Origin of the sequence: Paenibacillus polysaccharolyticus (genome assembly GCF_900102085.1) — a bacterium.
Taxonomy (GTDB): Bacteria; Bacillota; Bacilli; order Paenibacillales; family Paenibacillaceae; genus Paenibacillus; species Paenibacillus polysaccharolyticus.
The window spans coordinates 73,258-130,928 of the sequence record NZ_FMVM01000006.1 but is presented as its reverse complement, the minus strand read 5'-3'; the positions used below and the strand labels follow the sequence as shown (position 1 = coordinate 130,928).

The following is a 57,671-nucleotide window of genomic DNA, read 5'->3' as shown; positions in this document are numbered from 1 at the left end:
TGACTTAGGGATAGCCATTTTTGTGTGAACTAGTCGGACGCCGATACAGATCTGCGAGGTGTCACAGGGGGAGGGGAATCCTCTACAACAGCTTCATGTACTGGCGTAGCCATACGGCTATTGCTACTGTTTTCATCTGTTTCAGCATGTCCGGCATATGGGCGCTCGCTGCGGGAGCGTGATCCAGTTAATCCGAATCCGGAGACAAACAGAATGAGTTGCAGAGCAAGGGCATAAGGGGCCGCCGCAAGTCCGATCAGATGAAGCAAAGAGCAGAGTGCGATCAAGAGGGATAGCCATTTGACCAGCGCTCCTGAAGTGCCACGCTTGGGGCTGGACCAAAGCAGGTAACCGTATAGTATCGTAAGCATGAGAGAAATGGCCTGAAACCATGGTAACAGGTTATCCCAGGAATCTACGGGGGTACTAGTGATACGCTCTGTGTAGAACAGGTATCCGATTAAAAGTGCTGTGGCCGTGAGTGCGGCAGGTTCAGCTGCAGGCCTGAGAATGTTCCAGATGGCACTGCCCCAGTGCACCGAATATGTATTTCGGCTGAATTCATCCGATAGTGCAGTGCACTCCCGTTCAAGTGCTTTATGCATCAGAGCAAGCCTGGCGGGATCTTCATTTTTAACGCAGTCACGAATCTGATCCTGAAGCTGCGGGGAGAGGCATGAGGCCGCTTTGCAGGCCTGCATTGCTTGTAACAACTCATGATGTTCCTGTGCGGGATCTTCATATTTTCGTTGTTCCCAAATGGTAAGTAGTCCCAAAAGGCCTGTGCTTATGTATAATGTATCTCGTATCCTCTGCATATGCCTTTCATGGCTTCGCCGAATTTCTGTGGCCGACCATAGATAAGCTGCCAGAAGCAATGCAACAACACCAAGCAGTATAAACGTAGCATCGGGATGCGATGACAGGTTATCCAACCAACGTTGAAACACAACATTTCCTCCTTTACAACCAACTTGACGTATCTAAACACGCTTTTACGCAAGCCTTCTCTCACTATTACACAGGAAGTAGATGAATTCAAGCAGGTAGATCCATTCTTAATTGGAGAATTCCTGGTTTTTTGTTAGGATACATCTGTATGAAAGGAAATCAGGTTCTGGAGGAAATTAGCATGAAATGGACAGAGAAAGAAAAGGCTCAGAGGGGTTTGCTTTACGATAATAATAACGATGAACAGTTGATTCGAGAGCGTACTTATGCGAAGGAAATGTGTTATGACTATAACCAGATTCGCCCAAGTAATCTAAAAGACAGAGAAATACTGATTCAGAAGCTTTTTGCGAAAACCGGGGAGAAATTTCTGATTGAGCAGCCATTTTATTGCGATCAGGGATATAACATTGAAATTGGAGATCATTTTTATTGCAATCATAATACTGTCATGCTGGATGCGGGCAAGATCAGTTTCGGAGATTATGTATTTATCGGGGCCCAATTGCGGCTTTTATACACCTGAGCATCCTCTTGACGCGGAACAGCGAAATCAAGGTTTGGAGGTTGCTCTACCCATCTCGGTAGGAAATAATGTTTGGATAGGTGGAGGGGTATCTGTTCTGCCAGGGGTCACCATTGGGGATAACACCGTTATTGGTGCAGGAAGTGTAGTTACAAAATCTATTCCTGCCGGCGTTGTTGCTGCTGGGAATCCATGCAGGGTGATCAGGGAAATTACCGAGGAAGATCAACATAAATATCCACGCGTTTGATGCAGGTCAATAAGATACAAGATCAGAAAGGGGAGTAACAGATGAACGAGGTGAACATTGAACATGCACCGCCGGCTGCGGTTGAATATTTGGCACTGCGGCAGATTGCGGGGCTGAGTCCGATGAGCCGGGAGGGGGCTGAGATAGGGCTGCCTCGCAGTTTATTTGCGGTGTGTTTGCGAGAAGCCGATGTTCTCATCGGGATGGGACGTGTCATTGGGGATGGTGGTTGTTTTTTTCAAGTGGTCGATATTGCAGTGCATCCTGATCTTCAGGGGAAGGGTTATGGGAAACTGATCATGAGCGAAATTATGAACTATTTGCGTGAAGCCGTGCCTGCGCGGGGGTTGGTCAGTCTACTGGCTGATGTTCCTGCGGATCGCCTGTATGCTCAATTTGGCTTTGAATATACAAGCCCGAAATCGGAAGGCATGTGGTGGAGGCAGGGGGAATAAAGTTTGAACCGGAACCCACGAACACGGCAAATGTAAAAAAATAACGATCATAAACCTTTGGGAAACCAAAGGTTTTTTGCTTTACAACCATATTTTTACATGATAATGTAAAATAAATACAATTTACGATTTACAAATTACAGATCATAAAAAATGGAGGATATATGTTGAACAAGAATCAAAAAATACAGTTCAATCAAATGATCGAGCGATCAATGGAACAGGCTGCTAAAAATCTTCCAGGTACCAAGGGGGTAGTTTCCGTTCGATTAAGTCAGGATGAGATTGATGTGATCGACCAAATGGTATTTCTGGAACTCGCCAAAAACCGCTCAGATGCGACTGCAATGCTGATTCGGGAAGGAATTCGCACGCACCAGACACTGTTTCACGAGTTGCAGGAGTACACCGCAGAACTGGAACAAGTCAAAGCTAAAATGCAGCGCAGAATACAAGAATCGGGTCTGGTTGCTCAATTAAAACAAGCGGATGAGCGTGGGGAGATTCCGATTGGAGGCGATGGAAATGAACCAGAATACAACAAATAAGACTGGCGAAGACGGCTATCTTGCCGTGTTACGAATACCTTCCTTTACAGTGCTACTGGTAGGCAGGCTTGTCTCAGGTGCAGGTCAGATTTTATTTTCCATGGCCACGATGTGGTACATCTTGCAGTTAACTGAATCCGCACTTGCTGCGGCATTAATTCCGATGCTTCCCTATTTGATCTATGCTTTTCTGGGTATTCCACTTGCAACGATCAGTGACCGTCTGCCAAAGAAACAATTGCTGATCTGGACCGACATATGGAGAGCGGTTATTGCTTGTATCTTAGCGATTCTATTTCTGACGGGTAGCATGCTTCCGTGGCATATCTATGTAGCCAATCTGCTCATTGCGATTCTCGGTTTCATGTTCAACCCTGCCACTCAGACGGTCATTCCGGCGATTCTGCCCAAACCGGCAGAGCAACTCGCTCCAGCCAATGCCCTATTGAACTCCTCCTCCAAAACGATAGAACTTCTCGGTTATGCTCTAGGGGGAATTTTAATTGCCTTTATCTCCGTACAGTCCATCTTGTTCATCTATGCGATCACTTTTCTGTTATCCGCACTTGCTATTGCCTTCATTCGTATCCCTGTGACCAAAGTGGTTAAACAAAAAGGATTTTCAGGTTTTGTCAAAGACAGCATGCAAGGGATTACCTTTTTATTTTCAAACAAAGTTTTGGCCTGCTGTATTATCTTTGGTGCCATTATCAATTTTGCAGGGGCCCCGCTACATATCTTCACGCCGATTTTTGCCAATATGGTGCTTGAAGCCGGGCCACAAGGATATGGGTTGCTTCAATCTGCTTTTGCCGCTGGCAGTATCGTTGGTTCTTTGCTTAGTGGAAAATATGCCAAACGTCTGTCACTCGCCCATTGGTTCCTAATCAGTTATCTGATCTCGGGCGCAAGCTTGCTGTTCATGCCGATGTATCCTAACTTGTACTTTGCCATTGCCTGCTCTTTCCTGTTGATGTTGGGGCTTGCTCTTGTAAATGTACCGTTAGTCACTTCCATTCTGTTATCTACACCGGAAGAAAAAAGAGGACGTGTCATGAATAGTATGGGAGTACTTATGAGTGGTGTTAGTAACCCGCTCGGTTTGTTACTCGGAGGATGGTTAATTGAAGCCTATAGTCCATCCTGGGTGTACATGGGAATCGGCATGTTTGTTATTTTTATGGGCACGGCAAGCCTGTTTGTCAGACCTTTTCGGGAAGATCGAGAAGGACATACCTCACACAGGAAATCGTCCGTTTCGTCTGGGATTTGATGTTAGATTACTCCTTTTTTTAAGGGAAAACCAAAGATTATGACATGTATTACAACTATATATGGGTTTCTTAAATAATTTTTGTAAAAAAATTCAATTAAAAAGAAGGAATTTAAAATTTTATGTAGAATTTGGTTTATAAGAGGGGGAGACAAATGGGAGGTAATTTATCATGGAAAACAAGGAAATTTTATCTGTACAGGATTTGATGGCTCTGGAGGTTGAAGAGGATAACAACATGTTCGAGGAAACTAGCTTGTGTACAGTGTGCAGCTGGACAAGCTCACAAACGATCGTTGTAGAGGCTTAGAACTCTTCATCGTCTCGAACCACTGAATGATTCGTAAGATAAGTCTTTGATTTCGTATTACTAAACTAAAATAATTGTACCTCCCCCTCTTACTCTACTTCAAAAAAGGAGTGATTCTCATTGAAATCAGCAAGCCTGACTGAAAAGAAGGACGCCTATGAGAACGCTTTGTATTATATAATCCGGGATCTACCCGAATCCATCCAATGGTCGAATGACGGCCATTGGATTTGTTTTAAACCGGACCGATTAACACTTCCCCCGCAGGGATGGAAGATTCATTTATCGGTTGTGCCTGTAGAGGGAGCGGAACTGCTACGAAGGATTACACCCATTCTGACAACGTATGGTGTGATGTGGAAAGTCGTAAATAGTGGGCTGAAGTTAATTGAAACATCCAATGGTTCTACACCGCTACCTCAGACCGGGAAGTGTGTGACGATCTATGCACGCAGTGATGAACAATTTATACAATTGCTTGAGGAGATGTATGCATGTACGAGGGATCTGAAAGGCCCCGCGATTCCTACAGATCGGGCCTACCGGGGAAGTTCATGTGTATTTTATCGCTATGGAGCCTTTGTAGACCGGTTCTATTATGATCGTTACTCTGCGGCAAAAGTATATGCGATCCGGAACCCGGAAGGTAGACTGGAGGAGGACCGAAGAATACCAGGCAGATACAAGCCCGAGTGGGTAGAAGAGCCGGAAGAACTGGTGAGCATACAGGCCGGGTGGAAGAAAGAAAATGAGGCAGTAAACAATCTAAATAATTCCAGTAACAATGAGTTCGGAATACGTAAAATCCGTGTGAAGCGGGTGCTCAAAAAATCGGGCAAAGGAGGCGTATTTCTTGTCTCCACGTCCCGGCATGAGCAAGCTGTGATGAAAGAAGCGGTTCATCTCATGCGTGTGGATGGTGCCGGACGTTCTGCCCATGATTATCTGGATAACGAGTATCATGTGCTTGATCTGATGAAGGATACGGGGTATACTCCGCGGCCAATCGATCTGTTCAGTGCTGAACGGAATCGATATCTGATTCTGGAATACTTCGAGAGCATCAGCTTGCGCGAGCATGTCCACCGCAGACATGTAGCTGCCGATGACAATCAGGCAGAGCTTTACCGAATCGGCTTAGATATTCTGGATATCGTGCAGGAGTTTCACAATAGAGGAATTGTCATCAATGATCTCACGCCCAACAATATTGTGGTCTTGCTTGACGGAAGTATACGATTAATCGATCTGGAGTTAGCCTATGTGAAACATAGCAAAAGTCAGGTAAAACCATTAACAGGGCACACGCCTGGTTATGTGCTTCGAGGAAGAGAGCACAGTCAGCGATCGGAATACTCCGATGATCTTTACGCGCTGGGAGCCGTTTATTATTACATGGCAACCTCCATGGACCCTTATTTGAAATACAGACAGTCTCACCTGTCTGCTGGACAAGCCTATTTGGACAATCTCAATGATAGACAGCTTCTTGGGCTGGGAAGTCTGGGGATCGAGATCATGTCTGCACGATATAATGATTTATCTGAAATACGTGAACAGCTAATACGTATGTGTGAACAAGCTAAGGGCGATTTAACAGGGAGCGAGCAATCTTCGCGCGCGAATGAAGCAGGCATGACGGCAGAAGAAGTACTTCATCAAGCCGAGCTCATGGCTAATAAGTTGGTTCAATCCCTTGATTTGAACAATGCTCACCAACTTTATCCCGAAAATAGCATGAGCAAAATGTTCCACCCGGCTAATTTCAACTTTGGATGGACGGGCATGGCCTATGGTTTTCATCAGCTTGGGAAGATTACGCAGAACAGAAAGTATCATCAGTATGCACGTGAAGTATTGGAGTGGATATTGAATCATACGCCTTATGTTCCCGAAGAAACGCCAGAAAGCCTGTATTTCGGTTATGGGGCTGTTCCTTGGGCACTGGCACAGACAGCGGATGCGCTGGATGATAAACCGTTACTTCGCATTGCTGAAAATCTGGCCTTGGAGATGACGAGGCATGACCCGGTTCAAACCAATATCAGTCATGGAGCGGCAGGTCTAGGATTAATGCTGATGGAGGTACATCATCTTGGAGGTTGTTCCGAACTTTTGACAAGGGCTGATGAACTCGGTGAAATGATTTTACAGCAGGAAAAGCGAACAGAAGACGGGCTGAGCATGTGGGAAGTGAAGGACAAGTCGGATAAAAAAAGCCACCACTCGTATGGGTTTTCGCATGGCATGGCAGGGATCGGTTATTTCTTGCTTGCTTTAGCGAAGCAGACGGGGAAGGGCGAGTATTATTCGGCGGTGAAGCGCATTGTGGACACGCTGGAACAAGCGAGTTACGAAGGCAAGAATGGGGTGAGGTTATGGCCTGCTTCCCCCGAAAAGCCGGATGCTCTCTGGGTTCATTGGTGTAATGGTTCGGCGGGTATAGGACGGTTTTTACTGACTGCAGCCGAGGTTCTGCAAGATCCGGTATGTTACAGACTTGGTCAGCAGGCCGCAGATGCGGTAGCCCAGTCGACCATTTTTGCTTCTTTCGGCCAGTGTCATGGGATCGCGGGTAACGGAGACTTTTTGATCATGGCCAATCGGGGTTTCCCTGGCAGATACGAAGCCAAATTGAAAGAGTATACACAGAGTCTATACATGCTTCGCAGTGATGTGCAGGAAGACTTTTGGATGTGGCCACTGGAGGATATGGAATCATTTTCTCCAGATTATATGACAGGATACATGGGAATTTACTCTTTTCTGCTTCGCCGATTTTATCCTGCGGTTTCTTTTGAACCCATGGTATATTCAGGCTTCGACCAGACCAGGGAGGTACAGGTATATGATGCAAACATCCATAGCTGATATCCTGCCGCAATGTCAGCATGAACCCGGCAAGGTCGGGGGTCGATACTATGCCAGTGAGCCTCGGAAAAGAGAAACGATCTCTTCCATGCTGTTGATAGATCATGGGGAAGGTCAATATATGATGGATTTATGGAGTGAAGCTTCATCTCATGCATATTGGGAAGGACAGATCACATCCTTACTGGATACGTTGTCCTACTCCTCTATATATGTAACTGTACCCGCCTCGTTTCCATGGGAAAGGCTCGGGTATAAGGCGGATGTGCTTGCCCATCGATATCGCTTTTACGGTGATCTTAAGCACATTTCTGTTCCGGTTATGCCGGACCTGAACGGGAAGTGGTTGCCTGCAGAAGGGCAAGAGGAAGTTATGGCTCATTTGCTTCAAAGCAGTGATCCAACCTGCCCCGGAATCCAAGCTGCTCGCAAGGCAGTGGATGAAATCTATGAAGGGCTGTATGGACGTTTACTGGAAGGGTCGGGACTTGTGGAACTGGAAGGAACGAAGATCGGAGGCTGTCTGTTAAGTGATGAGTTTGATAGCATCCTTCTGTCACATATATTCACCATGCCAGCGGCAAAACGCAAGGGCTGGGCACGGTGGCTTGTTGCTTATGCTCTCCATCAGTGCAGTTCCGACCCGGAAAAGCAGATTAAGGCTTCTCTTGATGCAAACAATCAAGGGAGCTATCGCTTGATGAGTGCATTGCCTTTACAGCAGGTGCCTGAACTTATACATGTATGCCGGATCAGGAAAGAGAGGGAGCCCTCATGAAACCTGTTTTGCTGGAAAGTACGGACTATCATGATCTGAGAAGTACATGGTTTCGTGCGAGCCACGAACCAGGGTTATTTGTGGTTGAAGGACGTTCGGATATTGTGCAGCAAGAGCTACGCAAGTTAAGTATGCATTGGCAGGATCAGGCGATTCGCCTTGTGCTTGATGATGCGTATCACACGTTGCCATTCATTTATCAGTTGAACCCGGTTCACCCGATTGATGATCTGGTGGCATGCAAAAATGCATTGCTCCGATTCCATCGAGCCGGCTGGGCACCGGGGCCACGGAAATGGATCTTGGTTGAGGTGGTCTCCGGTCTGCATCCTGCAGATTTGGGAGCCATACATCATCTGCTCTATCGTCAAAAACTAAAGGACGTAAGCGTATTGTTATTTTTTCATCAATATCCCGTGAGTGTTAACCTTCCCCAACATGTATCGAGGCTGGCTATTTCTCTGGTGAGAGATACACCGGAACATACCCGGCGTTTGTTAAATGAACAGTTGCGGATGGCTGGTAGGCACGGTGAAGCGGAAGGTAAGCAACAACGTAAAGCATTGGCTCTATATAACAGGCTGGCCTGGATTTTGTTGTGCAAATCGGATAATCACCTGCGGTACAGGGCTTGTTTTCGCTTTTTTAGTCAAAACGCCATATTCCAACAATTATCAGCTTCGCAGCAGGCCATTCTATGGTTTGAACTGGGTCAGTTATTAACCAAAAATGGGGATGATTATGACGAGGCAAGAGAATGTTATGCTCACGCTCGGGCCGTTCTGGAGCATGAGGAATTGGACGAAGTTTATCGCATTGGAAAAGAGGCGGCACTAGATAACGGTGAAGCATTAATTGAGATGCAGGAAGGCCAGATCTCACGTGCAATTGAACTGGAGAAGCGAGCCGGGATGCGTATTCGTGAGCTTCCTCCAGGGCCGGATCGGCATGTTTTTCAGATTCAAACGGCTCTAAATATTGCAGGGTTGCAGATCCGGGCAGGACTTCTCATGGATGCCGAGACAACACTAATAGCTGGCGAGAAGCTCTGTACAGGTGTGTACTCTGGTTGGCTCGGGCATATACTTCAATTAAAAATGTCGGTATATCAACAACTCGGCGAGCAGGAGTTAGAATACAAAATGTTGATTCAAGTGTTACGGATGAAGACGGGTTCAATTCCTTCCAAATTGTTGCAACGTTCAATCGAAATGGCTGGTGTGCTCATCCAGCAAGGGGAAGAGGAACATGCTGCGGAGGTGTATCGTCTTCTGATCGCGGGATTGCCAGCAACCAATCTGAAGCAAATCCGTTTGATCCGGCAAGCGTTAAGTAGTTTGGGAACAGAGAGTCCCGCAGCAACGGCCACACAGCATCAGCTTACGCTCAAGCTGGAACTACAGCTTGATACCTGGGAGCAATTCAAATATTGGCATGAGGGGAGGGAATCCGGTTGGACAATCCATTCCTGAACCGAATGAGTGTGAACCGGGAGCGGACAAGCATGGTCTTGTGTTATGACGACCAGACATGTGAATGGTGTGAGCTTGACGATGCTGGCAATGTTCAAGGTGTGCTTTGTTTTTCCGATCATTGGACAGAACGGGGCCAGACTGTACAGTATGTTCAATTCATCGGAACAGACCAAGTGGTGGCAATCATCCTGGAAAAGACGGAGAGATGGATTTATGTCTTCCAAAAAGAGCGGGAGCACATAAGCATGATTCAAACACTCTCTCTAAAATTACCGTTTCCGGTGATGCAGATTGCCCGGCAAGATGCACAACTCCTGCTGCTTTTTGCCGTTCGGCATCGTTCAGGAACGGTGCAGATCGGGCTGTACGATCCCGTAAAGGAAAAAGCCGAGTGGGTTACTCCAGAACTGGATAACCCGCAATTTGTGTTTTGGGCCAAGCCTGAGCGAGAGATTGGTGTTAATGTAGGCGGGGTTGGCAGAGTATATTTTTACGGGAAAGATACCGGATCATCTCGGGAAATTCCTTATCAGGAATATGCTTATCCGGTGATGGACAAGCAAGGTGATCAGATTGCTGTCTGCATTCCGGCGGGAGATGGCTTTTGTCCTGGCTGGATGAGCGTTCAGGAGAATGTTGTTCAAGGTAGTCTGGAGCACAGTGAGCCGTTCTCTGAGTTGATTCGTATCCAGCTGGATGTGGATCGACAGCATATCTTATGCGAGGGAATAAGGCGTGGTAAGTGGCAATACGTTCAGTACACGCTGGATGGAAAAAAGACATTTGAGCTGTGTGATTATCCGGGAACGTTAACGCAAGCGGTTCACAGCAGGGACAAGCAGAGTCTCATTGGTAAATTCGAGTCCATTACGACTGCCCCGGTGCCCGCAAGATATAAAATATCTGAATCGTTTGGTGACATTACGCCAATTTCGGTCAGGCATGGGGATGCACTTGTCAGTAATCTTGTACAGCAACCGGAGACCAAGTACAAACACCTGCGTTGCGGGAACGAGTTCATTCCTTATATGGATATCCATCCGGGAGGTGAAGAACAGGCAGTCATCTATCTGCACGGTGGGCCTCATAATTGCCTTCTGGACAGTTACAGTCCGGTTATTGCACGTTTATGTGAGGCTGGAGTGAGGGTGATTGGGCTGAATTATCCCGGTAGTTCAGGATTCGGTTCTGATTACAAGCAACGTATCCAGAATGATTGGGGCGGTGTGGATGCGGATGTTATTCGGATTATTCGAGAGCAGGTCTTGGGTTCCTATTCGGCAGTTTCACTGTACGGCGTCAGTTATGGGGCTTATTTAGCGCTGTTAGCGGCAGGTAGAAACCCGGAACTGTGGAGCGCCGTTGTGGCTTGCGCACCGTTTACGGACTTAAGCAGCTTGTATGCTGGTGGTGGGGCGAAGCTAAGATCGTTTTTGCAGATGGAAATTGGAGGATTGTTACAGAATGAATCTGTGCTGAGGGATAGAAGTCCTTTAACCTATGCGTCTGGATTGTGTGAAGTAGATCTACAGCTTGTGCACGGCCGGAATGATCAGCTCTGCCCGGTGGAACAGACGGAGCGCTTATATCAGGAGATATTGAAGCGGAAGGAGCCTGTAGAGGCGGCTGATAGGCAACTTGAGATGCACATCATTGATGATTTGCAGCATGAGGTGTATGCAGAGCGAATCTGGGCGGCGAAGGCAGTTCATTTTCTAACCCGAAATAGGGTAACTCAGCCAGGGTAAACAACGAAGACGAGCAACGTAGATAAGTTTTTTAAGCATACGTGACCAGGAGAGATAAACAAGATGAATTGTTGAAGCCGCCCGTGCGGCTTTTTTTGGCGTACGTGGATCTAATTAGACGAGAGAAGAAGGGTGAAGAATGATAAATAGCGAGGGGATTGGAGAAGGAATTAGAGCACAGATCTGGGTTATAGAATGGTAAGAGACCTGGAAGAACATTTATAAAGAAATCTACAATATGCGAATGAAATAGAAACGCTCAGCTGAGGTGTTGGTACCGCGGATGAAGATTCAAGTTTACAAGTAGGTTTATACGGTTTAAGATGGCGTGAGCCGTTTAAGGTATATAACAACAGGATTAAGTATTAAAATAACGGTACAGCTTATTTAGATGACATCGATAGAAAAGAGGGATTCAGATATGAAAGTAACTATTTTTGGAGCGACCGGAGCGATTGGTAAGACGATTTTGTGGGAATTGATGGATCGTGGGCATGAAGTGACCGCGGTGGTGCGTGATCCTTCCAAGGTGGAGATGGTGCATGAGCGCTTGCGTGTGGAGCAGGGGGATGTGCTTAACCCGGATCAGGTTGCTGATTTTGCAGCGGGACAAGAAGCGGTAGTAAGTGCTTACGGGCCGAAGTTTGGCGAGGAAGAAGAATTGCTTGAAGTAACACGTTCACTGATCGAAGGCGTACGCCGTGCGAATGCCGGGCGTCTGGTTGTTGTAGGCGGAGCAGGCAGTCTGATGACAGATTCAGGTGAAATGCTGATGAATACCCCTGGTTTTCCAGAGGAAATCAAACCTCTTGCACAGGCTCATGCGGATGCTTATGGACTTCTGGAAGAATCCAATATTCACTGGACGTATATGAGTCCGGCAGCAACGATCACGACGGGGCGCAGAACAGGTCAATTCCGGATTGGCATGACTCGTGTCATTACAGATGATCTGGGCGAAAGCAGCATTTCTGTAGGTGATTTTGCCGCAGCTTTGGTGGACGAACTGGATGATCCGCAATTTGTTCAAGCGCGATTTACGGTGGGGTACTAACTGAGGATAGATAAGCAAATGGGATAATTATAGATGTGACAGATAAGCCCTTGGCGCAAACCACGAGTGAGCTGAGAACCAATGAGACATAAATGGATTGAAAACTCGTAAGGCACGAATGATCGGAAAACGAGTAACACACGATAGATAGGGAAACTAATGGCAATGGAAAACTTATGAGAATGGAATACCCATGAGTGTGATGCTCTAAGCAGTGTTATTCATAACGCGACCGGGGAGGGGTGAGTGTTGTTTATCGTAACCGCCGATCAGATGCGGGCTGTGGACGAGTATACGATTCAGCAGCTTGGTATTCCTGCGGCCAGTCTGATGGAGAATGCAGGCAGAGCTATCGCCGAGGAAGTTATCAAGCTGTGCCGGGAAGGGCAAGAGGATGGCAGGCGGGATGATCGTGGCTGGGGTGAAGGCGATCATGCTGACAGTGATGAAGCAAGGCACAGAAACATTGCTGAAGGTGGGGGTGGCTGGCCTGATCGCGGCCAGCCAAAAGAGGCGTGGCGGGCACATACCGGGCCCGGCGACCGCATAGGTTACGGGGGCGACATCATCGCCGATCCGGCGCTGGTGATGGCGCATCCCGGTGATCAGCATTGGTACATGCTGATCGGCAAGGGCAACAATGGCGGCGACGGGCTGGTTGCGGCGCGCCATTTGGTTGAAGCGGGGCTGGGCGTGACGTTAGTCTACGCCGATGCCCCGGAGGCACTGCGGGGCGAAGCCGCAGTGCAACGGGATGCCGCTGCGAAGCTCGGCATCCCTGCCGTTGTCCACGGGCGCGAAGCCGTGGACTTTAGCCGGTGCACAGGCATCGTCGATGCGCTACTGGGCACCGGCTCGCGTGGTGCGCCGCGCGGAGCATACGCGGCGCTGATTCGCGCGGCGAACGACAGCGGTAAGCCAGTCGTATCCGCCGATGTGCCAAGCGGGCTGGACGCCGACACTGGTGAGGTGTACGAGCCGTGCATTGAAGCCCGGGTAACTGTATGCCTTGCGCTGCTTAAGCGTGGTCTGGTACAGTACCCGGGCGCTTCTGCCGCGGGGCGCATCGTTGTGCGCGCCATCGGCATTCCCGCACGCCTTGCGCCAGAGCATGGCCCCTCGGTCCGTTTGCTAACGGACGAGGTGCTACGGGGTGCGCTGCGCGTGGACACAGGCCGTCGCCGCGCACCGGACGGCCATAAGGGCACCTACGGCCATGTATTACTGGCCGCAGGAAGCATGCCGATGAGCGGCGCTGGCCTGCTCTCGGCCAAAGCCGCGCTGCGCGCTGGTTGCGGGCTCGCCACATGGGCGCTACCCGCGGCACTGTTGCCGCATGTTATCGGCACCGTGCCCGAGCTTATGCTCGCCGCTGCAGCCGATGGCAACAGCGGTGAATGGAACGCGGCTTCCGCCGCAGCGGTGCTGCGCCTTGCGGAGAGCCGCGACGTACTTGCGACCGGCCCGGGCCTTGGTCGCTTCGAAGGCGACACCGACTGGCTGCGCCGTCTGTGGCAACAGACGGATCGTCCGCTCGTTATCGACGCGGACGCCCTCAACATGCTGGCAGATGCAGGCCCAGATGGGCCACGCATCTGGGGCCAGCGCAGTGCGGCGACCATACTGACGCCGCACCCTGGCGAGATGGGCCGACTGCTACGCATGTCGACCCCCGAAGTGCAGCGTGACCGAATTGGACACGCTGCACGGTACGCCCGTGAGCAGGGCGTGACCCTTGTGCTCAAAGGAGCACGAACGGTCATCGCAACGCCTTCCGGCGAGGCGTACATCAACACCACCGGCCACGCCGGCATGGCAACAGGCGGTGCCGGTGACGTGTTGACCGGCATCATCGCCGGTCTGCTTGCTCAAGGGCTAGGCGCGGAACAAGCCGCCGCCTTCGGTGTATACCTGCACGGGCAGGCTGCCGAACGGGCAGCATTGCGGCGAGGCGATCCATCTTCCTTGCTGGCAGGAGATATTATCGATGCACTGTAGAGGTGTGTTCAATCCAGCGTGCAGGTCATACGGAAGCGAAAATGTTTAAATCCTATCACATGAAAGTATAAACATATGAAAAAGGAGCCCGCCATCATCTCGAGGGGCTCCTTTTTCATATGAAGTGAATTTATAAATGATAGACAATCCATATATCGTTGTTTATTGGAAGCATCGAGCCACCAATCCGAAAACCTTGCTACAGTATTAACCCAACTCATCTACCCAACCATCGTACATTCCGTCAGTTCAACTCATCAACCTAACCATTGCACATTCCGTAGCTAGACTCATGAACTTAACTTTCGCATATACCATCAACTCACTAACATGACCTACTGCCTATTCAAGTGTTGACGGAACAACGTTTCTTAGTGCCGGTCTGCATTCATTTTCAGGGTGAACATTTCTAACGATCATGAGAAACCTTATTGGGCACGTACTCACCCGTTTTATTTTCTAACGATCTCAGGGAACCTTATTTCAACCATTTATGATGAAAAGGAGACATTTTCCTCCATTTTGGCCCAAATAAGCTCTCTGGGGATCGTTAGAATTTCAAACGACCCAGAATCATGCAAATAAGCTCATCTGAGATCGTTAGGATAAAATTTAATTTTCACTCACCTTTCGCTCACATAATCCTCATACTCCGCGTGCATATATACTGCAGCTTCATTGATTACTTACTACAGGTACACACATCTCGTGGACTCCTCTTACAGACGGAAACGCTGGAGTTCCTGATGCATCTCAGCACTGATATCACGAAGTGACTTGACCTTGATACTGGCTTCGGAGAAAGAACGTTGTTGTTCTGCGGTGGAAGCAGGATCTCTTCACTGCTGGCTGCAGATTGCTCGGTGATGGCACTGATGTTTTCAATCGCCTGTTGCACCTGTGCACTAAGTTTGCTGGATTGTGACATGTCCTCAGCAAGCTGCTGAATGCCTTCGCTGATGCGCTCCACACTATCACGAATCGCCGAGAAGGATTGTTGCGTCTGACCGGTGGCGTGCTCCTGTTCCCCAAAGAGCTGCATGCTTTGCACCACGGAACTTTTTACTTTTTCCATCGAGGCTGTAATCTCGTTAACGGCGGCATAGATATGTTTGACCGATTGAGCAGACTGTTCCGCCAGTTTGTTCACTTCACCTGCCACAACAGCGAATCCGCGTCCGGCTTCCCCGGCACGTGCAGCTTCAATGGAAGCGTTCAGGGAGAGCATGGTGGTTTGCTTGGCAATCTCGGATACATATCCCGTCATCGTTGTAATGCGAGCCGCGCTTTCTTCCAGCTCCAGCACGGTCTGTTCCACTTCGGACATGGCATGGCGATTTACTTCGGCGAGTCGCAACTGTTCTTCAATCGCCTTGTTTCCCTCTTCCACTGTGGTTAGCACATCGCGTCCATCCTTGGCAGATTGGGCAGTGGCCTCCAGATTATGGTTAAAGGTAGACTGCATCTTGTCTACGACTATAACCGTTTCGCTGAGATCTTCCGCAATTTTTTGACTGCCAACGGACAGCTCTTCTGTGGTACGTGACACCTGCTGTACGATGGCTTGCACCGTATCATTACCGCGATCAATATCCTGAGCCATCTGATCGACTCGTTGCCCCGCCGTGTCAATGGATTGGATGATTCCGCGAATATTATTCGTCATTTGCCCAAAAGAACGGCTCAGATCATCCAGTTCATCTTTCCCCCGAGGTTCCGGCAGCGTTTGGGTCAGGTCACCACTGGCAATATGCCCGGCAGCATCCTTGATCAGACGAATACGTTTGGCTATCTGACGTGATGTGTACATATTAAAGAGCATGACGGCGATGAACAAGAGCCCAGCCCCGCCAAGAGCAATCTGCCATGTCTGCTGGATGTCACTCTCCAGATCGAGCGTATATTGAGTGTAGCGTCCCCGCGTTATCTCATTCAGTGAGTAGATGTCATTCTGTATGCCTCGAACCCTTGCACTGTAACGTTTTGCTTCCGCGCTATCCATGCTGCTCATCGCTTGGGTTGCACCCTGATCCAGTGCTTGCAGCTTCGTTTGAACCGTTTGGATGAGCTGTAGCTCCTGATCCGTTTCCAGCAATCCACCTTTGAGTTCCTTAATCATGGCTTGGCCTTCTTTTAGAAGAAGCAGAACAGCTTCCTGATTGCCGGCAGTCATCGAGAAGGAATAGACATCCAGTGCCTGCTGGGTCTGAATCTGGTTGGAGTTCAGCTCGCTTACCTTGAGCATCGCAGGTACCAGATTTTGATTTTTTGCATTCATACTAAGCAGTTCCAAAATAATATAAGCGACCAGCGCAAGGCATAGAAGCAGTGAGATCAGAGCATTGACAATAAGTTTTCCCTGTAGTTTCATATGCGAGCCTCCTCGAATCTTGGGTTATGGATTCACTGTGATTTTGATTTGACCCGAAGAAATTTTGGCTTTCAGATCATCGAAAGTCCGCTGTTGTTCATCACTCAGCGTGATGTTATGCAGTGCAGTTAAGCCTACAGCATTCTCGGCGAGACCCTCTACGATTTCCTTTTTCGGGAAGGTATGTTTGTTCTCGATAAACGACTTCACGGCGTTGTAAATGGAGACATCTACATTTTTCAGCATAGATGTAAGAATTGCTTTTTCCGCCAAAAAGAATTGATCCGTATCAACACCAATGGCGTATTTGCCGAGGGATTGAATCTCATTCAGGGCGCCGACACCGGTAAGACCAGCGGCTACATAAATCACGTCAGCACCTTTCTCCTGAATCATTTGCTCCGCAAGCTGCTTACCCAGATCGGCATTTCCAAAATCACCGGCATACACAATATCTACTGCGGCTTCCGGATTAACAGCCAGTACCCCCTGTTTGAAACCCTGCTCAAAATTTTTGAGCACGGGAATTTCCATTCCGCCCAAGAAACCGACATGTTTCTCCTTGGAAGCCATGGCTGCGATTACTCCTGCCAGATAGCTACCTTCCTCCGCACGAAATGATATGGAAGCAATGTTAGGCAGCTCAGACGTACTGTCAATCAGAAGGAATTGCTGGTCAGGATATTTGGCAGCGACCTTTTCCATATCTGCTTTTACGGTATCGCTGAGTCCAATAATAAGATCGAATTTGTCTTTAGAAAATTCCTCAAACGAAGCTTCTGCAGTTAACTCCTTGCTTGGTTCACGATAGTCAAAAACAATGCTTTTCTCGTCTCTCGCCTTGACCAGCCCGTTAAAAGCCGCATCATTAAAAGATCGGTCTCCCAGACCAACCTCTGTAAGTACAATTCCCACTCTGGTCTTTACGTCAGTGGTTGCTGTTTTAGAGCTGGTTGAACAAGCAACTAACATGATCAGTGTCAGGGCCAGAAGCATGGTGAGCCCTAAACGGATGAACATCGTTGTTTTCATGTGAAATGCCCTCATTTCTGTAAGTTTCTTATGTAATAATTCTGGAAATATACTGGAAGATGGATGAACCCCAATCATCTATGCAACGAGTTTTTCCCTTTATCTATATCGGTGAAAAAATCCGTTTTTTTACGATCTCTAATGAAAATTTACAGAAATATAAATCTATTTCATGAATTATACATAGTTTTTACAATGATGTTGTTTAATCATTCTTATAAGAACTTATGAGTTGGCATCGTGATGCCGTAAAAAAACAAAAAAAGCAAAGTAGAGCGAGAATCCTACTCTACTCTACTCTGCTCTGCTTTGCTTTACATTGCCTTGCTCAACCTTTACATTCATCACGTTATGGATTTCCTACCACGCCGCAATCGAGCCGTCCGTCCGACTTTCCGTTCCGCCGCATAACACACCTGTGTCCGGGTTGCGCCAGATGATCTGCCCCCGTCCGAATTGGGACGAATCGAGCTCGGTTTGGATATTATGTCCTCTGCGAGCCAGCGCTTGGGCAACGTGAGAAGGGAAGCCTTGCTCGACCAGTATCGTTTTGTCTTTAATCCACTGCCAGCGAGGTGAATCGAGAGCGGCTTGCGGATTCAGATGATGATCAATCGTATTCATAATGACCTGCACATGACCCTGAGGTTGCATGAAACCGCCCATGACCCCGAATGGTCCGACCGCTTCACTGCCTTGGGTGAGGAATCCGGGGATAATCGTATGATACGTGCGTTTACCCGGCTCCAGTGCATTCGCATGTTGCGGGTCCAGCGAGAAGTTATGTCCGCGGTTCTGGAGTGCGATACCTGTGCCTGGCACCACGAGTCCTGAACCAAAGCCCATATAGTTACTCTGAATAAAAGAAACCATGTTGCCTTCGCCGTCTGCCGCAGCCAGATAAACGGTTCCGCTTCCGCGTGGATCGCCTGCCTCGGGCGCACGTGCGGTATCCCCAATCAGCTTGCGCCGTTCTGCGGCGTAGGCTTCGGACAGCAAATCTTCCACGGATACGCCCATTTTTCGTTCTTCCGTAATGTATTTTTCTCCATCGGCAAAAGCCAGCTTCATCGCTTCCAGCTGTCGGTGATAACTGAGGACGGATTCCTTCTCGGCGAAGTCGAATCCCTTCAGTAGATTGAGTGCGGATAGGGCAATGAGTCCTTGCCCGTTCGGCGGAATCTCCCATACATCATAACCCCGGTAGGAAACGGAGATCGGATCAACCCATTCCGGCTGAAAAGCCTTCAGGTCATCTCGTGTCAGGTAACCGCCGTGTTCTGCCATAAAAGCATGAATGCGTTCCGCCAGTTCTCCTTCGTAAAAGTCTCGCGCTTCGCTCTCGCCAATCCGGCGCAACGTGGTCGCATGGCCCGGCGAGCGCCATAGTTCCCCCGCCGCGGGTGCACGTCCGCCAGGGGCAAAAGTCTCAAACCATGCACGCCCTGCTTCCGCATCGCCCTGGCGTGCATAGACCTCGGCTGCCCGTGCCCAGTGGCGGGCCAGCCCCGGCGCAAGCGGATAACCTTCCTCCGCATAGCGGATGGCCGGTTCCAGCACTTGCGCCAGCGTGAGCCGTCCAAACCGACGGCTCAGCTCCGCCCAACCCGCCGGTGCGCCAGGCACCGTCACCGGCACAACCCCCAGCTTCGGCATCTCCGTATAGCCTGCCGCCTGTAGCGCCTCAATCGAAATGCTCTGAGGCGCAGGTCCACTGGCATTCAGGCCATGCAGCTTGCCCTCCGTCCAGACGAGGGCAAAGGCATCGCCACCAATGCCATTGGAGGTTGGCTCCAGCACGGTGAGTGCTGCCGCTGTGGCGATGGCGGCATCGATCGCATTGCCGCCTTGTTTCAACACATCCAGACCAGCTTGTGCAGCAAGTGGCTGCGACGTGGCGACCATGCCTTGCTTGGCGTATACCGGCACACGGTACGAGGAATAAGGTTGGTAGAGGGGATCAAAGTTCATTCGTCAATCAGCTCCTTGTCACGAGATGTCAGATTCCGTTGTTTAACCGGAGTGTAGCTTCTAACCCTTTTCGCAACCGACAAGCCAATCTCCTGCCAAAACATCCAAATCCAACCTGACATCAAGGGGCAAGAACATAGAATATAAGCAAAGCCGTTTGAATGTACACATACTCATGCCAGTATCTCTTACGTTGTAACCATATCGCCACCGTTGACATGGATGCATTCGCCGGTGACGTAGGAGGAATCGCGTGACGCCAAATAGACATAGGCTGCAGCTAGCTCGTAAGGTTGACCTGCTCGGCCCATAGGTGTATCGGTACCGAATACCTGCACATCTTCAGCCGAGAAGCTGGCAGGAATAAGCGGAGTCCAGATGGGTCCCGGAGCCACGGCGTTTACACGGATGCCTTTGTCAGCCAGCGATTGGGAGAGTACACGGGTGAGGGAGACGACAGCGCCTTTGGTCGATGAATAATCAATGAGTCGCACATCACCTTTGTAAGCTGTAATGGAGGCGGTGTTGATGATGGACGCCCCTTGGCACAGATGGGGAAGAGCAGACTGGATCAGGAAGAAATACGAGAACACATTTGTTTGAAACGTATGATAGAGCTGCTCCTCGGTGATGTCGACAATGCTTTGCTGTACATACTGTACGGCGTGGTTGTTGACCAGTATATCGATTTTTCCGAACGTTTCCATTGTCTTGCGAATGACGGCTTCGCAGTTTGGTTTTAGTCGCAGATCCGTCTCGATGAGCAGACAGCGCTGACCCAGCTCCAGGATTCGGTCACGTGTCCATTCCGCGTCCGTTCGTTCATATAAATAAGCGATCACAACATCTGCACCTTCTTTGGCAAAAGCAATCGCCGCCGCCCGACCGATACCACTATCGCCGCCTGTGATAATCGCAACTTTGCCTTGCAGTTTGCAACTGCCAATATAAGCAGGGTCTTCACTGATCGGTTCGGGCACCATCAGCGATTCCAGACCGGGCTGCTGATCCTGATGCTGGGGCGGAAAAGCTAACTTCTGTGGTTTGCATACCGTCTTCTCACCGTAAAATGGATAGACAGGGTTCATGGTTTGCATATCCTCCTCGAACGTTCCTTGATAAGCCTACCCTATGCATTCATCCCGAAAAAGATGCAGTTTGGCCGTGCTATAAGCTTGTGTTCTACCGAAAATATATACCATAATAAGGGAGTAACCCTTTAAATTTGATGGAGGTGTCAGGAGCCCTATGAACATTCAGGGAATTAATCATTTGTGCTTTTCCGTATCGAATCTGGAGCGATCTATTACGTTCTTTGAGCAGGCTCTCGGTGCCCGAATTCAGGTGAAAGGACACAAACTGGCCTACTTCGAACTGGCGGGCCTCTGGATTGCTTTGAATCAGGAGGATGTGCTTCGAAATTATACGGAACGAACCTATACCCATATTGCGTTTACGGTAAAAGAAGAAGAGTTTGACGCTTCGGTGGAGCAGTTAAGAGCCGCAGGTGCGGACATTATTTCCGGAAGAGCGAGAGATGAACGGGATGGGAGATCGGTTTATTTTACAGACCCGGACGGGCATCTATTTGAACTACATACAGGCAGCTTGAAGAAGCGGTTGGACTATTATCGTGAGGCTAAACCGCATATGACCTTTTATTCGGAATAACTTAACTATACATCAAGGCTTTGGAGAGGCGGTTGTCTATATGATGACCGTCTGTTTGTGCTGTACAAAAGAGTAGGATCGATGTGGCTGGAGTAAAACTTTTGAATTTCTATTTTAAATTTAAAGAATTCTTTAAAATTCTATACAACTATGCCGAAAAAACCGATAATTTAACTTAGTAAAGAATTAAACCATAGGAGGGATTGACCCACAAAGATTAGCCCCCATATTAGGTTATCAAAAGATAACATTGAAAACGTTCTTAGCCATACCTGCAGTTGATTCAAGGGATATACAGAGATTGTCCATTTAAAGGAGTAATGACATGAACAAAAGGCTAAAGAGTTATATGATTCGAGTATTGTGTGTGCTGCTCGTTATCAATACATTTCCAGGAGGATCGCAGACCTCTGAAGCAGCAGGACAGAGTATTCAATATAACCAGACGAACAACGGGCTTACTGGAAAGCTGGGAACGCATGATTTCCAATATGGATATTCTGACTTCTCCGATGGTACAAGTCTTACCAATGGATTACTTCTTATTGGTGGGAGTAGCACTAGCAGCGTGAAGCTGATGAGCGCTTTTGCAAAATATAGCATCCCGACTAGTGGGTTTCCATCTAGTGGACAAAAGGCTGTATTGTCGTTAAAGCTAGATAGCTTAAGTGATACTTCGGATGCTGCGTATCCTCCTATTTTACAAGTATGGCAATATACGGGCTCGACCAATTATAGTCCAGTTTATGAACAAACCGATCCTTCTTTGTGGCCGGAAACAATGACCTCTCTACGTAGTAATCCCAATTTCACATTGCTGGATACTAAAAATGCAGCAGCTATTGCAAGTGCGCTCTCTAACGGTACAAATTTGACATTTGATGTAGATAGTGCAGTAAAAGCAAAAGCAGGAACTGTCGTACAGTTTCTTATTACAGGGCCTGAAAGCTCAAGTAAGCCCAGTACGGATAACCGATTTGAGGTTACTTCACAGGCACCATTTTTAACTGAAGTTGCCGGTGGACCACCTGCCGCTGCGAATACATCCACAGTGACCGCATCTCCAACAACTGTAACAGCAAACGGAACAGCTAGCTCTACAATCACCGTAACCGTCAAGGATGCGAGTAACAATCTACTTAGCGGAAAGACCGTTACATTAACAAAAGGCTCAAGTAACTCCGTGATCTCACCTTCTTCACAAGTTACGAATGCAAGCGGTGTAGCTACGTTTACCGTAACAAATACCCAAGCAGAGCAATCGACCTATACCGCATCGATAGCGGCAGATGCCGTAACGATCACGCAAACAGCCAGTGTAACGTTCCAGCCGGGGCCAGTCAGTGCAGGACAATCAACGGTCACCGCTTCCCCAACTACACTTACAGCCAATAATACGAGTAGCTCCACCATTACAGTTACACTTAAGGATGCCAATAACAATCTGATTACTGGCCAAGACGTCACACTGTCACAAGGAAGCGGCAGCTCTACCATCTCACCAACGCTATCCACGACGAATGCCAGTGGTGTGGCTACCTTTACAGTGAGAAATACGAAGGCAGAAGCCGTAACCTATACAGCATCTGCGAATGGTGTATCGCTTACGAGTACACCAATGGTAACGTTCCAGGCGGGAGCCGTAAATGCAAGTACCTCAACGATTACCGCATCGAAAGCCAATGTGATCGCGAATAATACAGACAATGCGACGATTACGGTAACATTAAGAGATATCAATAATAATCCAGTTGGTAGTCAAGCCGTTACCATAGCGCAAGGAAGCGGCAGCTCGACCATTACCGCGACTCAAGGAACGACGAACGCGAGTGGAGTTGCAACCTTTACAGTCAAAAGCACCAAAGCAGAAACGGTAACCTATAGCGCGTCAGCAGGCGGCACAACCACTGCATCCACGGCTAGCGTTACGTTCCAACCCGGAGCTGTTGCCGCTTCGCAGTCGACTGTATCGGTATCTAAAAATAGCGTGTTTGCAGACGGAAGCGATAGCAGTACAGTGACCGTCACGCTCAACGATGTCAATGGCAATACAGTGAGTGGCAAAAGTGTAACGTTATCGCAGGGAAGTGGTAGCTCTACCATTAATCCATCGACAGCTGTAACGACCAATGCCAGCGGTCAGGCTGTATTCACTGTAACGAGCGTGAAGGCAGAAACGGTGACCTATACGGCAACTGATGCAACGGATAACCTTACGGTTACGCAAACGGGAGCTGTTACGTTCGTACCCGGTGCAGTGGATGCGGCAGCCTCCACCGTCGTTGCTTCTAAAGCGAATGTGATTGCGAACAATGTCGACAGTGCGACTATCACCGTCACGCTGAGAGACGCAGGTAACAATGCGATCAATAATAGATCGGTAACACTGAGCCAGGGAAGTGGAAGCTCTACCATTACAACAACGCCGGGAACAACCGATGCGAACGGTGTCGCAACCTTTACCGTGAAGAGTACCAAGGCAGAAGGTATCACGTATACCGCTACAGCAGGCGGTGTGACAGTTACGGCTACAGCAGGCGTGACCTTCCAGCCGGGCTCGGTTAGTGCTTCTATATCCAAAGTCGAAGCATCTAAAGTGAATGTATCGGCAGATAACGTAGATACCAGCATTATTATGGTGACGTTGACCGATAGCAATGGTAATCCGATCGGTGGCAAGAGCATTACACTTGCACAAGGAAGTGGAAGCTCGACCATCTCTCCATCGACCGCAGTCATGACGAATGCGAGTGGTCAGGTTGCATTTACCGTTAAAAGTACAAAAGCTGAGACGGTGACCTATACAGCAACGGATGCAACAGATTCGATTACGATTACGCAGACCGCAAGTGTCACTTTTGATCCAGGCGCGGTAGATACCAATCTATCCACGATCAGCACATCCAAAGCGAATGTAGCTGCCGATAATACAGATACCGCAACGATTACCGTTCATTTAAAAGATAGTAGCGGTAATGCCATTAGCGGCAAAAATGTGACGCTGTCTCAAGGCAGTGGCAGCTCGACGATTACAGCAACGCAAGGAACAACGGATGCGAGTGGTGTGGCTACTTTTACTGTGAAGAGCACGAAGGCAGAAGCGGTCACGTATACCGCTGTGTCGAGCAGTGTGACGCTTGCGGCTACAACGGGTGTAACCTTCCAGCCAGGTGCAGTTAGTGCATCGGCCTCCAAAGTCGTTGTTTCCAAAGCAAATGTATCGGCAGATGGAACGGATAGCAGTACAGTAACCGTGACATTGAACGATATTAACAGCAATCCGATTAGCGGTAAAAATGTAACGCTATCGCAAGGAAGCGGAAGCTCGGCGATCACACCGTCGACCGCTGTCGTGACGAATGCGGGCGGACAGGCCGTATTCACAGTAACGAACAATAAAGCAGAGACGGTAACGTATACCGCTACCAATACTACAGATAGTGTGACCATCACACAGACGGGAGCAATTACCTTTGATCCAGGTACGGTGGATGCAGCTCTGTCCACAGTAACCGTGTCAAAAACAACCGTTGCTGCTGACAATACGGATAGTGCCACCGTAACCGTGACGCTCCGAGATAGTCAAGGCAATCCCATCAGTAATAAAAATGTCACGTTATCACAAGGAAGTGGAGGTTCTACGATCACGCCACAGGCTGGTGTGATGACAGATGGGAACGGTGTCGCGACATTTACCCTGACAAGCACGAAGGCGGAAAGTGTAACCTATACCGCTATTGCTGGCAGTGTGACGCTGAGCCCGCATCCCGTACCTGTTACATTCACACCGGGTGCTGCGGACGGAACGACTTCGCAAATTACAGTTTCCAAAGCAAGTGCCTCCGCGAATGGCTCTGATTTTTCGACCATTTCGGTGACGGTAAAAGATATTCACGGCAATGTGATTGCAGGTCGTAATGTGACCTTGCAGCAAGGAAGCGGCAGATCACTGATCTCACCTGCTCAAGCGACAACGAATGTGGACGGTGTAGCCAGCTTTACCGCTACGAATACAACGACTGAAAACGTGGTGTACACGGCTACGGTAGTCAATGACAGTGTGTTGCTGAGCCATGTGGCTAATGTGAATTTCTTGTCGGCCAATGCTTATCTTAACGGGCTGGATATATCGTCAGGCACACTTATTCCAGTGTTTTTACCAATGGAAATCAACTATGTAGCGAATGTAACAGATGATGTGTATCAAATTACGTTTACACCAACTGCAGCGGATAGTCATGCAACCATTCGAATAAATGGAACTGCTGTTCAAAGTGGGTTAGCATCTACTCCAATTTCATTGGTGACAGGTAGCAATACGATTACCATTGAAGTGCTTGCAGCAGATGGTAAGACGCGCCAAAGATATACTATAGTTGTCATGCGCGAACCGAATAAAGATGCACGTCTGAAGGCATTATCTGGTTTGCCAAAAGCATTGACGCCTGCATTTGATTCGGCTGTTACCAAGTACACTGTTCATGTAGCAAACCATGTGGAACAGTATGAAGTACAGGCAGAATTACAAAATGAGCTATCGAACTTGACGGTCACAGGTGCAGTTTACGATAGTAGTATAAACGCTTATGTGACTAACCTTCAGGTTGGAACAAATACAATTCAACTGAACGTTACCGCCCAGGATGGCATAACAGAAGCAAACTATATCATCGAGGTGATTCGTACCTCTGTTCAAGATGAAGTAAGGAGAGCGCTGAACAACTTAACCATCGGTTACACAGGTGACGATACTTGGGAGTTTGTCACACGTGATTTACTGCTAACGAATACTCAAGATGACCTTCCGGTCGTATGGAACACGAGCAAACCCGATATCGTAGAGAGTAATGGCACCGTGACACGTCCGGCTTCTCAAGAGTCGGCTGTTATCTTGACGGCTAGTATAGAGTATCTAAATGTAAAAATGAGCCGAACGTTCCTGATTGTTGTCAAACCACAGGGATTAAGTGTCGTTAGCTCTGGAGTTACACGAAACGTGCCTATCCGGATTGGTACCAGCAACACCGATGTCGAGCAGACACCGATTACACGCAAGGAGCTGTCGGACGGTAACAAGATTGATAAAGTTATCGCTACAACATCTCAGCTATCTAATGCATTGCAATCAGCGGTTACTAATAATGAAAGCAATGTACGTGTAGTCGCTACGGATACTCCAACCGATCCGGCCGATGAGGTGACCATCGATGTACCCGCTTCTTCCTATGATCCATTGGCGGGTGTGGTGGATCTGACATTGGAGACCGATTATGCTCACATCATGCTGGACAAGTCTACATTGTCGCAACTGAATACAGCAGGTCAAAGTTTATTCTTCCGATTTGTACCGATTCGACAAGCAAGCCAGATCACACAAGTGAAGGAGCAAGCGCTCGCTGATCCACTTGTAAAACAGGCTGCGAGCACGGGTACGGCATCCCAGATTGGGACACCGATGACGATTGAAACCAATTACAGCTCCTACAATACAACCTTGCTGTTCCCGGCATCTAAGCTGAACCTGCCAACAGGCAGTGTCTCACAGCAAGCCGCTTATGCTGCTGATTTATATGTCTATATCCAGCACAGTGACGGTGAGATTGCGTTACAGCGTGGAACGGTTCAATATGATGCAAATGGGCAAATTGAAGGTATTGCTATTACCATTAACAAGTTCAGTACATTTACGATTCTGCACGTTCAACCAGCCAACTCATCTTCCGGAGGTGGAAGCGGATCGGATGGTGGAAATGCCGGAGGTGGAAGCACTTCTCCAGCATCTACCCCAACACCGGGAACTAAACCTTCAACACCAGAAGAAACACCGACGCCTGCGCAGCCAGGAGCTTCAGGTGAGCATGCGGCCTACATTCAGGGTTATCCAGACGGTACATTCCGTCCTTCACAAACAACGACCCGTGCCGAGCTTGCGTCCATGTTGTGGCGTGTTATGCTGGAAAACGGCAGTCAGCCAGATCCGTCTGTTTCCGGAGGTTATTCGGATGTTGCTCAGTCGCATTGGGCGTACGAAGCTATTCGTCAGTTACATTCCAAGCAGATCATGCTGGGGATCACGACAGATCAGTTTGCACCCAATCGTGCACTAACCCGTGCAGAGTTCGCTGTGCTGGCTGTACGCTGGCAGCAACTGACGACAGATGGTTCGGGAGAAACTTCGTTCACGGATATCACGAATCATTGGGCAGCGCCAAGCATAGCCGTATTGGTGCAGAAAGGCATTGTTAAAGGGTACACGGATGGAACATTCCGTCCCAATGATGGCGTTACTCGTGCTGAGCTCGTAACGATGATGAATCGTTTGCTCAAACGCGGCCCGTTAACGGGTGTAACAACTCCGACATGGAAGGATGTTTCTTCAACTCACTGGGCTTTTGCGGATATTGAGGAGGCCTCACAGTCTCATCACTACAACGTATTGCCTAGTGGAGCCGAGAAATGGATCAATAACTGAGGGTAATCTCAGTACAGCAAACTTAAGGGCGGCATCGACCAAGATGCCGTCTTTTTCGTTGTATAGCAGTCGTTATTAGAAAAGAAAATGGAATTAAAGCTCACATATCTATTGTGAAAACAATGGAATAAACGATAAACTGGACAAATGGAACCTTAATTTACCAATGTTAAATTCATGAGTTTAATCTTAAGGAGGTTTGTCATGATTCAGTTTCCGAAACCGGATGTAGAGCAGTATTTTCAGACGTATCGTATTTCGCATTTTGCCGTATCAGTGGATGAGAAAAAGTTGTATATGGATAGCAACCTGAATGGTCAGCCGAATATTTGGGCGATGGACTTGCCGGGAGGGTATCCGTATCCACTGACGTATTTGAACCAAAGCAGTCAATTTATTAAAGCTGATCCGCAAGGGCGTCATCTGCTGACTGCTTTTGATCGAGATGGGAACGAAAACTATCACCTCTATGCGTTGCCACCGGAGGGGGGAGTTCCGCTTCCGATTGTCCCAGCTGATCCGAGTGACCGCTGTTATTATGCTCATTTATCTGAGGACGGAAAACGGTTATATTATAACACCAGTTCAGGCAATCCGAATTATATGAATGCACGCCTTCGTGACCTGGAGACCGGAGAAGACAAGCTTTTGTATCAGGGAGAAGAGGTAACCAGCAGCCTGATTGCGGTAAGTCCCAATGAAGAAGCCTATGTAATCCTGAAAATGTACTCCAACACGTATCAGACTGCTCATCTGCACCGGAACGGAGAATCCCATTCTATTGTGCCAGTTACCGAGCGTCAGAGTCAGGTTCCATATGTTCTATTTGCAGGTAATGACCGTTTGTTGCTGATTACCAACGATGATTCCGCATATGCCTATGTAGCTGAGTATGTCATAGATACGGGAGAGTTCCGTGCATTGTGTCATATTGAGGGTGAAGATGTAGATGAAATCCGCTGGCATGAGGCATCTGAAACGTTATATATCTGGACACTGACCGGGCCGGAATATCATATGTATGCGCTGGAAAAAGGTGCTGGAAAACCTCGCCGCATGGACATGCCACTCGATACGATTGAACAGGTGAACGTGACCAAATCCGGTAACGTGTATATTCTCGGACGTGGTGCTGTGCAGCCGCATAATATCTATCGACTTGTTGCAGATAGTGAGTCCTGGGAGCCGTTAACAGCCAATCGGGTGACCGGTCTGAACCCGGATGATCTCGTATATCCAGATGTCGTGCGATACCATTCCTATGACGGGCTGGAGATTGAAGCATTGCTGTTCAAAGCGAAGCCGGAGCAGGCGAACGGATACAGTGTATTCTGGCCACATGGCGGGCCACAGGCATCGGAAGCCAAGTTTTTCCGTCCGATGTTTCAGTTGTTGCTTGCACAAGGGTACAATATCTTCGCTCCGAACTTCCGGGGTAGCACAGGATATGGTGCTGAATTCGTGAAGATGGTTAATCGGGATTGGGGCGAAGGACCGAGACTGGACTGTGTTGCAGGTATTGAGTGGTTGTTTGATCAGGGGATTAGCTCGCCAGAGCGTTTATTTGTAGTAGGCGGTAGTTATGGAGGTTACATGACGCTGCTACTTGCAGGTCGTCATACAGAGTTGTTCCGTGCAGCAGTTGATATCTTTGGCCCAAGCAATCTGTTTACTTTCCTGGAATCTGTACCGGAGGATTGGAAGCCAATGATGGACAGATGGCTGGGTGATCCAGTACGTGACCGTGAACGCTTAACCAAGGATTCCCCGATTACGTATCTGGATCAGATGGTGAACCCGATGCTAGTCATTCAAGGGGCCAACGATCCAAGGGTGGTCAAGGCTGAATCGGATCAGATTGTAGCCGCACTTCAGGAGAAAGGTGTAGACGTCGAGTACATCGTATTGGATGATGAGGGCCATGGTTTCTCCAGAAAAACAAATGAAATTTTAGTTTATCGTAAAATGGTAGAGTTTTTGCAAAAGCATCAAGAGACTCCTGTTGCACAAGTTTAATTCGAATCATTTGATCACCATAGACTTCAGTGGATCATTCGTATGAGGGTGACAAGAGGTAGCTCATACAGACATGGAGTCTACTATAGAGCAACAAATAATAGCCAGTGATCACAAGGATCACTGGCTATTTTTGTTTCAAGTCAATCACATGAAGTTGTTATTTATATATCATCTGGTAGTCACGGATTCCTTTAGTACCTACAAGCCGCATGCTTGTCTTACAATCAGAACGTTCAGTCCAGCAAAGAGAGTACCTTCTCGATATACCGCTCTGCCCACGGAGCAAAAGGTAGATCAGCTTCCCAGGTCACTTGTCTGGTCGCCTTCGCCTCACCCCACCATAGAATACGTTGATACAATAGGTGAATCAGAAGGCGTGAACGAAAATGTTTACATTTTTCCGCATCGTCTGCACAGACGTTTTCCCGGTAATGATGAAGAAATCTCGCGGCCAGATCAGGCCTGTCTTCCCGGAGGTATCTTGCGGTTATTTTCGTCAGATCGGCTGTGCCATCACCAAAATAGGCCGTCGTAAAATCAAATAATCCACTGATTCTCCAAGAGGATGCAGGCGGATCTGTTTTTTGGATAAGAAAGTTCTCAACTTTGAAATCTCCCATGACAAATTCATGAACCGTCGAGACTAAAAAAGCAGACTCGGACTGTCTCAATTGCTCATCCACCCAGCTTACATCATCGTCAGTAATCACAGAGTACTTCTCCGCATCATGTAACCAGTGGCGGATGCTTCCGTACAGCCAGTCCAGATACGAGCCGGCAAAAGGCATGATTTTGTCTGCCACAGGATCGTATTCTCCGGCATCCGGAACTTTCCAGTGATGCAACTCGGCTAACGTTTCAGCCAGTACATCTGTAATGTCTTTATGATCTTGTGAAGTTAGAGTCGCTTGGAAAACAGGATCATATAGATGGTTTCCAGGCAACTTGGGCATGATTACGTAACTCCAGCCCAGTAGCTGCGTGTCCTCCTGAATCTGATAGGGAACAGGAACAGGAATGGTAGTGCGCGCCGCCAGTTGCTCCACGAAAAATTGCTCTTCCTGAAACTGTCCGTTGTATAACGGATTGCCTTTCAGAATAAACTCGCCTTGAGTAGTTTGAATGAGCAGGGTTTGCCCCATCACCCCTTCAGCTGTCCGGTGAGAATGGACTAATTCTCCGAGGTTGAAATGATCAAGTGCCCGTTGCAGATCGGGTTCCGAGACATGACCGAGACTATTGGAAGCAAAGTAGATGCGAGTCGTCATAAAAGGGCTCCTTATTTTTCTGTTTAGTCTAGCTCCGCTCTTGAAAACAGGTCGAGAATAAGATCACGTTGCTCACATGCCTGCTTGAATCCGAGAATAAAAGATATGAGCGCTTCTTTGTCATCTGTATAAGCACAGAACATATCCGCTTCCGGATCGAAACGAATAACCGAAGTCAGATGAGGCATCTTTTCTTCAAGAAAGACAGATGCGAGGGAGGCCCAATCGTACCCGCCACCTTCGAAACCTTCATCTGCACGTGAGTCAAAGACATCCTGAAGATATGTACCTGCGTTGAGAATGACGGAATAGGAATCGTTCCCTGCATCAATGAACCTAAAAGGGGCGATGGCTTCTTTAGAGAATGTTGACACGCTGTGGTTCTCAGTGAATACAGCAGTAATTGCTTGTTCTTCATCAAGAGAGTCAGAGCCTTCCTCGTCAAGCAAATTAAAATCCTCTTCGTCCAGCAAGCCCCGAATGAAAACTTCGAAATTCGGTGCCAGATAGGTGATTTCATAATCGCTCTCCTGATCCACATGAACGACACAAGGTTCGCCTTGAGGGCCGCAGAAGCGATAGTCCAGCATGACGACATCATGACCGGCAGACGGGCAATCACAGATGACAACCCCGAGGTCAGGGTATCCCCAGTCTTCGATCATAAAGCGACTGCCGAACTCTCCACCAAGGGAATACATCTTATCTCGTCCAATACCCAAGATGCTTGTAATGGCGATATGATCCTCTGCCCAACTTGTACCTTCTTGGGTCGGAAACGTTGTGCGCGCAGGAAAACCGCCATTTTGCGTTCTCATTAGCTGAATATAGGAAGCCGGCAGTTTGTAGCTGAGTTCCTGTTCAATGGATTGAATTAATTCCTCGTCAAAAGGAGAAGACACATGGTTATCTTGCGCATAATCGCTATACCGCCAGAATGTTGCGGGATCGTATGTGCCTGAAGCAACCTGAAGCTGGTTTAGTGTTCCGCTTTGCTCCCACTCTGCCTGCTCCGTCTCCCAGCGAATGCGATCCCGATCCATTTTAGCTGCTTTCGGGCGAATCCAGTCCAGGTATTCCAGGGTAGACTCATCATTGGGCTCAAGTCGATTCGCTTCTTCAAAAGCTGCCTGTGCCAGTTTATATTCAGCGACGTAACAGTAGGCATAACCTAACCGGAAGTGCCATAACGGGTCTAGTTGGCCTTGTTCCTTAACGCCTTGTAATAGTTTAATGGCTGTGCGATACTCTTCCAAATTGTTATATGCTCTTGCAAGCTGTCCGATCGTTTCGGCATCCTGCTCGGATTCGGGTAATGCCTCAATACGTTTAACGATGAGCGCATAGTCTTCCTGTTCATGCCAAACATTAATCTGTTCCAGCAACTCTCTATCCATGATTAGACCTCATTTCATCGTGAAAGAATAGGAAACTCTACCCACTATTTTACAAGGTTTAGAGACAAAAAAACACTCTCTCATACGGGTAGCCGTATGAGAGAGTGTGCAGTGTTAGACGTTATTCTACAGATCGTCAAAGCCGTTATCGTCGCCGACTTTGCCGTAGTTACGGGATTTGGCTTCGAAGAAGTCCGTTTTCGTTGCGTTCAGCGCTTCGTCGGAGAAAGGTTTGATCCAAGGCATACAGTTCACGTCAACGCCTTCATACGCTTTTTCCATACCCATTAGACGCAAGCGTTTGTTCGCCGTGTATTTAATGTAGTCTTCCAGCTCGTTCAGGTCGATGCCGCGAACGTTGCTGAGTGTATAATGTGCCCAGTTCGTTTCCAGCTCAACTGCGCGGTCAATCGTTTTGTACACGTAGTCCATGTTTTCTGGTGTGTTCAGTTCAGGGAAGTCTACCAGCAACTGTTTGAACACTTCCGCGAAGAAGTAGCAGTGCTGATTTTCATCCCGCTGGATGTACGAGATCATCTGGCTGGTTGCCATCATTTTCTGGTCACGAGCCAGGTTATAGAAGAACGCAAATGTACTATAGAAGAAAATACCTTCGAGAATCAAGTCAGCAACCATCGCTTGGAAGAACGTCTGTGGAGAAGGGTTGTCCCGGAAGCTTTGATAAATATCCGCGATGAAACGGTTGCGGTCCAGCAACACCGGATCATGTTTCCAATATTCGAAAATCTCTTTCTGCTCCTGATCGGAAACGATGGAAGACAGAACGTAGGAGTAGGATTGGTTATGCACAACTTCCTGTTGTCCGATGATCGCCGAGATCGCTTCCAGGGAAGAGTCGGTAAAATAACGTTTTACGTCACCAACAAACATCGTTTGCATGGAATCCAGTACAGCCAGCAGGGAGATGTTAATTTTGAACGTACGTTTCTCTTCTTCGTCCAGTTGGGCAAATTGGGAAGCATCCTTGGACATCGGAATCTCGTCAGCGATCCAGTGGTTAAGCAACAATACTTTGTACAATTTGTACATATGAGGCATACGAATGTCGTTCCAGTTCAGGATACCCGAGCATTCACCTTCAATAATACGTGTCGATTGGTTAGGCGCTTCGGTATTGAAAATTTTCTGTACTTGCATAATCCGTTCACTCCTTGAATGAATTTAAACTATATAACGACGATGACAGAACAAGCTTGTACTGTTTTGGCTGGCATATATTTAACATCTTGCGATGCTGTGGTCAGGTTTTGGGCAAAAAAGAACCAGGGCAACGCTATTTTGCATTCAAAACAGGGATGCCCCGGTGGTCATCATGATCAGCGTGACAGAATGGAGGTGCCCATATCCATCACGATGTTACCATTCTTATGTGGATCAGCTTGCGCAGGAATCACATTCCTCGATCGTTAATGCACGGCTACGAACATAATAGGTCGATTTCATGCCGGCTCTCCAAGCGTGAAGATGCAATTCCAGGAACTCTGTCGCCTTGATATCTGGACGAACATACAGGTTGAAGCTTTGACCTTGGTCAACGTGACGCTGACGGGCAGCGGCCATATTGATGGAAGCATGTTGATCCACCATAAATGCCGTTTTGTAGTACCAGATCGTTTTTTCGGAAAGATCCGGTGCCGGGTTGGCAATTTTGTATGTTGTTTTCTCTTCATAGGACAACAGCTCATACAGTGGATCAATACTTGCTGTTGAACCGGCGATGATGGAGGTGGAACCGTTTGGTGCGATAGCAAACATCCATGCGTTACGTACGCCGTTTTGTTTAACTTGTGATTGCAGTTCTTTCCATTGATCTGTAGTTACAAATTCGCCTACGCGCTCACCCGTTGTGTACTCGCGTTGATCGAAGTAATGACCACTTTCCCAGTCGGAGCCTTTGAACTTCGGATAATGTCCTTTTTCTTTGGACAGTTCCATGCTGGCTTGAACGAGCAAATAGTTAATTTTTTCATACAGATTATCGTTATAGGTAACAGCTTCTTCGGATTCCCAACGAATGCCTTCGAGCGCAAGCAGGTGATGCAATCCGAACGTTCCCAGACCAACAGCGCGATACTGACTGTTCGTGTATTGGGCTTGAAGCACCTCAATGTTGTTGATGTCAATAACGTTGTCCAGCATACGAACCTGAATCGGAATCAGACGCTCCAGTACGTTATGAGGTACCGCGCGAGCCAAGTGGATCGAGTTCAGGTTGCAGACCACGAAGTCACCAGGCACTTTGGAGATCACGATGCGTGTCTGACCATCCTTGGTCACCAGTTCTTCTTTTTCCACCACGGTAGCGGATTGGTTCTGCATAATTTCAGTACACAGGTTGGATGAGTACACCATGCCATGTGCCCGGTTAGGGTTCGAACGATTTACAGTGTCACGGTAGAACATGTACGGTGTACCTGTTTCAAGCTGTGATTTCATGACACGTTTCATGATGTCGATTGCTTGTACCGTAATACGGGACAAAAGCGGATGATTCACGGCTTCTTCATATTTCTCGCGGAATGTACCTTGACCCTTCGTTTCATCGTAGAAGTCTTCCAGACCCAGTGCACGGCCGTTCTCATCTTTCCAGCCCATCACTTTTTTCGTCTCGTGCGGGCAGAACAAGCTCCATTCGCCACGACTTTCGACACGCTCCATGAACAGGTCAGGCAGGCAGATACCGTGGAAAACGTCATGCGCACGCATCCGTTCGTCACCGTTGTTCAGCTTCAGGTCGAGGAACGCCAGGATATCTTTATGGAAAACGTCCAGGTAAACCGCAATCGCACCTTTACGTGTGCCAAGCTGGTCTACGCTTACTGCTGTGTTGTTCAACTGGCGAATCCAAGGAATAACGCCTGAGCTTGTGTTTTTGTGACCGCGGATGTCTGAACCACGTGCTCTGACTTTACCGAGGTACACGCCGATGCCGCCGCCCATTTTGCTCAAACGAGCTACGTCTGTATTGGAATCAAAGATCCCTTCGAGCGAGTCATCTACTGTGTCTATGAAACAGCTGGAGAGCTGTCCGGCTACCTTTTTACCTGCATTGGACATCGTCGGCGTAGCTGCCGTCATGTACATGTTGCTCATCGCCCAGTATGCTTCTTTCACCAGATCCATACGTTTGTCAGCAGGTTCCTGGTGCATCAGGTACATGGCAATGACCATGTAACGCTCCTGTGGCAATTCCATGACTTTTCCATCAAAATCGTTGGCGAGGTAACGCTCAGCCAGTGTGAGCAAACCGATGTAATCGAAGAGCAGATCGTTGCGATAGTCAATGCACTCCGCAAGTTCGTCGATCTGTTCCTTGGTGTAACATTCCAGCAACTCTTCGCGATAGATGCCTTTTTTGACAAGGTCAACGATCAGCGGATGGAATGCACCGTAAGGTTCGTCCGGGTAGGATTTGTATCTGCGGTTGGTTGCCGCTTTTTTGTAAAGGGAAGTAAGCAGGGATCTCGCTGCTGCAAATTTCCAGTTCGGCTCTTCTTTCGTTACCAGTTCCAGAGCGCTCATCATAAAAGCATTGCTGATCTCATCTCCGGTAACTTCGTCACGACGAAGTTTGCTCGTTACTCCGCGAACCAGACGTTCCTTGTCGAGCATGTCCAGTCCTTCCAGGATACGGTCGGCATATACCGAGATACGCATCTCGTCAAAGGCAAGCTGGCGATTGTTCGGCTTGGTCACAACTTGTGGCATGAATATTCCTCGCTTTCACATGATAAAAAGATAATGATAAAAAAATAAATTAAACAATTCTTTGAAAATAAGAATTGGAGGTCTACAACGGTGAGTAAATACGGATTTTGCGGACTACAGTGGCAGTAACCAGATACGTTTGGGATGAAATCATGCGACAAGGAGTGGACAGAACCTGCTCATACAAAAAGCATTCCCCTTGCCTTACGGCTGAAAATGCCCATTCATGTTCTGGTTTTTGACAGTCTTATCTATGCATGCCTTCGACAGAACAAGTTGCTGTATGTAAGCTTTTGTCTGATCATTTCATACCTGTGAATAATGTTAACGGACGCAGTCCAAACAGCCCCGTTAACCTCCATGCCAGCCCTGTCTTCGAGAAAGCGATTTACACCTACAGGGACGTGCCTTTGGAGGTGATTTCATCTTGTTTTTCGATAGATTCCAGATGCTGGTTATAAGAAGTGGGGTATCCCGTTTCACTATATTTTGTTGTTGTTATACTAATGTACCCCAACATATAGTGTTTGTAAACAGGGAGGAAACCTTAAAACGTAATTCCGAGTATACCATCTAAGCCAGAAATCCGCAAAGGAAAAGGACTGGAAGATTTGAAGATTCTGCGAAAAAAAATTTACGGGATTTGGAATGACGTCATCACGTCAGTTTGAATTGGAGCACTTTAAACTGGTAAAATAAAATCAGTCAAAACTCGACTAAAACTTGAGCGGCAACGGTTCGAACGGTGCCCAGAGGAGGCAGAGCGAAGTGGCAATTGCAGAAGTAACCGTTATTCCGATTGGAACAGGAACCACCAGTCTGAGCAGTTATGTAGCAGACATGCAAAAGATATTGGAAAGACAACGTGGCATTACATATCAGTTAACTTCGATGAGCACCATTATTGAAGGTCCGCTAAATGAAGTTTTCACCGCCATCGCGGCTTTACATGAAGCTCCGTTTCTGTCAGGAGCCCAGCGTGTCTCCACATCCGTGAAAATCGATGACCGGCGTGATAAACCGGATGCTTCCAGCGTGCAGAAACTGCAATCCGTACAAGATAAGCTGATTTCACTACACAACAGGCCGAATTGAGAAACGAAATAAAACCCATTTTACGCGGCAAGTCCCATTAGGGGCTTGCCGTTTTTGAGTTTTGACAAATGACTCAGAATATGAGTATGCGGTGCTCTGTCCTATATCAAGACTGCTAAACAAAGTATGCTACAAAAAATCAGGCATTAATTCATAAGTTTTCGTTCAAACTTCCTCATTTGTACTATTTCTCTCAGAACAAAAAAACATACTTTATACTATACTGTCGTTTTATGTGGCAGTGGTCTGGTGGGAGGAGGGGTTTAATTGCCTTATAGTACAGGTCTGCTTTATAACTCTCCGACTGGAGGAGATCGCGCCATACAGTTGATCGTCACATGTCTAAATGACTCGCTAAACATAGCGGCCAATATCGAGCTTCAGGTATTTCGCTGGGATACGACTCAAACGGCCAGAATTCCCATTGGCCATGATTTGTTTCAGGTGGGTCCGCAGGCATCACGAACACTCATTTATCCGCTAACTTCCGCAGATTTTTATGAGTTGCAGAGTGATTTCTTTAGTGCAACCAGCACATTAATCTTGGCTTACGGTGTTGATTCTGTGGGCAATATTACGCAGCGTGTGTTGCAATCCGAAATGGTGTGGATCGACCGGTTTACGAATATTCCATAAATCATTGAAAAGAAGGTGGGGGTGGAGACAATGCCGGTTGTGAATATTACGGGAGCATTGGGAGGCAACCAGTTTGAACCGTCCATTGCGGTGAATGAGTTGTTACCTAATATCATGTGTGTAGTAGCGGTGGATACGAGTTCTGGGCCTACACGTATCGGTTTCTATCGCTCAGACGATGGAGGGCAGACCTGGACAACCTCCCTTTTGCCTCAGCCTACAGGGTATTCAGGAGCCGAGGCGCCTACGATCGACTATACGTTTCCGAGTACATTTATTGTGACCGTGCATGTGTTCAATGGTGAAAATGACGGTACGATTATCAGTTATCGTTCGCTTGACGACGGATTAACCTGGAATCCGCCTGTTTTTGTGAATCAAGGGTATGGTCTTATCGTTCATAATGATGAGCCATATGTAGCTTGTGACCGTACTCCGGGCAGTCCTTATCGTGGCAATGCTTATGTAGGATATACACCGCTGGCAACGGCGGCTTCATCCATTTTCCTGCAAGCTTCATTGGATCAGTCCGCAACTTGGCAAACTCCGAGGCGTATTTCCAGTCCAAGGGGATTCCATGATCGGGCAGCCATAGCTGTTGGGTTTACGGGGGAGGTGTATGCAGGATACATCATCACTGGCCCGGGCAGCCCGTATGCGTTGCTTCGAACTTCCTATGATGGGGGAGTTACGTTTCAACCGCCACTTAGTAATCAGGCGACCCTGATTGCTTCAGTTGTTCCTGCACCTCAAGTACTGCCGGTCCCCAATTATGCGTTCCGCGTGCAGACGAATCTGAATCTCGACGTTGATATATCCAACAGCGTATATAGTGGTACCGTATATGCCGCGTGGAATGATGCACGGAACGGGTATACAGATGTGTTTATGTGCGAGTCGCCTGACGGGCTTCTCTGGAGTGAGCCCGTGAGCATAACTGGAGCACCTGCTGGAACACAGAATTTCTTTCCTTCCATTACCGTGTCTCCTTTTACCGGAACTGTTCGGGTCATCTACTACTCTAACCAGATCAATGGTTTTTTGCTGGACGTCTTCGTCGCAGAGTCATTTGATGGCGGGGCTACGTTTACTAGTCGCAGACTCACGACAACTTCATTTGACCCGAATGGGAATTCACCTACACCTACCGTACTCATTGGTGACTACATCACTGCATACACGCAAGGGCCGGATAATCTGGCAGCAGTGTGGATGGCAACAACTCCACCTACCGGGAAGTTGGATGTGTATTTCGGGTCCTAGGACTGTGAGTAGGAGGAAGCATGTTCAACGTTAGTTTGAAGATATGACGTGATCAAAAGACGTGATCAAAAATTGTAACACAAACAGGCCTGCTTAAACTTAATTAAGCTGGCCTGTTTGTATGAGGAATAGAATCCCTTTGAATAAAGGAATAGCATGGTTCTCAATATTAGGAACATAAAGGTTACAAATCTAATGAAAACTGGAATTCAGCCCATTTTACATCTGCGCCCGGTCGGTTGCGCGTCCGATGCATATAGTGAACTGTACCTCAAATCAAAGGAGGGTTTTACATGAGTGGAGTAGTTGGTGGATACGGCGGTGCATGGACATCGACTGGCGCGATTCTGGTTCTCTTTATCTTGCTGGTGATCATCTCTAAAGCATTCCTGATCTAATAAACGGTTTTGTAAATTCACACGTAAGGGAGGGTTTAAGATGGGTGAAGTAGGAGGAATGGGATACGGCGGCTGGACTTCCACTGGAGCAATCCTGGTGTTGTTCATTCTGCTCGTTATCATCACTAAGTCGTTCTGGCTGTAATGTGTTTTGCTCTGCCGGGTAACCGGCAGGGTTTTATGAGACTGGACAAGCAGCGTTGGGGAAGGAAAGAGAGTTCAGTACCTAGGTGGTGTAACGGAGCAAGGGAGTAGCTTTTTTTAGGGGACTCGGTAGAAGGAGAGGTGAGAAGAATAGTATTTTGAAATGAAGTGGGGGAGTTGTGAGAAAGCAACAAAGTCGAAATAGGGTGATTAACTGAAAAGGAAAATGAGGGATAGAGAAGATCAAGAAGATGTTGAATCAGGAAGGATGAGAAAATGTACATAAAGATAAAGGTCAGGGTAAAACGCCTATTTTGAGATCATGAGGGCCATAGCCCGGTCACCGTATAGGGCAAATACATAGCTTAAGGTGTAGGCAAATGTTAAGGAGGCATGACGATGAGCGAAGTTAAACCGAACTCACCGAACGGACAGGGGCAAGTTTACGGACAACAAGGAGGGCATGAACATATGTACGGATACCAATATCCAGGTCAAGACATGTACAATTACGGAACAATGCCTTATGGCTATCAGCCAAATCAAGCACCGATGGTGCAAGGATACCATCATGGTTGTGCACCTGCCTGTGGTGGAGGCGTCTGGAGCTCCATGGGAACCATTCTTGTTTTATTCATTCTGCTCGTAATCATCTCTAAAACCATGTTTATCTAATCCCTCTGCTGAGAGGCCGCGGTCCAAACGTGGACTGCAACATCGGGCTGATCGGAAAGCCTGACTGGATCATGCAATCCAGATCCGTTTCTTACAAGAATCTTTCTCGAAAGAATATAACGGAATCATTAACGTGTTAACTCCGGCAGTAAGCCGGGGTTATCTTTTTTTTAGGCGTGCTTTATCCAGGGAGCGGGGAACGTGTGCCGGTTTTCTCCAAAAGCGATAAAGAAAATTGGATATAGAAAAGCACCCGGAACCCAATTCCGGGTGCTTGATGTATGTTTTCAATCTTCTCAAGAATAAATGATATCCAAAACAACAAAAGCCCTACCTCTCTTTTGTCCTTGCGGCTCCGATGACCGCGCCAGTGTGAATGGGAACATCTTGTAAACCCTTAGTCTACCGGGTTATTGTGATTCAGGTTCGTCAATCTCCATAGGTTAGTTAGCATATTCGCTGCGGTCGCAGCATGAAGAAAATATTCCGGGGTTAAAAAGAAGACAGAAAATCATATGAGGTTGTTTATACAACTTTTATATCATACCACAGTCTGTAATTTATTGCAATAAAAAGGAAGGATAACCCTTGAGGTAGAGGTTTAGGCCTTTATTTGAGTCCGGAGTTTAAAAGAAATATCTCAAAAAAAATGTTATTAAGGGTAATCCTCTTCAAACGTTTCTGCGTAGGTTATAATATGAGGGAAGATACAGAAAGGGGCCCTCGGATGACTGAATCGATAGAGGACAGCAGGTTGATGCAACGAATTGCAGAGCGTGATGCTTCTGCACTGGAACTGCTATATGACCGATATGAACGGGCCGTCTATTCTTTTGCCTACCGAATTGTTGGTGATTCGATGACGGCAGAGGAGACCGTGCAGGAACTTTTCCTGCGCATCTGGAACAAAGCGGAACGATTTGATGCCTCACAGGGGAAGCTGACCACGTGGATGTTCGCGATTACGCGCAATATCGCAGTGGACATGCTGAGGCGGAGATCGAAAGGAGCAGCAACCACTCCAGTTGAGAATGAGACACTGGCGGCGTATGCTGACGAATATACAAATACAGAAGAAGAGGTCCAGCGCAAATGGGAAGGCACACGTATTAAAGAGGCGTTGACCCAATTGAACGAGGACCAGAAGCAAGTGATTGAATCGATATATTATGCAGGTTTAACGCAACAAGAGGTATCCAGCCGATTCGGGATTCCGCTGGGTACGGTGAAGAGCCGTGTCAGGCTTGCCATGCGTCAGCTCCAGAAGTTACTTGCTGATGCTGAATTGCATCCGGACGCGGGAAGGGAGGGCATACATCCATGATAGAACGACATGAGGAGTGGTCTGATCTGGCACCGATGTATGTGCTGGGCGGACTGGAAGCAGAGGAAGTGGCGGCATTCGAAGCGCATATGTCGAATTGCGAAGCTTGTCGTCAGGAGGTAAGGGAATTGCAGGAGGTAACCGGCTCCCTGCCACTTGCGGCGGACCCAGTGGCACCGCCGCCGGGCATGCGAGCACGCGTGCTGGGCAACGTGCTCGGTCAGGCGCAGGAGAGCACCGGCGCGACGCCGGCAGCGACTCCTGCGCAGCAACCTGAAGCACCCGCATCCGCGGTGCTTCAAGAAGACCTTGCGCCGCAGCATGAGCGTGCGGCGCAGCCCGGGCCTGGCTTGCCGCCAGCGGCGGTGCCTGCGGCCCGGGCCGAAGAGGCTGCCCAGGCAACGCTGGGGCAGCCAGGTACGCGCGCACGTGTGCGCGGTGGCCGCGCATGGCGCGCAGCCAGTGCGGGCCTCGCGGCAGCGGCGCTGGTGCTCGGCGTGTACACGGCGCAGCTGCAGAGCCGCATCGACTTGCTGACGCAGCAAGCCGAAGGCGTATCGGCCGCGCAGGAGCAGCTGGCTCAGGCGCAAGCGCAGAATGCGCAGCTGCAAGAGCAACTCGCTTCAGCTGTGGCGCCTGCGCAGGGCATGAAAACGGGCGAGGCCGTCAAGCTGAGCCCGGCAACGCAAGATATTGTTGCACAAGGTCTGGCGACCATCGTGATCGATAGCAAAGGCACGCACCTCGTGGTACAGGCAGAGAAACTGCCTGTGCTGGAAGGTAATCAGGCATTTCAGGTATGGCTCATCAAGGGGGATACTCCTAAGAATGCCGGGACTTTCCTAAGTCACGACGGTACGGGAGCGGTCTATTACACGCTGGATTCCGCAAACGATTATGACACCGTAGCGATCACGCTTGAACCGGATGCGCTGGGGGATCAACCACGCGGCACAATGATTTTGGCGGCTAAAATTAAAACGAGTTAGATGCCAAGTCGCCAAAAGGAGCTTTAATGGAATATATGTAACAAAAACCTTCATAAAAAGGCCGCTCCCCCAAGGAGCGGCCTTTTCTATGAAGCAATCCCCGAAGACAGCCAAGCAGAATATGTAGTATTTTTCGCAGGATTTTATTAATTTTTTTAGTGGGAATAACCGATAAATATATAGGAGAAAACATCCTTATTCTCCCTTTTTTATCAGGGCGGAACGGGTTAGACATAGAGAGCGAGGGATTGGATTGGAAGTATATCGTGCATTTATCTTCCGTCTGCTACGCAATTATCTAATTGGTTCATTATCAGCCGTCTTTGTTGTGGGTTCCGTGGTGATGATTTCAACCTTACAGGTACCCAATATCCAATATGTTCGTTTGATTTTCATTGTACTCATATCGATTCTGTTTATGTTGGTTGCGGAGTTGATTACATTGTGGGCTCAATTGGGTCCAATAAGGCAATTTTTCGCTGCCGAGCATCATGAAATGGCTGAACTAAATCAGATGTATGAGCGAATTCACCGCTTTCCGGGACAGACCATATATCGCATTATTGGACCACATATGCTGGGGTTCTCTCTACCCGCGGCTGGACTTACATTGTGGATGATCTCCACAGGCTGGCTTGAAATCCCGTATGGATATGTTATCGTTGCGGCGGTGTGTGCATTCTTGATTGCGATCATGCATGCTCTGGTTGAATATTATCTTACGGTGAGGACAGTGAGACCGCTGCTTCTCGAAGTTCGCCGTAGAGGCAAAATGTTGTACGGTATGGAGCCTTCGCTTGGCGGACGTATCTTGATCTCAATACAGCGGAAGTTTCAAACGAGCACTGCACTTATCGGTTTATTTCCGTTATGTTTATTTTTTCTGGCTACCTATATTCGGCTCCAGTACATAGACCCGGTGTTTGCAAAAGAATATACGTTATGGGGTGTACTCATCGTCATCTTGGGTGCAGGATTCTCCATGGTGGGCAGTTGGTTGTTAATTCGGGATGTCCGTGATCCGGTGTCTGAGTTGACACAAGAGATGAACCGGATTCAGGGCGGTGAGTTCGGCAGAAGAACGCCGGATCTGTATTCGGATGAATTTTCGCAATTGATCTCGGGATTCAATATGATGATTAGTCGGCTAGAGATGAGACAGGAGCGCAATCGGCAACTGCTGCAAAGTTACTTCTCCCTGCTTGCGGCCGCACTGGATGCCCGTGATAAATATACGGCGGGACATTCGATGCGTGTGGCGGAATATTCCATTCTGATCGGCAGGCTTAGCGGCATGAATGACGAACAGGCCGACTTGTTGTACAAGTCAGCTTTGCTCCATGATATCGGGAAAATCGGTATACCTGACGAGGTATTACTCAAAGATGGCAAGCTAAGTGATGAGGAATTTGCAATCATCCGTACGCATCCCGTGTTAGGAGAGAGCATTTTGCTTCAGATTGAACCTGTGGATGCCATGGCTGACTTTCTACCGGGGGTGCGATCCCATCATGAGAGGTATGATGGCAAAGGTTATCCGGATGGCATGGCAGGCGAAGAGATCCCGCTGTTCGGACGTATTATTGCGGTAGCGGATGCCTTTGATGCCATGACGTCAGACAGGCCTTACCGGAATGGAATGAGCGATGAGAAAGCGCTTATGATTCTGGAAGAAGGAAAGGGGACCCAGTGGGACCCCTATTATGCAGGTTTGTTCATTGATGAATGGCGACGGCAGAAGCAGTTGGGTAAAAAGCCTGAAGAGGGGGTTAGTTGATCCCCTCCGTCCATTTGGACTCTTTTCTGCGACGTCGATAAAGGGATAGTCCAGTAATGATCGTGAAGATACATTCACCAAGAATAATTGCACTTAGTGCGTCGTAAATGACATGTTGCTTGATGAGCAGTGTAGAGATGATAATCAGGGATGCACCGGCAACTACCGCCACCTTGACGGATTTACGGATGGTTGAAACCGATAGAACGGCACGCATCACCAGATAAGAGTGCAGCGCGTGAATACTGGGAAAACAGTTATATGGACGATCCTGGCTGTAGAGCCATCCGATGACGACTGAGCCTAGGCCAGAACCGGTTAATTCCGGCCGTGGAACCATGGTTTGGAAGTTGAAGTAGATCAGGTAACAGATCCAGACACAGATGTTCATGGATAACAAGACCCGATAATACATAAGCCGATCCTTGGCACACAGGTAGGCCAGCACGCCGAATACAAACGGGTACCATCCCAGATAGGGAATAGACATTGCGGGTATAAAAGGAAGCAACCGGTCAATTGGAGAATTTAGGATAACATATCCACGATCCGGATTGTTCAGAATATCATAGAAAAGTCCCATGACAGCCAGGGATAACATCAGACTAAGCGACAGCCAGTAGGATTTATCTTTTAACAATTGCACAGCTGTAAATCTCCTTTCATCATGTTTCAAGCAAACATGATCATAGCGGTAAATGAAAAAAATGAAACAACAATATATTTTACTATGTCTTGTACACAAATTGAATCCTCATTTTGTGTATTTTTTTGTTTCTTTTTGATGAGGTTTCCATGCCGAGGTGGGCCTAGCGTGATATGATGTAAAAATACGAACGAAATAAGCACTTGGGTTATAACGTCGAACAACAGGAGTGAATGCATGCAATTTTCGAAAATGTTCGTACTCAATATGGGGATGCTTATTACGATTGCTTATCTTGCAAGTGTTTTCTATAAATATATCGTAATACGTGCCTCTTCCCAGGTAAAACAGATCAGTTCCGTGCTAGTGCTGATTTTTGCTGGCTGGATCAGTACTGTGTTTGGATTTCAGCTGAATGATGAAGTCGTTTTTGATCTTCGTTATGTACCTCTAATTGTTGCTGTTCTGTCATACAGACAACCGTATAGTGTCATGATTATAGGTGTGGGGATTGGGCTATCGAGGCTAACCTTTGGTATTTCCGATGCGACCGTAGCCGCGGTAATTAACATGTCTCTTCTGGGATTGCTCTGTGCGGGACTCAATATATGGATGCGACGCAGTAGCTACAGACTTATTGTCAAAGGAATCATCGTTACACTGATCGTGAACGTTGTCAACAGTGTGAATATCGCCTTCGTGGGTGTCATTCCTACAGCCTATTTCTTCTCACACATTATGCCTTATACGCTTCCTACCGGAATTGCTCTTAGCCTTATATTTGCATTTATCTTACGTGATTTTCAGAATGAACAAAATCGGATTCTCTTGATCCAGAGTACGAATCGCCTCTTATCTGTGCAGAAGGAAGAGTTACAAAAAGCGCAGATTGTTCTGGAGGAACGAGCCAAACAGCTGACAATTGCTTCACAGTACAAGTCGGAGTTTCTGGCGAATATGTCTCATGAGTTGCGTACACCGCTCAACAGCGTGATTAACTTCGCCCAGATGATTGGTGAGAATGCCGATACCATGGATCAGGATGAGATTGTGCGTTTTGCAGGCATGATTGATCAATCCGGACAAGAACTCCTCAGGCTAATCAACGACATTCTCGATTTGTCCAAAGTTGAGGCTGGACGGCTGGATATTGTATTGGAGGACATCAGTCTGAGTCAGTTGATCGAAGATGCCATGAATCATTTTGGGCTCGTTGCTGACAAAAAAGGAATTGAGCTGGTGCTGGAGAAGCAAAAGGGACTGCCAGATACACTTTGGTCTGATCCGCAGCGCGTGCAGCAGATTTTGCGGAATTTAATGTCCAATGCCATCAAGTTTACTCCGAAGGGGAAGGTCACTCTGACCGTGAGTACCCAACAGACTAAACAGGCGGATATGGTAAGTCAGTGGCTTGTTTTTTCGGTTCAGGATACCGGGATCGGCATTCCGAAGGACAAGCATCATTCTATATTTGAAGCATTTCAGCAGGCAGATGGTTCGATTAGCCGTAAATTTGGGGGTACTGGACTTGGCCTCTCGATCAGCAGGGATCTGGCAAGATTACTGGGTGGAACAATCGAACTTGAAAGTGCCGAGCACAAGGGAAGTATCTTTCGTCTGCGGCTTCCACTCACCGTGAAAAAATGAGTTGACAACCTCTGTGCCGTGAGTAGAATTTGGGGTGACAACTAGCATCGGCCGGCAAAGCTTTACCCGGTCTAAGGAGTGTATCCCCATACAGAAGATGGTCAAGATGAACCCCTCTTCGTTAGGCAAGCCACGGCGCAAGGGTTCGACACAACGCACGAATTTATCAATTGCAACATGGGAGGGCGTACCGGCAATTATTTTGCAAACGTTGCTGGGTGGTCCATTTCTAACCGGGTTTTTGCTGTATCTTGGGGCCGGGTCGAGGCATATCGGCTTTGTGCTCGCGATTACCACGTTTGTAAACATCGCGCAGATCGGCGCAGCATACTGGATGCAACGTATTCGTAGCCGTAAGCGCGCGCTTTTGCTGTTCGTCGGAGGGCACCGTATTTTGTGGAGTGCAACGGGATTAATTCCGTTCATCTTCCCTAAGGAATGGTGGGTCAGTGTTTTTATTGGCTTATACACGGTTGCATTCATATGTAATACCATCGGCGGTATGATCTGGACATCCCTGATTGGGGATATCGTACCTGCCAAGGTAAGAGGACGTTATTTCGGGATACGAAATACGATTCTGAATGCACTTGGAAGCGTTTGTTTATTTGGCGGCGGGATTTTGCTGGATCGTTATCCGGGAGAGACCGGTTTTCTGATTTTGTTTATTCCTGTATGGATCTGTGCTATCGCCAATACGGTCATTTATTTCTTTTATCCGGATCTGCCCTTTGAACGGTCGACCGAAAAGTCGTTCTCACGGATGTTTATCAAACCGTTTCAGGATCGGGTTTTTCTGAAGGCGACTATTTTTCTGGCGGCATGGCTATTGATCCAGACATTAATTGTGCCTCTCTATTCTTACGTTATGCTCGATCTGCTGAAAGTCAGCTATCAGATGGTCTCACTGATCACGGTCTTGCAAACACTGGTGATGATGGGAGGATTCTATATTTGGGGCAACCTGAATGCCAGATACAGCAACAAAACGCTGTTATTCTGGACGTTACCCGTCATCGCCTTGTCCTGCCTGTCGTGGGGGTTGATGTCCTTTGCTCCGGTACTGGTTGCGTTGTTCCTGTCCCACATTTTTCTTGGGATTGGTGTTGGCGGTTTCAACCAGCTCGCGTTTAATTTTACGATTGGCGACACACCGAAAAGTGAAAGACCGATGTTTATAGCCGTTTATTCAGCTTTGACTGGCGTAACATCGTTTATTGGCCCGCTGATTGGAGGCTGGCTGTACGAGAAGATGGAGACTCTCTCGGAAGCGATGGTCTGGATATCCACTTACGGATTCCAAGTGACGGTTGGTGCAGTGATGTTGCTGCTTACGTTTACTTTGGGACGTCGGGTTCTTTTAAAATAACAACAAAAAAAGCTGATTACGATGTTCTTTGATATAATACTCAGCTATATATGAATAGATTGGGGTGGTTGGAGAGATGCATCATCCTGAACGCAAAGCGATGGTGATCGGGGCTACTGGACTGGTGGGTGGGCTTTTGGTTCACAATCTGCTCGGGCACCCCGCATACAGCGAGGTTCGTATTCTGGTCAGACGCAGACTTGATCTGGAACATCCTGCACTGAAGCAATACGTTGTAGACTGGGAACAGCTTGAGGGTCAAGGGCATTTGTTTGAAGGAATCGATGACCTGTATTGCTGTCTGGGTACGACGATCAAGAAAGCAGGCAGTCAGGAGAACTTCCGTGAAGTGGATTATCACTATCCGGTTCGCGCAGCGACGCTGGCAAATCAGCATGGTGTGGAGCAGATGCTAGTGATTTCCTCGATGGGAGCGAATGCGGATTCGCGTGTGTTTTATAGTCGGACCAAGGGTGAGATGGAGGATGCACTTTCGAGTATCGGGTTCCGTGCCTTACACATTTTTCGTCCATCTCTTATTCTGGGGGATCGAGGCGAGAAACGTGCGGGTGAACAATTCGCTGCACATGTGATGACTTTTCTGGATCGCTGGATGAAAGGGCGTTTAGACAAATATCGGGCCATTCAAGCGTCAACGATTGCTCAAGCGATGAGAAATGTCGCAATGGTACAGACGAAGGGCAATCATGTTTATCCCAATGAAGTGATTCATGCGCTTGGGGTACAGGACGCTTAAGACTTGCAAGGGCGCAGGGAGACAAACGTTTCTTGTCAGAACAGGTGCATGGTATAATAGGTTTTAAAAATAAAAGCACGCCTTGTCTCCATGTCGTGGCGGGGTAGCAAACACAAAGGAGTACCTGTCGAATGAAAAAAGCAATCTCGACCGAACAGGCGCCAGGCGCCATTGGTCCATACAGTCAGGCCGTAGATGCTGGTGATTTCATCTATACGTCTGGTCAGCTTGGCCTTAATCCGCAAACCGGTGAATTTGGTGCGGATGTACAGGAACAGACTCGTCTGTCTCTCAGTAATGTTAAAGCAATTCTCGAAGCAGCAGGCACAAGCATGGATAAAGTGGTGAAAACAACTGTATTCCTGAAAGATATGAATGACTTCGTTCCTGTCAACGAAGTATATAGCAGCTTCTTTACGCAGCCTTATCCTGCACGCAGTGCTGTGGAAGTTGCGCGTTTGCCGAAGGATGCACTGGTTGAGATCGAAGTGATCGCGCTGAAATAGGATCATATTTCAGCCTTGTCACAGGATGAGCGATTGAATCCTGTAGCACCTACAACTACAGCAAAAAGCCGATTAAGGGTCGTTTGACCTGAAAATCGGCTTTTTGGTTTACGGTTTATTTTATAAGTTGGACGATTCATTTACACGATAACGGAGAGGACAGAAAAAACCTGGAAAAGCGAAGCTAAAAGCTTTCTGAAAGAAAGCTACATCGGAAGCATAGGCTTCGCCTTTATCACCGGATTTTCCCTTTTAAAAAGGGAATCAAAAAAATCTGGGGATAACAGCGATTGGAAGGTTATTCTGTCATCGAAGTGGGTGTGTAAAGTCTTTAGTTCAACTGATAGAAAAGGGTACTCAATCACGGTCTTGATTGCGCGCAAGGAACAGCCACACGGCGTAGATCGCCAGAACGATGGCAATGATAATCCCCGTATAGTAGACAGAGATGACATCCTTTTGTTTGAGAGCGATAGCAATGTATGCCCAAGTGAATACGAGTGGGTACACACTGTCACGGTACCGGAAGCTGACAAGCACGGCCAGAACCATACCAACGATCAGCATAATGATCGTCCATGCCGTTTCACTGATGCCGAATCCATCCCATCCGATTTTGTACAAATAAACGGCTGTGTTAACGATGGTTGCTACGCTAACCCATCCGAGATAGATGCTGAATGGCAGTTTGACTAGCCAGATTTCAGCCGTGGTTGGCATAGTGATCGCACGTGTTTTGACGTACAGCATAATCAGAGTAAGCAACAACAATACGATGATCAGTAGCGCGAGTCCAGTCTTGAGATTTTGAAAGGCGAAAATCCAGGCGACATTAAAGGCGCAGCTGGCGAGAAACCAGTATCCGAGGCGGGTAATCGAATTATTTTTCCAGGAGGCAGGGGTGAACTGATAGATAATAAAACCTGCGAGAAGCAGGTAGATCAGCCCCCATATCGCAAAGGCATAACCCGAAGGTGTCAGCAGTACAGGGTACATATCCGAAACTTCCTTGTTGGTTTTGCCGCCAATCGGCAGCGCGTTAGAGAGATAGTTTACAATAATCACAGCAATAAAACCGATGGCGTTTAACCACTTATATGGATTGTTACGGGACATGGTGTTTCCTCCTTGTTTTTTAATCAATGTAATGAACCACGGGTCAGTCTACAATGAATATACCCACTAAAGACGTGTTTTAATAATCTGTTTTCAAAATTTGAGAACGCTCACCTTCCGGAGACCTCGCATGGTCTAGCTTATTGGAACGGAGTGTACTCTGTCCCAATGTACGCGACTTCAGGCGTGAATATGTCCATAGGAGTGTTTTCATACAGTAGGGGGGGAGAGATGATAACAAGAGAAACAATGGAGAGACAACAGACCTGGTTCTATGTGATGGCTCTATTTGCAGGTGCATGGATCGGGCTAGCCGCTCCGGCTTGGGGCAATGCACTGCACTATGCGGTGTCTCCAGTTCTTGCCGTGCTTCTCTATAGCATGTTCGTGCAGATTCCGTTTACAGAGCTTCGGGCATCTTGGTCCAATCTGCATTTTATGGCTGCGCTGCTCATCGCGAATTTTATCGCTGTTCCAATTGTGGTCTGGCCGCTTACGCTTGTTTTTCCGCAATCGCCTGATGTGTTGATAGGAGTCTATCTAGTTTTGTTAACTCCTTGTATTGATTACGTCATTGTGTTTACACAGCTCGGGAAGGGGAACGAGAAGCTGATGCTGGCAGCAACTCCGCTGCTGTTTGTAGTTCAAATGATTTTGCTTCCGGGGTATCTCTGGTTATTCATGGGCAGTGATGCAGCCACAATAATGAAGGCAGGGCCGTTTGTAGAGGCTTTCATGCTGCTGATTGTTGTTCCGCTATTGCTCGCATTGATGACACAAGTATTGTGCAAAAAAGGCGGAAGTGCGCAGCGGCTGCTTCATGCGACGGCATGGCTCCCGGTTCCGATGATGGCACTCGCCCTGGTCGTTGTGGTAGCTTCCCAGATTGGCAAGGTCTACAATGATCTGAACAGTATTGTGAATGTCATTCCGATCTATGCTGCATTCCTCATCATTATGCCCTTCATATCCAGGTTTATTGCAAAGCTCTTCCGACTCGATACAGGTGCTGGTCGGGCGCTGATTTTTAGTGCGGCAACCCGTAATTCGCTGGTTGTTTTGCCATTGGCATTATCCCTCTCGCCAGAGTGGGCAACCATTGCTGCGGCAGTTATCGTCACACAGACGATAGTGGAGCTTGCAGGAGAGTTGATTTATATCCGGCTTGTGCCTGGTGTGATCCTGAAAGATCGGTAACCATCACTCCCGTCCAATATGGATTGATATGATACAATACTTTTAATGGCACCATATTTGGTAAATAAAAGGGGGTATAATCGTCAATACGTATTGGAAAGTGTTGTTCTATCTGGATATCCTCATATTGCTGTTCAGTGTAATCTATTTCCCCATTATGGCTCAGAAAACAGGGGATAACCTCCCTTATGTGTTTATGACCGTTTTTGTAATAGGAGCAGTCTTTCGAATGATATATTATTTTAGAAAAAAGAGAGCGAGTAAGCCATCCTGACTAAACTTGCATTGATGTATACGTAAGACATAAAGAGGACTTCCGACAGATCATGTCGAGAAGTCCTCTTTTTTAATCGAAACAGGGATGTTAATTACCGGTTCCAGATATGGTTTTGCGATATTCTGCGGGGGTGATGCCCTCTATTTTTTTAAACACTTTGCTGAAATATTTTTCATCCTGAAAGCCGACCATTTCCGAGACTTTGGCAACTCGCAGAGAAGGGTTTTGTAGCAGGAGCTTAGCATTGTTAATCCGCAGCTTGCCGAGATATTCTGACCAGTTCAACCCGAACTGCTGTTTGAATTTCCGAGAAATGTACTCCCTACTCAGATAAAAGCGTGCGGCAATCTGTTGCAATGACAAGTCCTCCTGATAATGAGCTTCCATGTAGCGAGCGATTTCGCGCATAGGATCAGGATCGGCGTGACGCTGAGCTGTGAGTGCTTTTCCGGCGGCAAGCAATCGTTGCTCCAGCAGAGAGCGAAGAAGCGGGAACGAAAGCAAACCTTCAGCGTCGAAAGGCAATTCGGCAAAAGGAGGGAACTGATCCTCGGCACTTTCTTCCTCGGGGGAGAGCTGGCCATCGGCATCATCTAGCCAACGGCTGAGCATCCATTCCAGCTCTTGCATCCATTGTTGCAGTTGCTCTGCACTGATCACCTCCAGCTTGGTAAACGGCTCAAGCCACGCTGTGACGGTATCGGTTACACTGGTAGCATGACAGCTCAAGGCAGCTATACGCATAGGCTCTTCAAAAACAGTCAAACGTTGACCCTTATTCCTGCTCGAAGATTCAAGGGTAGAGTGAATACGCCGCTGCGTAAGTATAGTGTTGCGTCGCCACAATTTAGAGCTGGCATCCAGATAGGCTCCGGAAATACCGGCAGGGTAGTTTTCACAAGTAGATATCCCAAAATGAAGCCTGCGCTGAATCGTCTGCTCCAATCCATCGTTAATGCTGTCCAGGATGCGTACCAGTGAGGACGGTTCCCCCCAATGCAACAGAACAATTTCATCCGGCTGGTTGAGCTGACGAAAGGTGACGCCTTCATCTGGTGTGCGCATCATCTCCGCGCAGATGTTAAGCACGGAGAACACGAGCAGATCTGGTTGACTGCGATATTTCGCTAAACAATCCGCATCCAGATGAGACAGACTGGTGACGGCTACACAGCACATCGGAATGAGGCGGGGGAGATTCAATTCTTCCTGTAATCGCTGAATATGTGCGGAAGTATTACCTCTGCCAATGGCCAGCTCGGTGAGCAGACGATCCTGATAATGCGGACGCATGCGATTCACCACGATGGATTGTTTGGTGGACTCTGTGCGTAAGGTATGCTCCTCTTCCCAAGATTTCACTGCCTTCATCAAGGAGGCATTCAGTTCGTCAGCTTCGACGGGTTTCAGTAAATAGTCCATGCCGCCATGCCTTATTGCATGTCTTACCAGTTCAAAATCGTCGTATCCGCTAATAACAATAACTTTACAATGTGGAGCATGTGCTGAGATCCATTCAAGCAATGCCATTCCATCCTTGCCAGGCATTCGCATATCGCTCAGTATGATCTCAGGTTGATGCGCTGTAATTGCCTCGATCGCTTCATTTCCGTCTGCTGCTTCGAGCAATACGTCAATTCCCAGGTCATCCCAATGACCAAGGAGCTGGATCGCATGGCGGACATGCTGTTCATCATCAACAAGCAGTGCTTTCATGTTGTTCACTCTCCCGCGTATAGTTTGACTTGAAGTTTTACACCGCCTGCTTCCAAATTATCAATTTCGATCCTGGCAGGCATGCCGGGATGAGCGTTAAGTGCAAGTCTGCGTACCACATTGCGAAGACCGATGGATTCGGACATGGCAGAATCCTGGGAGGACATTGAAGATTCTGTCTCTTGGGGTTGTAGCCATTCGCGTATTTCAATCAGTTTATACTCAGGAATAACTGGACCGTTGTTGATCAATTCAATTACTATCCAGTGTTTGTCTACTTGGCGACTAGTGATGGAGATATATCCTTTTCCCGGCTGTACATCGGCTCCGTGTTTGAAATAGTTCTCAATCAATGGTTGCAATGTCATGCGAGGCATCTGAACAGATAATGTATCCTCTGCAAAATCCATGTGTACCTCCAGGCGTTCACCAAAACGTTCCTGCTGTAGCTCCAGATACAGCCGAGCATGCTCTGCTTCCTCGCGGAGGGTTACACAGGTCTGATCCCGCATGCTGTAGCGCAGCATTTTGGACAGGGAAGATAGTAAGGTATATGCTCGTTTTCCTTGCTGTTGTAACGCCAGAGTTCCAATGGATTGTAAAGTGTTATATAGAAAATGCGGGTTAATCTGTGCTTGCAATGCTTTGAGCTGATTCGTCTTGTTCGCAAGTTCAAGCTGGTACTCTCGCAAGATCAAATTATTCACAGTATCCATCATATCCCGAAAATGCCTCGCGAGTACCCCGAATTCGTCCCGGCTCGATAGACGGATATCCACATGCAGGCGTCCTGCCTGAATCTGATTCATGTATCTCATGAGCTGTTTGAGCGGACCTGTAATACGTATGGAAATGAATAAAGTTGCCATGATCACAAGGATCAGCGCTGCAATAGCAATCATTGCATTGTTCCAGGTTAACGCTGTGGCTCTCGCATATAACGTTTCGTTCGGAATTTGCTTCACTATGGTCCAGTCCGCGTAGTTGCTTCCAAGTTGCTGATATATATACATGGACTGATCTTGTTCAAAATGTCCAGCTGCATTCCTTGCCGAACCGGCGAGGTTTCGTCCATCTTCGAGCGTGCTTCCTGCCACTTGTTGCAGATGACCAGCCTCATTGTCCGCTTGTATCTCGGTACGCCCTTGATAAACAATCCGGTTCTGCCCATCGACGACATAGATCTGCTCTTTAGCGGGATCATATAGTCTGCTACAGATCGCAACAATACTGTTCATGTTGAGGTCAATCGCTAGAACGCCCAGTCGCTCAGGGGATGGGATATCCCGAATGATCCGGTGCAAGGTAATCACGGTTCTTGGTGAATCGTCAGGAGAAGCTGCCTTGAAACCGTAGGTGTGACTCATATGTGCAGATTCTACCCAGATATCCGATCCTCCGTCCCCTGTTTTACCATGCAGTGAATCGGAATAGGCTTGCTTACGTTCCTCCCGCTTCGGGAAAGGGTTGGTAATCAAGGTGGATTGGTTGGATACAAAAGAATGCAGATAGAGCTGGAATACATCCGGTACAGCGGCTCTGATCGTTTGCAACGTTGTATATACCTCGGCAACAGCCCGATAATCCCCCGGCAATTTAGCCAAATTCCGCAGGAAAGTGGGATCATTGTATATGGCGAGCGATGCCCGTGCCACGTTATCGACGTAATTGTTGAGATTGGTTGAAGCCTGATAAATAAGACGTTTATTCTCTTCCAGTGCCTGTTCTCGCAAGGCTGTTTTGGTCTGAATAAAGGTCATGCTTATAGATGCCAACAGCGGAATCGTTGTTGCAATTAGCATAAAGGCGATGAGCTTGGATCGGATACTGTAGTATTTGGACATCAGTACACCCCTTCTGGTGACTCGTCAAGAGAGGACAATATTTTACACCCAAATGTTCACGAGTGTCGGTGTTTCCCTTCACGATTTTGGAGTTTAATAGAAAAAGAGACCAATATCATCCATCTATAGAAGGGGAGAACGATATGAAGCATCGCAAATCTTCACAGCTGTTACAGCAGCTTGTGTTCGTGGGTCCCTCCGTTGTATTTTTTATTCTCATCATCGTGGTCCCTTTCCTGCTTGGCATGATGTATTCCTTTACGGATTGGAACGGAGTATCTGCCAGCATTAACTGGGTTGGGCTTGATAACTTCGTGCATATTTTTGCAAACGATCCCAAGTTCCAGAATGCATTCTGGTTCACAGTACGCTTCACCGTTGTAGGGGTGATCCTCACCAATGTCATCGGTTTTTTCTTGGCCTACTTCCTGACCAAACCGCTCAAGACGAGAAATATTCTGCGTACGATCTTTTTTATGCCTAACGTAATCGGTGGATTGTTACTCGGGTTTATCTGGCAATTCATATTTGTGAAAGGGTTTTCAGCAGTAGGCGACGTGACGGGTTGGTCCTTCTTCAACCTCCCGTGGCTCGGAGATGAACCGACGGCCTTCTGGGGAATTGTCATCGTGTTTGTATGGCAGACCGCAGGTTATCTGATGGTTATCTACATCTCATCCTTAACGAATGTCTCACCTGATCTGCTGGAAGCTGCCGAGATTGATGGAGCCAGCCGCGGTCAGGTGCTACGGAGCATTATTTTACCACTCATTATGCCTGGTGTAACCATCTGTCTGTTTCTGGCGATCTCCTGGTCGTTCAAAATGTTTGATCTCAACTTGTCACTCACGAAAGGCGGTCCGTTTGGTTCAACCGAGTCGGTTGCACTCAATATCTACAATGAAGCCTTCGTGAACAACCGGTACGGAATTGGAACCGCCAAAGCATTTATATTCTTCGTGATCGTTGCCATCATCACCATGGTTCAGGTTCGTTTGACGAAGAGCAAGGAGGTTGAAGCCTGATGGAAACAACGAAAAATTATCGCTTCGGTACCGTAATTACCGAGATTGTTATGGTGTTGATCGGATTGTTGTTCCTGATTCCGTTTTACTTCCTGTTTGTGAATTCGGTTAAAACCTTTGGTGACCTGCTTACCAATTCGGCTGCCTGGCCGGAAGTGTTCCAGTGGGGCAACTACGCGAACGCTTGGGAGAAAATTAGCTTTCCATCGGCGCTCATGAACTCGCTGATTGTAACAATCGTCAGCAATCTGTTGCTCGTGCTGATCAGTTCCATGGCCGCGTACCGCATGGTTCGCAGCAATACACGGTTCAACCGGATCTTATTCGGTCTGTTTATCGCCGCAATGGTGATTCCGTTCCAGTCTATCATGATCCCGCTGGTTACGGTAACCAGCAATTTGGGACTGATCGACAGCCTCGGCGGACTCATTATCTGTTATCTCGGGTTTGGAGCACCGATGTCCATCTTCCTGTTTCATGGATTCGTCAAATCGGTGCCACTTGAGATCGAAGAAGCGGCCCGTGTGGACGGCAGTTCAGCCTATGGGGTATTCTTTCGGATTGTTTTCCCGCTGATGAAACCGATGTATGTAACCGTCATTATTCTGAATACGCTCTGGATTTGGAATGACTATCTGTTACCATCCTTGATCCTGCAAAGCTCCAATCTGCGGACCATTCCGATTGCAACCTTCGCGCTGTTTGGTCAATATACAAAGCAGTGGGATCTGGCGCTACCTGCTCTGGTACTTGGGATCATGCCAATCATTATTTTCTTCCTGCTGATGCAGAAGTATATCATTCAGGGGATTACTGCCGGGTCCGTTAAGGGATAGTGCGAGGAGATGCCGCTCCGTCATCATGTGCGCTTTCGGTCGCTGTTGCTCCTCGGGGGCCTGAATGATTGAGGCAAGGAAGCCCCCGAGGTTCAAAGGCGAACGCTCCGCTCCTCCAGCGCATCATGATGCCTCCGCTCCTGCCTCGCACGGGGGTGGGCAAAAGGCGCATCTGCCCGCAGGGCTTGGGCAGATGCGCCAGAGCAAGGCGGGGGGACAATGCGATAGACCAAAAAATGAGTAGTAGTGGTAGGGCTGGCCGCTCCG

At 47.9% G+C, this 57,671-nt stretch carries 42 protein-coding genes and 1 pseudogene; 30 read left to right on the top strand and 13 right to left on the bottom strand.

Annotated elements, in window-relative coordinates:
- Nucleotides 1–29: 29 nt before the first annotated feature.
- Nucleotides 30–950 carry a hypothetical protein gene (locus BLQ13_RS09935; protein WP_090918683.1) on the bottom strand — a complete coding sequence of 307 codons (921 nt, stop codon included), beginning with the start codon at nucleotides 948–950 and terminating at the stop codon, nucleotides 30–32.
- 182 nt (nucleotides 951–1,132) lie between these two features.
- Between BLQ13_RS09935 and BLQ13_RS28800 the strand changes: the two are divergent.
- The 11 genes and pseudogenes from BLQ13_RS28800 (at nucleotide 1,133) to BLQ13_RS09885 (ending at nucleotide 14,237) form a co-directional block, all read left to right on the top strand.
- Nucleotides 1,133–1,727 (top strand): annotated as a pseudogene (locus BLQ13_RS28800) (sugar O-acetyltransferase).
- A 41-nt stretch (nucleotides 1,728–1,768) separates the two neighbouring features.
- A complete protein-coding gene (locus tag BLQ13_RS09925; RefSeq protein ID WP_090918681.1) occupies nucleotides 1,769–2,182 on the top strand; it encodes a GNAT family N-acetyltransferase in 414 nt (137 codons plus the stop codon).
- A 164-nt stretch (nucleotides 2,183–2,346) separates the two neighbouring features.
- Nucleotides 2,347–2,730, top strand: a complete 384-nt coding sequence (locus tag BLQ13_RS09920) for a ribbon-helix-helix domain-containing protein (protein WP_090918679.1) — start codon at nucleotides 2,347–2,349, stop codon at nucleotides 2,728–2,730.
- Complete coding sequence (locus tag BLQ13_RS09915; protein ID WP_167375703.1) at nucleotides 2,708–4,003, top strand: MFS transporter; 1,296 nt, start codon at nucleotides 2,708–2,710, stop codon at nucleotides 4,001–4,003. The genes BLQ13_RS09920 and BLQ13_RS09915 overlap by 23 nt, the downstream gene beginning before the upstream one ends.
- Nucleotides 4,004–4,175: 172 nt before the next feature.
- Nucleotides 4,176–4,313, top strand: coding sequence for a hypothetical protein (locus BLQ13_RS28500; RefSeq protein ID WP_161556981.1), 138 nt, complete (start codon nucleotides 4,176–4,178; stop codon nucleotides 4,311–4,313).
- Between the two features lie 120 nt (nucleotides 4,314–4,433).
- Complete coding sequence (locus BLQ13_RS09910) at nucleotides 4,434–7,184, top strand: lanthionine synthetase LanC family protein (RefSeq protein WP_090918675.1); 2,751 nt, start codon at nucleotides 4,434–4,436, stop codon at nucleotides 7,182–7,184.
- Entirely contained in the window at nucleotides 7,162–7,962 is an 801-nt protein-coding gene (locus BLQ13_RS09905) for a GNAT family protein (protein WP_090918673.1), read from the top strand. Before BLQ13_RS09910 ends, BLQ13_RS09905 begins: the two co-directional genes overlap by 23 nt.
- The gene (locus BLQ13_RS09900) at nucleotides 7,959–9,434 is read left to right on the top strand and encodes a hypothetical protein (protein ID WP_090918670.1); all 1,476 of its coding nucleotides are present in this window, start codon (nucleotides 7,959–7,961) and stop codon (nucleotides 9,432–9,434) included. The genes BLQ13_RS09905 and BLQ13_RS09900 overlap by 4 nt, the downstream gene beginning before the upstream one ends.
- A complete protein-coding gene (locus BLQ13_RS09895) occupies nucleotides 9,416–11,185 on the top strand; it encodes an alpha/beta hydrolase family protein (RefSeq protein WP_090918668.1) in 1,770 nt (589 codons plus the stop codon). Before BLQ13_RS09900 ends, BLQ13_RS09895 begins: the two co-directional genes overlap by 19 nt.
- 421 nt (nucleotides 11,186–11,606) lie before the next feature.
- Nucleotides 11,607–12,239 (top strand): NAD(P)-dependent oxidoreductase, encoded by a 633-nt coding sequence (locus tag BLQ13_RS09890; protein WP_090918666.1) that lies wholly within the window; start codon nucleotides 11,607–11,609, stop codon nucleotides 12,237–12,239.
- Between the two features lie 249 nt (nucleotides 12,240–12,488).
- Nucleotides 12,489–14,237: an NAD(P)H-hydrate dehydratase gene (locus BLQ13_RS09885; protein WP_139168876.1), complete on the top strand. Its 1,749-nt coding sequence runs from the start codon at nucleotides 12,489–12,491 to the stop codon at nucleotides 14,235–14,237.
- A gap of 682 nt (nucleotides 14,238–14,919) precedes the next feature.
- On the opposite strand, the gene BLQ13_RS09880 is transcribed toward BLQ13_RS09885, so the two are convergent.
- From BLQ13_RS09880 to BLQ13_RS09865, 4 genes are all read right to left on the bottom strand, one after another.
- Nucleotides 14,920–16,608, bottom strand: a complete 1,689-nt coding sequence (locus tag BLQ13_RS09880) for a methyl-accepting chemotaxis protein (RefSeq protein WP_244159271.1) — start codon at nucleotides 16,606–16,608, stop codon at nucleotides 14,920–14,922.
- A 24-nt stretch (nucleotides 16,609–16,632) separates the two neighbouring features.
- The gene (locus tag BLQ13_RS09875) at nucleotides 16,633–17,640 is read right to left on the bottom strand and encodes a BMP family lipoprotein (protein ID WP_090918664.1); all 1,008 of its coding nucleotides are present in this window, start codon (nucleotides 17,638–17,640) and stop codon (nucleotides 16,633–16,635) included.
- Between the two features lie 360 nt (nucleotides 17,641–18,000).
- Nucleotides 18,001–19,611 (bottom strand): gamma-glutamyltransferase family protein, encoded by a 1,611-nt coding sequence (locus BLQ13_RS09870; protein ID WP_090918662.1) that lies wholly within the window; start codon nucleotides 19,609–19,611, stop codon nucleotides 18,001–18,003.
- A gap of 188 nt (nucleotides 19,612–19,799) precedes the next feature.
- Nucleotides 19,800–20,699: a glucose 1-dehydrogenase gene (locus tag BLQ13_RS09865; protein ID WP_090918660.1), complete on the bottom strand. Its 900-nt coding sequence runs from the start codon at nucleotides 20,697–20,699 to the stop codon at nucleotides 19,800–19,802.
- Nucleotides 20,700–20,859: 160 nt separating this feature from the next.
- Between BLQ13_RS09865 and fosB the strand changes: the two genes are divergently transcribed.
- The 3 genes from fosB to BLQ13_RS09850 all read left to right on the top strand — a co-directional run bounded on the left by fosB (nucleotide 20,860) and on the right by BLQ13_RS09850 (nucleotide 29,770).
- Entirely contained in the window at nucleotides 20,860–21,282 is a 423-nt protein-coding gene (gene fosB / locus BLQ13_RS09860) for a metallothiol transferase FosB (RefSeq protein ID WP_090918657.1), read from the top strand.
- A gap of 325 nt (nucleotides 21,283–21,607) precedes the next feature.
- Entirely contained in the window at nucleotides 21,608–27,754 is a 6,147-nt protein-coding gene (locus BLQ13_RS09855) for an Ig-like domain-containing protein (protein WP_090918654.1), read from the top strand.
- 204 nt (nucleotides 27,755–27,958) lie between these two features.
- Complete coding sequence (locus BLQ13_RS09850) at nucleotides 27,959–29,770, top strand: S9 family peptidase (protein WP_090918652.1); 1,812 nt, start codon at nucleotides 27,959–27,961, stop codon at nucleotides 29,768–29,770.
- A 236-nt stretch (nucleotides 29,771–30,006) separates the two neighbouring features.
- Here BLQ13_RS09850 and BLQ13_RS09845 read toward each other — a convergent pair whose 3' ends face one another.
- The 4 genes from BLQ13_RS09845 to BLQ13_RS09830 all read right to left on the bottom strand — a co-directional run bounded on the left by BLQ13_RS09845 (nucleotide 30,007) and on the right by BLQ13_RS09830 (nucleotide 36,167).
- Nucleotides 30,007–31,041 carry a phosphotransferase family protein gene (locus tag BLQ13_RS09845; RefSeq protein WP_090918650.1) on the bottom strand — a complete coding sequence of 345 codons (1,035 nt, stop codon included), beginning with the start codon at nucleotides 31,039–31,041 and terminating at the stop codon, nucleotides 30,007–30,009.
- A 23-nt stretch (nucleotides 31,042–31,064) separates the two neighbouring features.
- Nucleotides 31,065–32,438, bottom strand: coding sequence for an Imm51 family immunity protein (locus BLQ13_RS09840; protein WP_090918648.1), 1,374 nt, complete (start codon nucleotides 32,436–32,438; stop codon nucleotides 31,065–31,067).
- Between the two features lie 126 nt (nucleotides 32,439–32,564).
- Nucleotides 32,565–33,596, bottom strand: coding sequence for a ribonucleotide-diphosphate reductase subunit beta (locus tag BLQ13_RS09835; protein ID WP_090918646.1), 1,032 nt, complete (start codon nucleotides 33,594–33,596; stop codon nucleotides 32,565–32,567).
- A 237-nt stretch (nucleotides 33,597–33,833) separates the two neighbouring features.
- Nucleotides 33,834–36,167 (bottom strand): ribonucleoside-diphosphate reductase subunit alpha, encoded by a 2,334-nt coding sequence (locus tag BLQ13_RS09830; protein WP_090918644.1) that lies wholly within the window; start codon nucleotides 36,165–36,167, stop codon nucleotides 33,834–33,836.
- A gap of 768 nt (nucleotides 36,168–36,935) precedes the next feature.
- Between BLQ13_RS09830 and BLQ13_RS09825 the strand changes: the two genes are divergently transcribed.
- The 9 genes from BLQ13_RS09825 (at nucleotide 36,936) to BLQ13_RS09795 (ending at nucleotide 44,468) form a co-directional block, all read left to right on the top strand.
- Nucleotides 36,936–37,262: an MTH1187 family thiamine-binding protein gene (locus BLQ13_RS09825; RefSeq protein WP_090918642.1), complete on the top strand. Its 327-nt coding sequence runs from the start codon at nucleotides 36,936–36,938 to the stop codon at nucleotides 37,260–37,262.
- A 267-nt stretch (nucleotides 37,263–37,529) separates the two neighbouring features.
- The gene (locus tag BLQ13_RS09820) at nucleotides 37,530–37,898 is read left to right on the top strand and encodes a hypothetical protein (protein WP_090918640.1); all 369 of its coding nucleotides are present in this window, start codon (nucleotides 37,530–37,532) and stop codon (nucleotides 37,896–37,898) included.
- A 30-nt stretch (nucleotides 37,899–37,928) separates the two neighbouring features.
- The gene (locus tag BLQ13_RS09815) at nucleotides 37,929–39,161 is read left to right on the top strand and encodes a sialidase family protein (RefSeq protein WP_090918638.1); all 1,233 of its coding nucleotides are present in this window, start codon (nucleotides 37,929–37,931) and stop codon (nucleotides 39,159–39,161) included.
- 293 nt (nucleotides 39,162–39,454) lie between these two features.
- Entirely contained in the window at nucleotides 39,455–39,559 is a 105-nt protein-coding gene (locus BLQ13_RS28670) for a hypothetical protein (RefSeq protein WP_017690880.1), read from the top strand.
- Between the two features lie 40 nt (nucleotides 39,560–39,599).
- Nucleotides 39,600–39,704: a YjcZ family sporulation protein gene (locus BLQ13_RS28665; RefSeq protein WP_208606770.1), complete on the top strand. Its 105-nt coding sequence runs from the start codon at nucleotides 39,600–39,602 to the stop codon at nucleotides 39,702–39,704.
- 551 nt (nucleotides 39,705–40,255) lie between these two features.
- On the top strand, nucleotides 40,256–40,378 hold the full coding sequence (locus BLQ13_RS28275; protein WP_139168879.1) for a sporulation protein YjcZ: 123 nt from the start codon (nucleotides 40,256–40,258) through the stop codon (nucleotides 40,376–40,378).
- Between the two features lie 727 nt (nucleotides 40,379–41,105).
- A complete protein-coding gene (locus BLQ13_RS09805; protein WP_090918634.1) occupies nucleotides 41,106–41,702 on the top strand; it encodes an RNA polymerase sigma factor in 597 nt (198 codons plus the stop codon).
- Entirely contained in the window at nucleotides 41,699–42,691 is a 993-nt protein-coding gene (locus BLQ13_RS28795; protein WP_090918632.1) for an anti-sigma factor, read from the top strand. Before BLQ13_RS09805 ends, BLQ13_RS28795 begins: the two co-directional genes overlap by 4 nt.
- Before the next feature lie 253 nt (nucleotides 42,692–42,944).
- A complete protein-coding gene (locus tag BLQ13_RS09795) occupies nucleotides 42,945–44,468 on the top strand; it encodes an HD-GYP domain-containing protein (RefSeq protein WP_090918630.1) in 1,524 nt (507 codons plus the stop codon).
- Here BLQ13_RS09795 and BLQ13_RS09790 read toward each other — a convergent pair.
- A complete protein-coding gene (locus BLQ13_RS09790; protein ID WP_090918628.1) occupies nucleotides 44,461–45,114 on the bottom strand; it encodes a phosphatase PAP2 family protein in 654 nt (217 codons plus the stop codon). The two genes, BLQ13_RS09795 and BLQ13_RS09790, sit on opposite strands and share 8 nt — an antisense overlap.
- A gap of 237 nt (nucleotides 45,115–45,351) precedes the next feature.
- On the opposite strand from BLQ13_RS09790, the gene BLQ13_RS09785 reads away from it, so the two are divergent.
- From BLQ13_RS09785 to BLQ13_RS09770, 4 genes are all read left to right on the top strand, one after another.
- Nucleotides 45,352–46,761: a sensor histidine kinase gene (locus tag BLQ13_RS09785; protein WP_090918626.1), complete on the top strand. Its 1,410-nt coding sequence runs from the start codon at nucleotides 45,352–45,354 to the stop codon at nucleotides 46,759–46,761.
- 106 nt (nucleotides 46,762–46,867) lie between these two features.
- A complete protein-coding gene (locus BLQ13_RS09780) occupies nucleotides 46,868–48,130 on the top strand; it encodes an MFS transporter (protein WP_208606769.1) in 1,263 nt (420 codons plus the stop codon).
- A gap of 76 nt (nucleotides 48,131–48,206) precedes the next feature.
- The gene (locus tag BLQ13_RS09775; RefSeq protein WP_090918622.1) at nucleotides 48,207–48,887 is read left to right on the top strand and encodes an oxidoreductase; all 681 of its coding nucleotides are present in this window, start codon (nucleotides 48,207–48,209) and stop codon (nucleotides 48,885–48,887) included.
- Between the two features lie 131 nt (nucleotides 48,888–49,018).
- Nucleotides 49,019–49,393 (top strand): RidA family protein, encoded by a 375-nt coding sequence (locus BLQ13_RS09770; protein WP_090918620.1) that lies wholly within the window; start codon nucleotides 49,019–49,021, stop codon nucleotides 49,391–49,393.
- Between the two features lie 357 nt (nucleotides 49,394–49,750).
- Here BLQ13_RS09770 and BLQ13_RS09765 read toward each other — a convergent pair whose 3' ends face one another.
- Nucleotides 49,751–50,509: a tryptophan-rich sensory protein gene (locus BLQ13_RS09765; RefSeq protein ID WP_090918617.1), complete on the bottom strand. Its 759-nt coding sequence runs from the start codon at nucleotides 50,507–50,509 to the stop codon at nucleotides 49,751–49,753.
- A gap of 231 nt (nucleotides 50,510–50,740) precedes the next feature.
- Between BLQ13_RS09765 and BLQ13_RS09760 the strand changes: the two genes are divergently transcribed.
- Nucleotides 50,741–51,706: an arsenic resistance protein gene (locus BLQ13_RS09760; RefSeq protein ID WP_090918615.1), complete on the top strand. Its 966-nt coding sequence runs from the start codon at nucleotides 50,741–50,743 to the stop codon at nucleotides 51,704–51,706.
- Between the two features lie 364 nt (nucleotides 51,707–52,070).
- Here the strand turns inward: BLQ13_RS09760 and BLQ13_RS09755 are convergent, their stop codons facing one another.
- Together BLQ13_RS09755 and BLQ13_RS09750 are read right to left on the bottom strand one after the other, a co-directional pair.
- Nucleotides 52,071–53,699 carry a response regulator transcription factor gene (locus BLQ13_RS09755; protein WP_090918613.1) on the bottom strand — a complete coding sequence of 543 codons (1,629 nt, stop codon included), beginning with the start codon at nucleotides 53,697–53,699 and terminating at the stop codon, nucleotides 52,071–52,073.
- 5 nt (nucleotides 53,700–53,704) lie between these two features.
- Complete coding sequence (locus BLQ13_RS09750; RefSeq protein ID WP_090918611.1) at nucleotides 53,705–55,543, bottom strand: cache domain-containing sensor histidine kinase; 1,839 nt, start codon at nucleotides 55,541–55,543, stop codon at nucleotides 53,705–53,707.
- Between the two features lie 143 nt (nucleotides 55,544–55,686).
- On the opposite strand from BLQ13_RS09750, the gene BLQ13_RS09745 reads away from it, so the two are divergent.
- Nucleotides 55,687–56,568, top strand: a complete 882-nt coding sequence (locus BLQ13_RS09745) for a carbohydrate ABC transporter permease (protein WP_090918610.1) — start codon at nucleotides 55,687–55,689, stop codon at nucleotides 56,566–56,568.
- The gene (locus BLQ13_RS09740) at nucleotides 56,568–57,404 is read left to right on the top strand and encodes a carbohydrate ABC transporter permease (RefSeq protein ID WP_090918608.1); all 837 of its coding nucleotides are present in this window, start codon (nucleotides 56,568–56,570) and stop codon (nucleotides 57,402–57,404) included. Before BLQ13_RS09745 ends, BLQ13_RS09740 begins: the two co-directional genes overlap by 1 nt.
- Nucleotides 57,405–57,671 lie beyond the last annotated feature (267 nt).

Excerpts from the sequence above, each read along its gene's own strand:
- BLQ13_RS09845 (WP_090918650.1), bottom strand. The coding sequence starts at position 31,041 with ATGACGACTCGCATCTACTTTGCTTCCAATAGTCTCGGTCATGTCTCG.
- fosB (WP_090918657.1), top strand. The coding sequence starts at position 20,860 with ATGAACATTCAGGGAATTAATCATTTGTGCTTTTCCGTATCGAATCTG.
- BLQ13_RS28670 (WP_017690880.1), top strand. The coding sequence starts at position 39,455 with ATGAGTGGAGTAGTTGGTGGATACGGCGGTGCATGGACATCGACTGGC.
- BLQ13_RS09750 (WP_090918611.1), bottom strand. The coding sequence starts at position 55,543 with ATGTCCAAATACTACAGTATCCGATCCAAGCTCATCGCCTTTATGCTA.
- BLQ13_RS28665 (WP_208606770.1), top strand. The coding sequence starts at position 39,600 with ATGGGTGAAGTAGGAGGAATGGGATACGGCGGCTGGACTTCCACTGGA.
- BLQ13_RS09815 (WP_090918638.1), top strand. The coding sequence starts at position 37,929 with ATGCCGGTTGTGAATATTACGGGAGCATTGGGAGGCAACCAGTTTGAA.
- BLQ13_RS28275 (WP_139168879.1), top strand. The coding sequence starts at position 40,256 with ATGGTGCAAGGATACCATCATGGTTGTGCACCTGCCTGTGGTGGAGGC.
- BLQ13_RS09760 (WP_090918615.1), top strand. The coding sequence starts at position 50,741 with ATGATAACAAGAGAAACAATGGAGAGACAACAGACCTGGTTCTATGTG.
- BLQ13_RS09905 (WP_090918673.1), top strand. The coding sequence starts at position 7,162 with ATGATGCAAACATCCATAGCTGATATCCTGCCGCAATGTCAGCATGAA.
- BLQ13_RS09915 (WP_167375703.1), top strand. The coding sequence starts at position 2,708 with ATGAACCAGAATACAACAAATAAGACTGGCGAAGACGGCTATCTTGCC.
- BLQ13_RS09745 (WP_090918610.1), top strand. The coding sequence starts at position 55,687 with ATGAAGCATCGCAAATCTTCACAGCTGTTACAGCAGCTTGTGTTCGTG.
- BLQ13_RS28500 (WP_161556981.1), top strand. The coding sequence starts at position 4,176 with ATGGAAAACAAGGAAATTTTATCTGTACAGGATTTGATGGCTCTGGAG.
- BLQ13_RS09920 (WP_090918679.1), top strand. The coding sequence starts at position 2,347 with ATGTTGAACAAGAATCAAAAAATACAGTTCAATCAAATGATCGAGCGA.
- BLQ13_RS09850 (WP_090918652.1), top strand. The coding sequence starts at position 27,959 with ATGATTCAGTTTCCGAAACCGGATGTAGAGCAGTATTTTCAGACGTAT.
- BLQ13_RS09875 (WP_090918664.1), bottom strand. The coding sequence starts at position 17,640 with ATGAAAACAACGATGTTCATCCGTTTAGGGCTCACCATGCTTCTGGCC.
- BLQ13_RS09890 (WP_090918666.1), top strand. The coding sequence starts at position 11,607 with ATGAAAGTAACTATTTTTGGAGCGACCGGAGCGATTGGTAAGACGATT.
- BLQ13_RS09770 (WP_090918620.1), top strand. The coding sequence starts at position 49,019 with ATGAAAAAAGCAATCTCGACCGAACAGGCGCCAGGCGCCATTGGTCCA.
- BLQ13_RS09835 (WP_090918646.1), bottom strand. The coding sequence starts at position 33,596 with ATGCAAGTACAGAAAATTTTCAATACCGAAGCGCCTAACCAATCGACA.
- BLQ13_RS09755 (WP_090918613.1), bottom strand. The coding sequence starts at position 53,699 with ATGAAAGCACTGCTTGTTGATGATGAACAGCATGTCCGCCATGCGATC.
- BLQ13_RS09840 (WP_090918648.1), bottom strand. The coding sequence starts at position 32,438 with ATGGATAGAGAGTTGCTGGAACAGATTAATGTTTGGCATGAACAGGAA.
- BLQ13_RS09865 (WP_090918660.1), bottom strand. The coding sequence starts at position 20,699 with ATGAACCCTGTCTATCCATTTTACGGTGAGAAGACGGTATGCAAACCA.
- BLQ13_RS09785 (WP_090918626.1), top strand. The coding sequence starts at position 45,352 with ATGCAATTTTCGAAAATGTTCGTACTCAATATGGGGATGCTTATTACG.
- BLQ13_RS09880 (WP_244159271.1), bottom strand. The coding sequence starts at position 16,608 with ATGAAACTACAGGGAAAACTTATTGTCAATGCTCTGATCTCACTGCTT.
- BLQ13_RS28795 (WP_090918632.1), top strand. The coding sequence starts at position 41,699 with ATGATAGAACGACATGAGGAGTGGTCTGATCTGGCACCGATGTATGTG.
- BLQ13_RS09925 (WP_090918681.1), top strand. The coding sequence starts at position 1,769 with ATGAACGAGGTGAACATTGAACATGCACCGCCGGCTGCGGTTGAATAT.
- BLQ13_RS09870 (WP_090918662.1), bottom strand. The coding sequence starts at position 19,611 with ATGAACTTTGATCCCCTCTACCAACCTTATTCCTCGTACCGTGTGCCG.
- BLQ13_RS09855 (WP_090918654.1), top strand. The coding sequence starts at position 21,608 with ATGAACAAAAGGCTAAAGAGTTATATGATTCGAGTATTGTGTGTGCTG.
- BLQ13_RS09765 (WP_090918617.1), bottom strand. The coding sequence starts at position 50,509 with ATGTCCCGTAACAATCCATATAAGTGGTTAAACGCCATCGGTTTTATT.
- BLQ13_RS09900 (WP_090918670.1), top strand. The coding sequence starts at position 7,959 with ATGAAACCTGTTTTGCTGGAAAGTACGGACTATCATGATCTGAGAAGT.
- BLQ13_RS09780 (WP_208606769.1), top strand. The coding sequence starts at position 46,868 with ATGAACCCCTCTTCGTTAGGCAAGCCACGGCGCAAGGGTTCGACACAA.
- BLQ13_RS09805 (WP_090918634.1), top strand. The coding sequence starts at position 41,106 with ATGACTGAATCGATAGAGGACAGCAGGTTGATGCAACGAATTGCAGAG.
- BLQ13_RS09740 (WP_090918608.1), top strand. The coding sequence starts at position 56,568 with ATGGAAACAACGAAAAATTATCGCTTCGGTACCGTAATTACCGAGATT.
- BLQ13_RS09775 (WP_090918622.1), top strand. The coding sequence starts at position 48,207 with ATGCATCATCCTGAACGCAAAGCGATGGTGATCGGGGCTACTGGACTG.
- BLQ13_RS09830 (WP_090918644.1), bottom strand. The coding sequence starts at position 36,167 with ATGCCACAAGTTGTGACCAAGCCGAACAATCGCCAGCTTGCCTTTGAC.